This window comes from Runella sp., from assembly GCF_027484545.1.
Lineage (GTDB): Bacteria > Bacteroidota > Bacteroidia > Cytophagales > Spirosomataceae > Runella.
On sequence record NZ_JAIXST010000169.1, the window covers coordinates 1 to 57,671 of the forward strand.

Sequence of the window (57,671 nt, forward strand, 5' to 3'; positions counted from 1 at the left end):
GCGTTGTCCCTGACTTCGACGTGAATCTGGTAAATCTTTGAAAAATTCATTTAGTGTCATATTCCATATAATATTTGGTCAAATGTAACAAAAAAATAGAACTTAACAGCCCTGCTGTACGGTAGGTATCTGAAGTACGTACTTTTCTGGCGCAAACGCACTCATTGACTGTTTAAAAATACTGATAAGTTAAGAAACCTTCGGAAACGAATGGCGGTAGTATTTTGCTACTGCCATTTTTATTAAAAATAACTACATTTGGCAACTTTCTAATGATACATACGAATGAAAAAAGGAACCCCGTCTTTGTTATTGCTGCTTTTCTCGGTGGTTTGTTGGGCACAAAATAAACCACAGGATTATCGACCTCAGTACCACTACACTGCTCCCAAAAATTGGGTCAATGACCCCAACGGAATGGTGTATCTGGACGGCGAATACCACTTGTTTTATCAATACAATCCTTTCGGTAATGTATGGGGACACATGAGCTGGGCCCATGCTGTGAGCAAAGACCTCAAAAATTGGGAAACACTCCCCGTGGCTTTGCCGGAATTTGACAATCCCGATGGAACTCAAACCATGATTTTTTCGGGCTGTGCGGTTATTGATAGCATGAATACCTCCAGATTTTTTGAAAAAGGCTTTAAAAAAGGAATGGTGGCCATTTTTACGTCCCATATTGAAGGAAAAGCCCAGCACCAAAGCATTGCCTACAGTGCCGACAAAGGCCGTACCTGGAAACGTTACGACAAAAACCCGGTGTTAGATTTGGGCATGAAGGACTTCCGTGACCCGAATGTGATTTGGTATCCCCAAAAACAGGTTTGGATTATGACCGTGGTGAAACCATTGGAATACATCGCCCAATTTTATGAATCCAAAGATCTGAAAAAATGGACGTTGTTGAGTGAATTTGGGAAGCAGGGCGATATGACCAAGATTTGGGAATGTCCGTCGCTGACTAAAGTGCCCGTTGCCGGCTCAAAAGAGACCAAGTGGGTTTTGATGATTTCGAGCGGCCACCGTCAAAAGAATTATTTGGCGATGCAGTACTTTGTAGGCGATTTTGACGGGAAAACCTTCACTTCTCAAAAACAGAACGAAATATTGTACGTAGACGAAGGCAAAGATTTTTACGCGGCCATTCCGTTCAACAACTTACCCAAATCACAAACGAAACCCATTATCATTGGCTGGGTGAACGATTGGGAATATGCCCGCGAAATCCCTACGGGTGATACATGGCGCGGCGGCTTTTCAGTGGCGCGCGAGTTATCCTTGAAAAAGACAGCAGATGGACTGCGGCTCGTTCAGTTGCCCGTTTCTTCATTTAAAAATGGACAAAAAGAAGCATTCAGTGTTAAAAACAAAACTATTGAAGGGAATTATACCGTACCGTTCAAAGGCGAAGTGTTTGATTTAACAGTAGAAATTCAGCCGCAACAAGCCAAAACGGTTACGTTCAATGTATTCCAAAGCAAGGATGAAGCGACCGTCATTCGCTACGATGTGGCTGCGCAGGAATTGTCGCTCGATCGTACGCATTCGGGACAGGTGAATTTTCACCCACGGTTTTCAAGTGTGGAACGCGTAAAAGTGCCTTTAAAAGACGGCAAGCTTAAAATCAGGCTGTTGGCCGATAAGTCAATCCTTGAACTGTATGCCCAAGATGGTGAGTCAGTCATGACCGACTGGGTTTTCCCGACGCAACACGAGGGAGGAATCAGCTTGACTTCGGAGGGGGGAAAGGCAAAATTGAACAGTCTAACTATTCATACCCTTCATTAAGAAAATTGAATCCACGGCTATCCTGCTATCAACTGCATTTCAAGTTGGTAGCAGGATATTTTTTTAGGAAGTCTTTGCCGGAATAGTATCATTTGGCAAAGGGAAAGTAAATTATTTTAAAAATTAGCCGTAATTTTCGGCTTTACTTTTTCCCGCACAAATGAAAACCTTCCAAGTCATTTCTCCCGTTGGCGGCTCAGTCTATCTTGAGCGCGAATACATCACTGCGAATCAAATTGAAGTTACTCTGGCAAAAGCCAAAACTGCTCAAAAAGCTTGGAAAAACGTTCCTTTGGCTGAACGAATTGCTATTTGCGAAAGAGCGGTTGACTATTTTTTAACCCATGCCGATGCCATTGGCGAAGAACTCACGTGGCAAATGGGGCGCCCGATTGCGTATACACCCAACGAAATTCGCCGTGGATTTCAGGAGCGCGCTCGCTACATGATGCAGGCAGCCAACGGAGCGTTGGCCGATGTTTCGGTATCGGAAAAGGAAGGATTTCAACGCTTTATTCGTCGCGAAGCGTTGGGCACGGTGTTCGTAGTAGCTCCCTGGAATTATCCTTATTTGACATCCGTGAACGTCGTTATTCCGGCATTATTGGCGGGTAATGTCGTTATCTTAAAACACGCTCAACAAACACCTCTTTGCGCAGAACGTTACGCCGAAGCCTTCAAGGCGGCGGGTTTGCCCGAAGGTGTATTCCAATATGTCCATACCACACACGACTACGTAGCTCGCATTATCGCAGATTCCCGCGTTGATTTTGTAGCTTTTACGGGTTCCGTTTCGGGCGGACATGCTGTACAACGAGCTGCTTCCGAGCGTTTTATGGCAACGGGGCTGGAGTTGGGTGGAAAAGACCCGGCTTACGTACGTGCAGATGCGCCTTTGGCCTTTTCGATTGAAAATCTGGTAGATGGAGCGTTGTTCAATTCGGGGCAATCGTGCTGCAGGATTGAGCGCATTTACGTTCATGAAAAAGTCTATGATGATTTTGTACAGGGGGCTGTAGCCCTTGTGAATCAATATGTTTTGGGAAATCCCTTGGATGCCGGGGTTCATCTCGGGCCCATGGTTCGTACTTCGGCGGCGGAGTTTGTGCGGGCTCAAATTCGCGAAGCCGTCAGCCAAGGAGCCGATGCGTTGATTGACCCGTCGCTGTTTTCGTTTAACCAAATAGGAACCCCTTATTTGGCACCGCAATTGCTGGTCAATGTCAATCATTCGATGCGTATTATGAATGAAGAAACCTTCGGCCCGGCCGTGGGCATTATGAAAGTAAGCAGCGACGAAGAGGCGATTCAACTCATGAACGACAGCGACTACGGTCTCACAGCTTCTGTTTGGACAAGCGATGCCGACGCTGCTCTAAACATCGGAAACCAAATCGAAACGGGAACGTGGTTTATGAATCGCTGCGATTACCTCGACCCCGAACTCGCCTGGACGGGCGTCAAAGATTCCGGTCGTGGCTGTACCCTATCGGCATTAGGTTACGAAGCATTAACAAGACCCAAATCGTTTCATTTGCGGGTTTCGGGTTTTTGATAGATAGAAAAAGCGAAGCGAGCCAAAGCAATTTTAAAACAAAAAACCTGATTTGTCACTCTGAAAGAGTCTAATCGAGGTTGTTTTATATATCTCGAAGACAGACAATCAATGTGACAAATTAGGAAAGTAACATATTTATGAAAATCGGTCTTTTAGAGTGTGACCATGTACGGGAAGAATTCCGTTCAATTGCGGGCGATTACCGTGATATGTTCCCTGCCTTGTTTCGGCCACTTGCTCCGGAGTGGGAGTTTGTATTTTACGACGTTGTGAATGGCCATTTTCCAGCCTCGGCAGCCGAATGTGATGCCTATATTTGCACTGGTTCTAAAAGTTCTGTCTACGACGAGGAACCTTGGATTCATACCTTAAAAGCATTGGTTCAACAAATCTATCACCAACAAAAAATCTTCCTCGGCGTATGCTTTGGGCATCAAATGCTGGGAAAAGCGTTGGGCGGGAAAGTTCAAAAATCAGCCGCCGGATGGTGCGTGGGGATTCATACGTTTACAGTAAGTCAACAACTCGCTTGGATGCAGCCATGGCAGGAAAACGTTAATTTGTTGATGATGTGTCAGGATCAAGTACAGCAATTACCGCCCGACGGCGTTGTATTGGCTTCTTCCGCTGACTGTCCTGTGGCGATGTTTCGGGTAGGGGAGCGGATGTTGGGGGTGCAGGCGCATCCTGAATTTCCGGTTCCTTACGAAGAAGCCCTCATGCGCTCACGCGTAGAGCGGATCGGCGCTGAAAAAACAACACTGGGATTGGAAAGCCTTTCGCAACCACTGCACAGTACGCTGATGGCAACATGGATGGTTGAGTTTGTAAAATTGGCAAAAAGCCACTTACTTGACAAAAAATTAAACAAATGATAGTTGCCCAATTTCAGGTAAGTGAGTTAGCAGGATTTCTTAAATACGGTATTTCGGGCCTCAGTGCCATTGCATTTATATTGTCTTTTTACCTGCTCAGTCGCGAAAGCAGCCGTCCAAAACCACGGGCTGAGATGCTCCGCTCCATCCGAATGTTTATGGGGCTTACGCTGATTTTGGGAGTAGTATCCGGAGTAGCAGGGATTATAAACCCTACCGACCCCGAACCTGAAAAGAAGAAAACTTTGCCTAAAAAATCGTCTTTGGTAAAGAAAATAGTGGCTCCGCGTAAAATTTGGTCGATTGAAGTTTACTACGATGCAGGAGCCGAGCCGTTGGCCCAACAAATCGCCGATGAATTACAGGCCTATAAAGATTATGATGTCCAAACGACGGTGTTAACAAGCTCCCGAAAAAAGGAATTGAAAATCACCCGAAGTCAAATTCGCTACGAATTGCTTGAAAAGGACCCCGCCTCGCAGCTTCAAAAGCGAGTAGCCAAAGTACTCCCGCAGGACGTAATTCTGACCCTCAAACAAATTACTACTTCTTCGCCTGATTACATCAGTGTGTTTGTGTGTGATTAGTGAAGTTGGGGGTGAGAATATTTGGAAATGGCAAAAGATTAAACATCAGCAATGGCAGGCAAGAAAATCTTCATAACATAGTTATTAAGAAAAATTGAGATAGCAAAGAAATTGATGGGTTTCCAGATATGGGCAAATAAGCGTGTTAGATTTTTACGCTTATTTGCTTTGTAATGAACGTACTTGTTAGGCGTTTTTAATATTAAATCCCATGCTGCGTTTTCATTATTTGCTTTTCTGGTTTGCATGTTTGGCGATGGTTGGATGCTCGCCGGAGCTTCCGGAAGAGATCGCGGCGGCATACAAACAATTGCCCGACGAATTGGATTACAATCTGCACGTCAAACCCATTTTGGCCGATAAATGCTTTGCCTGTCACGGGCCCGACAAAGCCAAACAAAAGGCGGGTTTGCGGCTCGATATTGCCGAGTTTGCGTTTGCCAGCCTTCCCAAACATTCCGATAAAGTGGCCATTGACCCGGGCGATTTGAAAGACAGTGAGATGTTTCACCGCATTCTTTCCTCTGACCCTGACTACATGATGCCCACCCCGAATTCTCACCTAAGCCTGACTGCTCAGGAAAAGGCGGTTTTGGTGAAATGGATAGAAGACGGTGCCGAATACAAGCCACATTGGGCGTTTGTGGCTCCTGAAAAATCCGACGTTCCAGATGTGAAAAACGAGGATTGGGTCATTAATCCGATTGACAATTTTATTCTCAAAAAACTCGAAGAGGAAAAACTGAAACCCGCAAAGTTGGCAGACAAAGAAACGTTACTTCGTCGATTGTCACTGGATTTGACGGGTTTACCACCTACGTTGCCCGAAATTGACGCGTTTCTGAAAGATAATTCGCCCAAGGCTTACGAAAAACAAGTAGATCGTTTGCTCAATTCGCCGCATTATGGTGAGAAAATGACAGTTGACTGGCTTGATTTGGCGCGTTTTGCCGATTCTCACGGCTATACGGTGGACCGTCTGCGCGATATGTCACCCTACCGCGATTGGGTCATTGGCGCGTTCAACAAAAATATGCCGTATGACAAATTTGTTCATTGGCAGTTGGCAGGCGACTTGATGCCAAAGGCTAATAAAGACATGCTGATTGCTACTGCCTTCAACCGCAATCACCAGCAAAATCTGGAGGGTGGTATCATCGAAGAAGAGTTTCAAACGGAATACGTAATAGACCGTACCAATACGTTTGGTGATGCATTTTTGGGACTTTCGGTGGGCTGCGCCAAATGCCACGACCACAAATACGATCCTATTTCGCAGAAGAATTATTACGAGTTGTTCAGTTTTTTTAATAACGTAAAAGAAGCTGGACAGATTTCCTGGGACGATGCCATGCCTTCACCTACATTGCTGTTGCCCACGCCTCAGCAGGAAAAAATACAGCAATTTATTACGACCCAAATCAAACGGCAGGAAGCAGTTATTGCCCAAGCAAAAACAAATTCAGTGGGAAATTTTGGAAAGTGGTTGGCTGCCAACGGTCACCAACAATTGGCTAACCAACCAATTCCGCAAACGGGATTAGTCGCGCATTTTGGGTTTGAAAACGACCTGAAAAATAGCCTTAAGCCTACTCAATCAGGTCGAATGCTTCGTGAATCCGGAGAAGAGCCTGCCGCGTTTGCCGACCGAGGTACGGGTAAAGCATTGGCGCTCAACGGTGATGTGTGGCTGGATTTGGATTGTGTGGGTGCCTATCGAAAATCGCAACCGTTCAGCGTGGGGATTTGGGTCAATATTCCGAAAAACTTGAAAGAAGGTGTCATTATTCATAAAAGTCAAGCGGAGCGGCTCTACAATTTCAGGGGTTGGCACTTGTATTTGAAAAACAATAAGTTTGAACTCAATATGGCGCACGTTGCGCCGTCAAATGCCATTACACGCGTATCGAAGCAATCGGTTGCGCGTGATAAATGGATTCAGTTGACCATCACCTACGATGGATCTTCCCGAGCGCAGGGATTTCGCCTGTTTCAGGACGGCAATGAGTTGGCAATCGAAACTACGATGGACCAACTTCAAAAAGATATTTTGTTTCGGTCGCGGGAGCAATCGGGTATACAGGTAGGCGGCTGGTGGCGCGGATGGGGCTTCACTTCCGGGAAAGTTGATGATATTACGTTTTACGACCGTGTGTTGACACCCTTTGAATTGAAACAATTGGCAAAAAAAACCAATTGGAACGCTATTGCGACTAAAAGTAAAGCACAACTTTTGGCGGTCGAATTGGCTGATTTGAAAGAATATTACCTGTCGGCCATGGAGCCGAGTGTGCTCGTGGCGAGTCAGAAACTGCAGCAATTGCGGGCATCTTTGGCCGATTCAACTGAGAAGGTCAAAGAATTGATGGTGATGCAGGAAATGCCGAAACCGAAAAAAGCCCACGTACTTCTGCGCGGCAATTACGATGCTTTTGGCGAAGAAGTGTTTCCCAATACACCTGAGTCCATTTTAGCTTTTCCCGAAGATTTACCCAAAAACCGCTACGGATTAGCCCAGTGGCTGACGCACGAAGACCATCCTCTGACGTCGCGGGTAACGGTGAATCGTTTATGGCAAAATTTCTTTGGAACGGGTTTAGTCAAAACCACCGAAGATTTTGGAAATCAGGGAGAACTGCCAAGCCATTTGGCTTTGTTGGATTATCTGGCAGTTACGTTCAGAGAAAGCGGATGGAATGTAAAAAAGTTAAACAAACTCATCGTGATGTCGGCAACGTACCGCCAGGCTTCCCAAACCACCAAAGAGGCTCGTGAAAAAGACCCCGAAAATCGTTGGTTATCGCACGGACCTTCTTACCGCTTGACTGCTGAAATGATTCGCGACAATGCGCTTGTCGCGAGTGGTTTGTTAAATCCAACAATAGGCGGAGCAAGTGTAAAGTCTTATCAGCCCGAAGATTTATGGAAAATCAACAGTGCCAATTACGTGCGTGATTCGGGTGATGCCGTGTACCGACGAAGTTTGTATATTTTGGCTAAACGGGCCGTTCCCAATCCTACGCTTTCGACTTTCGATGCTACGTCGCGGAGTTTTTGCGTAGTGCGTCGTCAAAAAACCAATACGCCGTTGCAAGCCTTAGTCACGCTCAATGACCCGACGTTTGTGGAAGCTGCCAAAGTAATGGGCGAACAAATGGCGAGAATACCCAATACCCAACAGGCGATTGTAACCGGTTACCGAAAACTGACCGGGCGTCGACCTTCGGCAAAAGAAGTGGAGTTGCTGGTTGGTTTACAGCAATCGCAATGGAAGAAATTTAAAGAAAATCCGTTGAAAGCGAACGGTTGGTTAACTGCCGGGCAATACGTAGCGGATGCGAAATTGGATGCCTCACTCGTAGCGGCCAATGCCGTGGTAGCGAGTACGATACTGAATTCAGATGCAAGTTTAACGAAGAGATAAAAACCCCACCCCTCCCCCTCCCCAATTTAGGGAGGGGTGAAAACTCCCTTCCCCCACTTGGGGGAAGGGTTGGGGATGGGGGCAAACAATACCACCATGTCACATCATCACGACGACGACTTTAGACTACATACGCCTGATTTTCAGGGGTTGAACAAACAACTCGACCGGCGGCATTTCCTGACCAAAACCTCGTTGGGGTTGGGGGCGTTGGCGGTAGGGTCACTCTTTGGGGCGAAACATCTTTTCGGGGCTTCACCCAAAGTAGCGGAAGAAAGTTCGGCCAATTTTGAAGAAGAGATTTTGAAGGCATTGCCCCATATTGCTCCCAAGGCCAAACGGGTAGTGTATCTGTTCATGGCGGGTGGGCCGTCGCAATTTGAGACCTTTGATTACAAACCCAAACTCTACGAAATGGCAGGGCAAAACCTGCCCGATTCGGTCAGAAAAGGACAACGGTTGACGGGAATGAGCGCCAATCAAAGTGCCTTACCCGTCGTGCCATCCATTTATAAATTTAACCAACACGGCAAAAATCAAACGTGGATCAGTGAATTGTTGCCTTATACGGCGCAGGTGATTGACGAGTTATGTTTGGTAAAATCCATTCATTCCGAGGCGATTAACCACGACCCGGCCATTACTTTTTTCCAAACGGGAAATCAACTCCCGGGCCGTCCTTCGATTGGTTCGTGGGTGAGTTATGGGTTGGGCTCCGACAATCACAATTTGCCGACGTTCATTGTCCTGGTTTCCAAAAATGCTCCCAAAGACCAGCCATTGTATGCGCGGTTGTGGGGCAATGGTTTTTTGCCTTCCAAACATCAGGGCGTCCAATTTCGGTCGGGAAAAGATCCTGTGTTATTTCTCAACAATCCCGAAGGGTACGAAGGCAAGGACCGGAAAGAAATGTTAGATTATTTGACTAAACTCAATCAACTTCAAAACGAGGCCTACGGTGACCCCGAAGTGGATGCCCGAATTGCGCAGTACGAAATGGCGTATCGAATGCAGACATCGGTGCCTGAAGTGATGGATTTGTCGGGAGAATCGGAGGAAGTTTTTCAATTGTACGGTCCCGATAGCCGAGATTCAGGTTCGTATGCCGCCAATTGTATTTTAGCGCGAAAATTGCTCGAAAAAGACGTCAAATTTGTTCAGTTGTATCACCAGGGTTGGGACCAACACAACGATTTACCCATAGCAATTACCAACCAATGCAAGCAAGTTGATCAGGCTACGGCAGCGCTGATTATTGACCTCAAACGTCGCGGAATGTTAGATGATACATTGGTGATTTGGGGCGGAGAATTTGGGCGGACAGTGTATTCACAAGGCAAACTTTCGGCGGATAATTACGGTCGCGATCATCATCCGAGATGTTTCACGATGTGGATGGCCGGGGCAGGAGTAAAGCCCGGTATCAGTTACGGCGAAACGGATGATTTTAGTTACAACATCATCAAAGACCCCGTCCATGTTCACGACTTTCACGCCACGATTATGCACTTGTTAGGCGTTGATCACGAACGACTTACCTATAAATTTCAAGGACGGCGTTTTCGTTTGACGGATGTACACGGGAAGTTGGTGAAGGGGATTTTGGCGTAAATCCTTTTCCACTCACTCAAAAGTTTAGGCCATTTTTTCTGGCCATTTTACATTTTTCAGATAGGCTCGCGCTTCGTCATTTTTTGCTTTTAGCGCTGCATCCAAGGTGTCATATTTTTTTACCTCGCGTGCTTTTTTGACTATTTTAATGCCTTTTTCCATAATTATTCTTTTTCTCAATCAAAAATGCTTCGTAAGCTTTACCTACTTCAAAAATTTCTGGCAAGTTATTGATAAAACCAAAAATAACGTATTCCCGTTTAAAATCCTTGTGAAATTTCGCAATGATAATACGGTAAAGCCGTGTTCGAGAAGGAGTACTGCCTTTGAAGAATACTTTTGCTCCTTCAAATTCCATGAAAAATACGCCTAATGTTTCTACTACGGTAGCTAAAACCTTTTCCATATCTTGATTATTGCTTACCGCCAAGTCACTTAGTTGACCGTTTTCGTCTTTATCAACCAACGACAAGTTGAAGATAAATTGCGTATCATCTATAAGTTCATAGGCAATCACTTTATGGATTAAATTACTTTCGCTGACACTATCAAATTCAAATAGCAGTTCGCGTTTGATTTTTCTGAATGAATAACTCGGTTGGTCTATGCGTTAAATATAAACACTGCTGCAATAATCTCAAACAGTTATTTCTGCGCCAAAATTTACCGGTAACAATGAAAAGGTGTGTACTTTTATAATCAATTGAAAATCTATTAAATGAAAAGCTTACTTCTTTTCCTGTTCTCTTTTTGTTGTCTTCAATTCGCCTTTGCCCAACCCCAAAAGCTCTCTAACTACAACGTCGTCTGGACTTCTCAGAGCAAAAATTCTTCGGAATCCATGCCGTGCGGCGGGGGAGATATTGGCCTGAATGTGTCGGTGGAAAAGGACGAAGTGCTGTTTTATTTATCCAAAAGCGGCACGTTTGATGAGAATAATGCGATGCTCAAGTTGGGGCGCGTTCGATTGAAATTGTCTCCGAATCCGTTTACAGATGTCCCTTTTAAGCAGGAACTTCGATTGCAGGAAGGTGGTGTAAGAATAACCAGTGGTACTACCCAAATCAATCTGTGGGTGGATGTGTTTCGCCCTGTGGTTCACGTAGATATACAAAGTGTCAAACCCGTTAAAATCGCAGCAACGTATGAGTCTTGGCGAGCTGAGGATCTATTGGTGCAAGGCACTGCATTGCGAGAAAATTCCTACAAAGTAGCCCAAAAATTCGAGGTCAAAACGTATAATGATGAAATCGGTTTTAACGATGATGAAGTGCTTTTTTATCATCGAAATCGCAACGATGTAGAAAACGTGTTTGACTACACCGTGCGGATGGAAGGCATGGATTCCGTAAAGAATCAACTCTTTGACCCACTGAAAAACAATACGTTTGGTGGAGCAATGAAGGGTGAAAATATGAAGCCGGCAGGGATAACTTCGGGTCAATATGCCGATACGGAATTTAAAGCGTGGGCGTTGGAAACGACTAAATCGGTTCGTTCGCAACACATTGAAATTGCTCTGCATTCAGCGCAAACCAACACGTTGGAGGAATGGAAATCGCCCTTAAAAACAATCCAAAAAGAAGCCGCGCAAAACCCAAAGGCAGATTTAGCGAAAACCCGTGAATGGTGGCAACAATTTTGGAATCGAAGTTATATTTTCATTGAGGGAAAAGACAGCACGATTTCGCGCAATTACCAACTCTTTCGCTATCAATTGGGTTGTAATGCGTATGGAAAATGGCCGACCAAATTTAACGGCGGCTTATTCACATTTGACCCGAGTTTTGTGGATAAAAAATACAATCACACCCCTGATTTTCGATTGTGGGGAGGTGGGACGATGACGGCTCAAAATCAACGTTTGGTGTATTTTCCGATGTTCAAAAGTGGAGATTTTGACCTATTGAAACCGCAATTTGACTTTTATCTGCGTTCGCAACGCAATGCCGAACTCCGTTCCAAAGTGTACTGGAATCATGATGGAGCCTGTTTTACGGAACAAATCGAAAATTTTGGTTTACCCAACGTGTTTGAATATGGCCTGAAACGTCCGGAAGGCTATGATCCGGGCATGGAATACAACGCATGGCTTGAATATCAGTGGGAAACCGTGTTTGAGTTTTGCTTGATGATGCTCGAAACCGAGCGCTACAAAGGTCGAAATATCAAGGAATACGTGCCTTTCATCGAAAGTTGTCTTACTTTTTTCGATGAACATTATCAATTGTTAGCTAAAAAACGCGGCACAAAACCATTTGATGAAAAAGGAAACTACGTTTTTTACCCCAGTTCAGCCGGTGAAACCTTCAAAATGACCTACAATTCGGCTACGTTGATTGCGGCCCTGAAAGTGATTCTAACACGAATGTTAGAGCTACCCGATGCGTATTTGGAAGCCAAACAACGGGAACGATGGACAACGATGCTTAAACGAATTCCACCTTTGCCATTTCAGGAGTTTGACGGACATAAAACCTTAGCACCTGCCGTGGCCTGGGCACGAGTCCAAAATACAGAAACGCCGCAGTTGTATCCTGTTTTTCCGTGGGGAATTTACGGTGTAGGAAAACTTGATTTGGATGTTGCCGTCAATACTTACAAATATGACCCGCACGCGGTTCAGTTTAAAAGCCATGTTGGGTGGCGGCAGTACAGCATCTTTGCCGCTCGTTTGGGTTTGACTGAAGAAGCCGCCGAATTAACTCGCCTCAAATTCAAGGATTCCAACCATCGTTTCCCCACTTTTTGGGGGCCGGGTTTTGATTGGACTCCCGACCATAATTGGGGCGGTTCCGCCATGATTGGTTTGCAGGAAATGCTGATGCAGGTAGATGGCAAAAAGATTTATCTGCTGCCCGCTTGGCCCAACGAGTGGAACGCAACATTTAAACTGCACGCTCCTTACAATACCACAGTAGAAGGGAATGTCAAAAACGGTAAAATGGAAGAGTTGAAAGTCACGCCGGCGTCGCGAACTGCGGATGTGATTTTGATGAAATAATGACTATGAAAAAAATGGTATTGTACGGCCTTTTGTGGCTTGTAAATAGCTATCTCCAAGCGCAAACTCCCTTGCCTGACCCCTTGTTGATGAACAACGGTCAACGGGTAAAAACGCTGGAACAATGGCATACGCAACGACGCAAAGAACTGCTGGAGTTGTTTGCCAACGAAATGTACGGACATTCGCCCAAGCGACCTGCCGAAATGCGTTTTGAGGTTTTTGAGGAGGATAAAAAAGCGTTGAACGGAAAAGCAACGCGTCGACAAGTAGCCGTTTATATTAATGGCAAATCGGATGGTCCGCGAATGGATTTGTTAATTTATATTCCAAACCATGTGAAAGGCCGCGTTCCTGCTATTTTAGGGCTGAATTTTTGGGGAAATCACGCCGTTCATCCCGACCCTAACATCAGAATTACGCAAAGTTGGATGGAATCCGGAAAGGGAAATCCGTACGCTAATCATTCGTGTGTGGTCAATCACCAAGCCACCGAAGCCTGTCGGGGAACCAATGCTAATCAATGGCCGATTGATTCCATTTTAGACCGAGGTTACGCGTTGGTGACGGCTTATCGTGAAGATATTGCTTCCGATGATGCCAAAACCGGGCTTCAAAAAGGGGTCCATACACTGTATCCTGAATTGCAAAACAAAGGCGATAATTTCGGGACTATCGCGGCTTGGGCGTGGGCACTGAGCCGAGCCATGGATTATTTGGAAACCGATAAAGCCATTGATGCCGAAAAAGTAGCGGTTTTTGGTTGGTCGCGTTTGGGGAAAGGGGCATTGTGGGCGGGTGCCACTGATGAACGTTTTGCGATGGTCATCAGCAACGAATCCGGAGCGGGTGGGGCCAAATTGTTTCATCGGGGCGTGGGCGAAAATATCCGCCGATTGTGTACCGTTTTTCCGCATTGGTATGCTGCCAATTTTAAAAAATACATGGATAAAGATACCCTGCTGCCCTTTGACCAGCATGAGGTGATTGCGCTCGTGGCACCGCGTCCCGTTTACATTGCAAGTGCGGTAGATGATAAAGGGGCTGACCCTGAAGGCGAATTTGCCGGAGCCAAAGCGGCCGAAGTCGTATATCGTTTTTTAGGAAAAGAAGGGTTGCCAACGGAAAAAATTCCAATACTCAATACTTCTGTTCAAGGCCAAATCGGCTATCATATTCGTTCGGGTGGACACGATGTGACCTTGTTTGATTGGCAACAATACCTGAACTTTGCGGATAAACATTTTAAATAGCTTCTTCTAAACCCTCTATGAGCCTTTACAGAAAATTACTGATTGTATGCTTGACCTGTTTGTTAAGCCAAGCCGCTTGGGCGGTAAAAATTGATACCGTGGAAACCTACAGTGCTTCCATGAAAAAAAGCATCAAGGCCGTAGTCATTACGCCCGATTCTTACGATGGAAACAAGGAGTTTCCGGTCGTTTATTTGTTGCATGGTTACAGCGACAGTTACAACGGATGGGTTAAAAAAGCGCCTTTCATGCGGGAAGCGGCCGATACGTATCAAACCATTATCGTGTGTCCCGACGGCGGTTTTTCGAGTTGGTACTGGGATAGTCCCGTTGACCCGACGATGCGCTATGAAACCTACGTTTCCAATGAATTGGTGGCATGGGTTGACAGTAAATACAAAACCATCAAAAGCCGCGCAGGAAGAGGAATTACTGGACTGAGCATGGGTGGACACGGAGCGTTGTATTTGGCACTCAAACACCAGGATGTATTCGGAACGGCTGGAAGTATGAGTGGCGGTGTGGATATTCGTCCATTTCCCAATAACTGGGAAATGGCCAAACGCTTGGGTAAGTATTCAGAAGCTCCCGAAAATTGGGAAAAGAACACGGTCATCAATATTCTGCACTTGTTGACACCCAATTCGTTAGCGTTAATTATTGATTGTGGCAGTGAAGACTTTTTCTATCGGGTCAATAACAATCTGCACGATAAACTGTCAGAACGCAATATTCCGCACGATTATATTTCCCGTCCTGGTGGACATAATTGGGTGTATTGGAACAGTGCCGTGAGTTACCAATTGCTGTTTATGAAGCAGTATTTTGATAAGCAGAAAAGCAAATAACGGCATGTCCATCAAACATTTTGTTCGCGACAGTTGGTTGACGGCTTCTTATTATACGGGTTTAAGTCAATTGTACAATGCTTTGGCAGGGCGAAAACGGGGTATTGTCTCGTATCATAACGTACTCCCTGTGAGTGAGTTGTTGTCGTACGATACCTACAATGTGGACGTAGCTGCGGCGGTGTTTGATAAGCAATTGACATTCCTGAAAAAACATTTCCGTGTGTTGCCCATTCAGGAATTGGAAAACCCAAAAGCGCAGGGAATCTTTTTGACCGTGGACGATGGAATGCTGAATAATTATGAAATCCTGGCTCCGATTTTGGCACAACATGATTTCTCTGCACTTTTTGCCATTTGCCCGGCCCTAATTGACGGAGAGATTCCGCATATTTGGCGCGACCATCTGTTTTTGTTACTACAACAGGCACAGGGACAAGATGTGCTTCTTCCCATCAATCAATACCAAAGATCTTTTAAAGTAACGGCAGACTTAGGAAATCTTAATTCGCTGACAAGGCAGCTTAAAAAGTATGTTTACGAAAATCAAGTGGCTGATATTTACGGACTTGTTCGCGAAATCTGTGAGAAAAATAAATGGCCTTATTCCCAAATTTCCCACGACCCGCTTCGCTATCAGTTTATGAATTGGGCACAAATTCAGGATTTAACAAAGCAAGGCCACCGCATTGCCTCGCATACCATGACGCATCGCGTTTTGAAGTTTTTGTCAGAGGAGGATAAACAATACGAGCTTTTGGAATCAAAAAAATGCCTTGAAAGTCAGCTGTCATTGTCTGTTGATATTTTAGTGTATCCTTACGGAAGTATGGCCGAGATTGATAATGCAACGGTAAGCGCCGCGCAGGAGGCGGGTTATAAAATGGCGTTGATGAATATTCAAGCTCCTTCACTCGCTTACTCAGCTCTCACCCAACCGCGTTTTGCATTTCCACCCATTACCGATACCGCTCATTTACACGCAATTGTGTCGGGGTATAAGTTTTTGTTTCGGTAGATTCTCCGAAAAATCGTACTTTTCCGTCGAATTTTTACAGTTGACCCATGCACTCGCTTTCTGACGAACAATTACTGCTCGAACTTCGTAGCGATAAGGCTGCATTGGCATTTCGTGCGTTGTATGAGCGTTTTGCGAAAAAGCTGTACAAACTGGCGTATCAGAAAACAACCTCAACCGAAACAGCCGAGGAAATTGTGCAAGAGGTGTTTGTGAGTTTGTGGGAAAAATGCGAGAGTTTATTGATTGGCAACGTCGAAAATTACTTACTGTCGGCAGTTCGTTATCAAGTCATCAATCACCTCCGAAACGTCATTTCACAGCGAAAATTTGTTGAACCATAAGAGCAAAATCAAGCATTCACGCAGGAAGCTGAACTTCCCATAACGGTTGAAGACCTTCAAAAAGCCCTCGAAAAATCTCTGCAAACATTGCCAGAAAAGACTCAACATGTATTTCGGATGAGTCGCTACGAATACCTCTCACACCGCGAAATAGCCCAACAACTCGACCTCACCGAAAAGTCGGTTGAATACCACATTACCCAAGCCCTGCGCCACCTTCGTACCCATCTTCGTGACTTTTTAGTATTGCTACTTTTAGGGTATTTGTAAATTTTCCAAGATTTTTTAAAATTCTTTTAGGGGTACGTCCCTTTTTCACGACCTTAGGTTTGAAAACAACTTACAAGAATGAGTAAGCAGTCTTTTGAGCATTTATTGGAGAAGTACCTTGCAGGAGAATGTACCCCTGCCGAAAAACGGTTGGTGGAGCAATGGTACGACCTAATGGGTAATGAAATGCAACCGCCTCAAAGTGAGGCTGATTGGAAAGTCGTAAAAGCCAAAATGTGGCTAAAGGTTCGGAAAGAAGCCAATATCACGGAGCCTACGGTGATTCCTTTTTTCAAAAATCTATTTTTCGTGCAGTGACAGCCGCCTGTGTGGTGGTAGCGGTAAGTGTAGCTTTCTGGGTGTATCAACAGACTCAATTACAAAAGGTTACTCAATTAACGGGCAAAGAATACAACGGACGAGTGGAGTGGGAGAATCAAACCCAAAGTGCAAAAACAGTACTGCTGTCAGACGGCAGTAAAGTTCAACTCCAACCCAAGGCGCGTCTGATTTCGCCCAAGACTTTTAACGATGATGTACGTGAGATTAAGCTGGAAGGAGATGCTTTTTTTGAGATAACTCACAATCCCCAAAAACCATTCTTGGTCAACGTCGGCAATGTCGTTACCAAAGTTTTAGGGACAAGTTTTTGGATACGGGCAACCGAAGATAAGCAAATAGGAGTTGGTGTGAAAACGGGCAAAGTTGCCGTATTTGAGAAAAAAATAGGAGGTAAAGAAAAAGATAATGGAGTGGTACTAACGCCCAATTTGAAGGTGACTTATTTTGCCGAACAACAGCATTTTGTGGCGGGATTGGTGGAAAAACCTGAAATTATTAAAGCCGCAGATGTTACTTCATTTGAGTTTGATTTTCAAAATACCTCCTTGATTAAAGTCGTTGAAACCTTGGAAAAAGCTTACGGCATTGAATTGTTTTTTGAGAATGAATTACTCAAAAACTGTACGCTAACAGGCAATTTGCAAGGAATGGAAATGTACGAAAAATTAGAAGCAATTTGCCAATCGTTGGGGGCATCGTACCAAGTGCAGGGTACGCGAATTGTTCTCAATGGTAAAGGTTGTCAGTAAGTTCCGTTTACAGTTTAAATAAAAAATCGGTTGTGCGGCCACACAACCGATTCGTAAAAATACCCGAACCTTCCGGTCAAGTTGCAGTTCGGGCAGTGATTTGTCTATTGTCTAAACAAAACCTTTAGTTAAACCTATGCAAAATTCTACAAATGTCAAACACGTTTTGACAAAAATCATGAAAGTATCTTTTACGCAGCTCATCTTGGTATTTTTAATGGTGGGAAATTCGCTGGCGCACAAAACCCACGGGCAGGATTTTTTGGAACGGAATGTCTCGCTCAAATTACAAGATAAAGTAATACACGAAGTTTTAGCGCAACTCGAAAAAACGGCCGAGGTGAAGTTTATTTACAGCCCCAAACTCATTCAAGCTGACCGAAAAGTAACGCTTGTAGCCCAAAATGAAAGGTTATCAGAAGTACTCAATCGGTTTTTTAATCCATTGAAAATCAGTTACAAAACTTTCAAAAATCAAATTGTGCTGAGTACCACTACCGACACGCCTGATGCTTCCCCAAAGCCCGAGCCGACGGTGGTAGTCGCGCCCGTCGAAGGCAAAGTAAAAGATAAAAGCGGAGCCTCAATGCCTGGCGTAAGTGTACAGGTAAAAGGCACAACCCGTGGGACAATTTCTGACCCCGAAGGCAATTTTAAACTCAATGCCGATACAGGCGAAATCCTCGTTTTTTCGTTTGTGGGCTACCAAGCCAAAGAAGTACGCATCGAAAACCTAAGTCAAGCGCTTAATATCACACTTAGCGAAAGCGCTTCGGCTTTGAATGAAGTAGTGGTAATAGGCTCGCGTGGCGTACCTCGCACCGACGTAGAACGACCTGTTCCTGTGGATGTTATCAGTGCCAAAGAACTCCAAGGTACTGGCCAAGTAGAATTGGCACAAATGGTACAATTTAATTCACCCTCGTTCAATTCGGCCAAAACGGGTATCAATGGCGTAGCCAATTATGCCGATCCAGCTACTCTACGTGGGCTATCGCCCGACCAAATGTTGGTGTTGGTAGATGGCAAACGTCGCCACCAATTTTCGGGTTTGAACCTGAACGTGACAGTAGGTTTAGGAACAGTTGTCACTGACATGAATTCGATTCCGTCGCTTGCCATGGAGCGTATTGAGGTCTTGCGCGACGGGGCTGCCGCTCAGTATGGCTCAGATGCGATCGCAGGAATCGTCAATTTGGCTTTAAACAAAAGCGTAGGCAAAGGCACTTTCAAAACCCAGTATGGCGTAACTAAAATGGGTGACGGTGCTACGTATTTAGGAGCTTTCAATTACGGGTTTAAGTTGGGAAAAGAAAAAAGCTACCTCAATTTGTCGTTGCAGTACCAGCACGCCGATGCCACCGACCGCTCCGATTTTTATAATCCTCGTCCCGTAACTGGCGGTACTTACACAGGTATTTATTCCAATACCCAAGCCACCGACGAGGCCACCCGTGAAGCCCGAAAAGTGTGGCCTGCGTATGGAGCCTTCAAAGTAGGGCAGTACGGAAGCAACCAAACTTCGGCTTATCAGGGCTTTTACAACTTGGGCTATCCTTTGGCGAAGGGTTGGAACCTGTACAGTTTCGGTGGCGTATCGTTGAAAGACGTCAAAGCACTGGGCTTTTTTCGCGTAGCCACAGCTACTAACGCCAACTCAACACCCGAAATTTTCTCTGATGGATACACACCTCAATTGCCCGGAAAAACCCGCGACATCTCGACCGTAGTAGGATTGAGTCGCAAACTCAACGATGGTTGGAACTTAGATTTTAGCACAGGCTATGGTTACAACAATCTTGATTTGTGGGCTAAAAACACCACCAATCCTTCGATGGGAACGGCTTCACCCACTGACTTTTACGTAGGGCGTAGCGCATTTGGGCAAAGTACCACCGAAGCCAATATTAACCGCAATTTTAGGGGAGTAGCAGGTACGAAGTCGTTGAACGTGGCTTTGGGAGTACAATTCCGAATGGATCAATTCATTTTGGAAAAAGGCAGCCCCGAATCCTACCAAGTAGGGCCGCTGGCAACAACAAAAAGCAAAGCCCCCGGCTCAAGCGGTCGCTCTGGGATTGCACCCGAAGACGAAACCAATGCCAAGCGCACAAACTTGGGCATTTATGCCGACGTAGAAAGCGACATTACCGACCGTTTTTTGGTTGCAGCGGCGCTTCGCTACGAAAATTACAGTGATTTCGGAGGAAATGTTTCGGGAAAATTGGCTGCTCGTTTAAAACTGACCGAGAGCTTTTCACTTCGTGGTTCTATCAATAAAGGCTTTCGGGCGCCTTCTTTGGCGCAAACTTTTAATAGTGTCACGACTTCAACGGTACAAGCAGGGGCGATTATCCAGACCAAGCAATTACCTAACAACGACCCGCGTTTGGAAAAAATCGGCATTGAAAAACCAACCGCTGAGACTTCTTGGAACTACAATTTGGGCGTAACGGCCAAAGCTGGCGACCAGTTTTTGTTTACTTTGGATGCCTATCAAATTGACATCAAAGATCGTATTATTTTGGCCGAACGCATGATTGTGAGCCAAATTGAGGCATTGAAGCCATTATTTCCTGGTATAAGCGAGGTTCGATTTTTTACCAACCATGTCAATACGACCACCAAAGGTATAGACTTTGTAAGTACATTTAAGCATAGTTTTAACCGTAACAATCGCCTCAACGTAAGCTTGGCGTTAACGGTAAATCAAACCAAAATCACGGGTCAACGCGCAACACCAGATTTATTGCAAGCGGGAACAGCCAATAAGATTTTGGTAATTGATACGGTTAGTATTAGTTTGATAGAAACGGCCCAGCCACGTCAAAAAGCGCATTTGAATATTAGTTATCAAATGGGTAAGTTTAATTTCAATTGGCGTACCTCGTATTTCGGAGCAGTAACGGCTTGGGAAAAACCAACGGGGAAACCGCACATCACCCTGACTTTTGGCGCAAAAACCCTGCACGATATAGCAATTACCTTTGCTCCTTCACCTAAATTGAACTTTAGCTTGGGTAGCAACAACTTCACCAATGTGTATCCTGATCGAGTCGCGCTCAACTTTGCAGGTTATACCAACGGGCAAATACCGTATTCACGAAACGTGAATCAGTTTGGATTTAATGGGGCGTTCTATTATCTGAACGCAACGGTGAATTTTTAAAACTTACCCTTAACTTTCGGGAAGTTGATACTACTTGTATCAACTTCCCGAAAGCCAAATCATCTATGATCAACATCGTTTTTTTGCTCTTTTGCCTTACCCTTGGAATAGTTCTCAAAAAGGTTCCTGCATTGAGCAAAGACGCACATTTAGTCATTAACAACCTCCTTTTGTACGTTTGTTTGCCTGCGGCTACGTTGCTTTATACTTCGTCAACGCAGTTTAGTAAAGCCTATGCGTTACCAATATTAATGCCGTGGATTTCGTTCGGGGGGGCATTTCTGTTTTTTCAATTCTTGAAGAGATTTGTCAAATTTCATCCTCATAGTGAAGCTGTATTAATTCTGACATCGGGGATTCCAAGTGTATCGTTTGTGGGTTTTCCCATATTTGAGTTATTGTACGGTGAAGAAGGAATGCAAATTGGTGTTTTGATGAGTCAGGCAGGATCATTTTTGGTATGCAGTACGCTGGGGATTATTACGGCGTCATATTATGCCAATGCGCAGACCAAAAAATGGGCGTTTTTGCTTGATGTTCTTCGATTTCCTACGTTTATTGCCTTTTGTGTGGCTTTGGTTATCAATTTGTCGGGTTGGATTTTGCCGATAATGGCAACCGATTTATTGAGAAAACTGGCCGCTCCTTTTAGCTTCTTAGCGTTGATTTCGATTGGGATGCAGATAGATTTTCGAGACAAAAATATTAATTGGCGGGCCCTCGGTTGGGGATTGGGTTATAGACTGATTCTTGCCCCCGCTTTGGTATTTGTACTTTTCATGTTAGTTTTGAAACAAAGAGGAGTAGTAGCCGAAATGTGCGTGTTAGGGGCTGCGTTAGGACCCATGAACACCATTGCAATTATTGCGTCCAATTATCGCTTAAACCCAACCTTGGCCGCGCAAATGGTCGGAATTGGCATTCCGTTATCGCTTGTTGTTGTGGCTTTTCTAAACTTTATTATTCACCTGTTCTAAATGAAAAAACTCTTTACTAACCTCACCTTCTGGGTATTAACGGCCATTACGTTAGGCGTTTTATTAGGTCATTTTCGTCCCGATTTGGCTTTGATGAAAATCTTAGAAGAACCCATCAAAGGGCGATTTTTAGGTCAAGAATTGGAAATTGGCGCCACTTTCAGCGAAATGCTCGGTAAAACCTTTATCAGCGTCGTTAAACTCTTTATCAATCCCATTATTTTCTTGACCATTACTCTCGGCATTATTTCGATGGGGGATTTGAAAAAAGTGGGAAAAGTAGGAGCAAAAGCACTTTTGTATTTTGAAGTAGTTACTACTGTTGCTTTGATTGTCGGCATTATTGTGGCCAATATTATCCGCCCAGGCGATGGCGTAACCACCGATAACATCAAAGGCGGTGATATTTCCAAGTACACTAAAACAGCCGAAACCTTTAGCTGGTGGAAGTTTTTTATGGACAATTCTACCCTACAAGTGTTAGTGGTAGCGATTGTATTAGGGGTAGTTTTGAGCAATTATTCAGGTCGCCAAAAGGTAATTGATTTTCTCAGTCCGATTTCAAAAGCGATCTTCAAATCCCTGCACCGCGTCATGTTGCTGGCACCTATTGGGGCTTTTGGAGGAATGGCTTTTACCATTGGAAAGTACGGAATTAAAACTTTAGTACCGCTCGCCAAGTTGATGGCAACAGTATATGTCACTATGGGTATTTTTGTATGTGTAGTGCTTTGGTATATTTTGCGTACGGTCAAAGTGGATTTGTTTAAATTCCTGAAATACATCCGTGAAGAGTTGTTGATTGTATTAGGAACGTCCTCGTCGGAAGCCGCTTTGCCTTCTTTAATGGAAAAACTGGAGAAAATGGGTTGCTCCAAATCGGTAGTGGGGTTGGTTGTTCCTGCGGGTTATTCGTTTAATTTGGACGGTACTACCATTTACCTTTCTATGGCAGTGATTTTTTTGGCGCAGGTATTTAATGTGCATCTAGACATCAGCCAAATGTTGACCATTATCGGCATTTTGATGGTAACTTCCAAGGGAGCGGCGGGTGTGACAGGCAGCGGATTTATTGTACTGGCTTCTACCTTGACAGCACTCAAAGTCATCCCTGTGGAAGGGTTGGCTCTGCTGTTAGGCGTTGACCGCTTTATGTCGGAAGCGCGTGCCATCACTAATTTTATTGGAAATGCCGTGGCGACGGTTTGGTTGGCCAATCATGAAAAAGAGTTTGACCGCAACAAAATGAATTATGCTTTTGGGCACGTTGCAAAGTTTGAAAATATAGAAACTGATAATTTGAATTAAACTTCCCGTATCATAATCACGTGAGGAATGCCATCTTCGAGGTATTCTTCACGTGTTGATTGAAAACCAAAGGATTCATAAAACTTCAAAAGATACATTTGGGCACCGATTTTAATGGGTTGCTGGCTATAGAGTTTTTCACATTGTTTAATCGAATAGGCCATTAGTTTTTGACCTACCCCCTGTCCGCGTACTTTGTTTGAAGTAGCTACTCGCCCAATGGAAGTGTAACCTTCAAATGACAAGTTTACGTCAAAAAGGCGGGTATAAGCAACCAAATCTCCGTCTTCGTCGTACCCTAAACAATGCCATGCAATAAAGTCTTTGCCATCAGCATCGTGGAAAGGACAATTTTGCTCTACTATAAAAACATCAATTCTCAAAGCCAGTACGGCGTAAAGTTGGCGAAGCGAAAGACTGTCAAAAGGAAGGCACTGAAATGTGATGTTACTCATTTTAGGTTAAGTTTGATAACTTTGGCAAAGACTATGTGTCCCCGTTCTAAAAGTTTGGCAAAGTTGGCACAATTTTTCAATTTTCATACACATACGATTTCGCAGAATCCCAAGGAGAAAAGTATCTATAACCTCCTGATTCAGGATGCCGACGAGTTTGAGAATTTACAAAATAACTGGATTTCGGTAGGTATTCATCCGTGGTATACTGATGCAGAAAATTGGAAGGAACAATTGCAGATTGTTGAAAAAACGGCTGTCAATGAATGTGTATTGGCCATTGGAGAATGTGGCCTTGACCGCCTGATTGAGCTTCCCTTGGACAAGCAATTGATGATTTTTGAAGCACAGGTAGCAGTAGCGGAGCGCTTTCAGAAACCGGTCATTATTCATTGCGTACGGGCTTTTAGCGAACTTTTACAGTGGAAAAAGCAAAAAAAACAGACCGTTCCACTCATTGTCCACGGCTTTAACAATAAACCCGAAATGGCCCGACAGTTAGTAGCTCACGGTTTTTATTTTTCGTTGGGTACGGCGTTGCTCCAATCAAATTCAAATGCGGTGAAAGTGTTAAAAATGATTCCCGTTACACGATTGTTTTTAGAGACTGATGATAAAGATATGTCGATTGTAAAGGTGTACGAAGCGGCGGCACTTCATTTAGAAATGACGGTTTGTGCCTTAAAAAACCAAATTTGGACTAACTTTGCGACCGTATTTAAGCGGTAACGAGTAAAATTCAACAGTAGCTGAAGATAGAATCGGTCTGCCCTTATACTGAACCCATTGTAAACTTTACCCTTATTAAAAATGTCTGATTTGTCCTGGCTTTCCCGGACGCGCCTAATGATAGGTGACGAAGGGTTAGATAAACTTCAAAATGCCCATGTGCTGGTGGTAGGTTTGGGTGGAGTTGGCTCTTTTGCTGCCGAATTTATTGCTCGTTCCGGTGTGGGTACCATGACCATCGTAGATGGAGATGTCGTAGACCCCAGTAATCGCAATCGTCAATTACCTGCCCTTGCCACTACCCATGGCCAATCCAAAGCTAATTTGATGGCTGAGCGCCTTTTGGCTATTAACCCTGAGTTGAAATTGCAGGTAATCAAAGAGTTCTTAACTCCGGAAAAAGTTCGTGCTATTCTCGGTGCTGCCAAATACGATTATGTCATGGATTGCATCGACAGTATCACTCCCAAACTGACTTTGCTGGTGACCTCATTGGAATATAAATTTCCACTGATAAGCTCCATGGGTGCCGGTGGAAAATACGATCCAACCCAGTTGCGAGTAGCTGATTTGTTTGATACTTACGAGTGTCTGCTGGCACATTACGTACGCAAGCGACTAAAAAAATACGGCGTTGCTTCGGGGATAAAGGCTGTTTTTTCGACCGAAAAAGTACAGAAAGATTCATTGATGTTAACGGATGGTAATAATTTTAAACGCTCCGCTTACGGGACTGTTTCTTACCTCCCGGCTACCTTTGGAAGTGTTTGCGCTTCCGTAGTAATTCGTGAATTATTAGGGCAAAAGGTAGAATTGCATAAAAACCCGCTGAAAGAAATAAAGAAAAAACAACAGCAAAAGAAGAATAAGAAGGTGCAAAACAAGTAAATTTGAGGAAAGTAAGCTGTATGAGTTTTTTCCTAAATATAGACCACGACGCTAAAACGCCTAAATACAAGCAGATTGTAAAGTCGGTCATTGGCTCAATAGAACGGGGAATGTTGAAGCAACACGATCAACTTCCGTCTATTAATGAGCTGAGTGAAGATTATTATTTAGCCCGTGATACCGTTGAAAAAGCCTACAAAGAGCTTAAAGCTCTGGGGATTATTGATTCAGTACGGGGTAAGGGCTTCTATATTCTAAATGAAAAACCTACGCAGATTCGGGTTTTGCTGGTGATGAATAAATTAAGTGCTTACAAGAAAGCGATTTATGAATCATTTGTAGCTACCCTTGGCGACCGCGCCACCGTTACACTACAGATTCACCACGGCAGTCTTCGCATTTTTAGGGATATTATAAAAGAGAGTTTAGGGCATTTTCATTACTACGTCATTATGCCTCACTTTTATAATGATGTAATGGTTACTTCCATTACGACTACCTTACAGCAAATCCCCCCGAATGAATTGGTATTGTTAGACAAAGAAATCCCGGAACTTCCTGGAGCTCATTCGAGTGTTTATCAGGATTTTACTAATGATTTGTACGGGGCATTGGAATCCGGTCATGATTTGTTGGATAAATACCAAGAGTTAGTTTTGGTATTTCCGCGTGATGTCAAATATCCACCCGAAATTGTGCGTGGTTTTAGGAATTTTTGCGCACACTTCCATAAAAAAGGAAGAACCATCGAAAGTGCTTCCTCAGAAACTGACTTGAGAGGGCGTGCCTATGCCGTTTTGGAAGATTCAGATTTGGCAGAATTGGTTAAAAAGGCAAAACTGCAGGGATTGGAATTAGGTAAAGACGTAGGTGTCATGGCTTTCAATGACACTCCGCTTAAAGAAGTACTTGCTGATGGCATTACAGTGATTTCTACCGACCACGAACAAATGGGGAGCTCAGCGGCTACGCTGATTTTAGATGGAACCGTAGCCCAAATTAAAAACCCTTTTGGATTGATTCGACGAGGCTCGTTATAAAAATCGGCTCTTTTTTCTCTACACTAAGCCCCGCAGCAAATCGGGGAATAAGCCTAAGAATAAAGTGATAATTGTGGTGGCAATTAAGACCAAGCGGTAAAACGTAGGAACTTTGATTGCTCCAAGTTCACCTTCACGCATATAGGCGGCGATAATGGCACGGAAGTAGTAATAAACCCCAATTGCCGACATAAAGACGGCTACTATCAATAGCCAGGTTATACCGCGCTCAACGACGCTGGAGAAAACAAAAAACTTACCCCAAAAGCCGGCTGTCAAAGGAATCCCTGCTAAAGACAACATCGAAACAGTAAGTACAAAGGCCAATAAAGGGTTTTTCTTGCCCAAGCCATTGAATGCTTCAAAACTTTCGGCCGTCTCGTGCGAGCGAACACCTGTTTCTTTGGCCAAAACCATCAATACTCCAAACGCACTGATGGTAGCCAATGAATAAGCCAAGGAGTAAAAAACAATCGCACTTTGTGATTGTGAAGTGAGGGCAGTTAAACTCAAAAGTAAATAACCAGCGTGCGAAATGCTCGAATACGCCATCATGCGTTTGAAACTTTGCTGATAGACTGCGGTCACATTACCTGCCAACAGAGTCAATACCGTAATAGCGGCCATCGTAACCCACCAGAAGCTATAAATACCCGAGAATGAACCCGATAGCAATCGATAAATAGCAGCAAAGCCAGCTGTTTTTACGATGGTAGACATAAATGCCGTAAAAATCGTAGGGGCACCGTCGTACACATCCGGAGTCCAAAAATGGAAAGGCGCTGCTGATACTTTAAACAACATACCAATCAGAAGCATCAGAAGTCCTGCATACAGCATTACTGACGGAGTCGGATTGGTTAGAACGTAGGCTTTTAGAGCCGTTACGTTAAAAGAACCAGTTGCGCCGTAGAGTAATGCCATTCCGAAAAGCATAATCCCAGTAGCAAAAGCACCCATTAAAAAATACTTCAAAGCTGCTTCGTTAGAGCGCAGGTTTTTCTTGTCACTACCCGTAAGGACGTACATAGAAACTGATAGAATCTCGACGCCTAAAAACAACATGATTAAGTTTTCAAATCCAATCATCATGATTGCTCCCACTACCGAAAATAACATAATGGCGTAGTATTCTGCAGGTTGAGCAGATTCGTCATCTATAAAACCGCGCGTCAAAGCCACAATTAGAAGTGCCGACAGTAATACAATCCCCGAAAACGACATAGTCAGCTTGTTTTCAAACAGCATGCTCTTGAAATACAAGGAGGGGGCATCATTCCAATTGAGAAAATTAGCTACTAATACCACTACTAATACTAAAAGGGTAGCCGGCAACAGGAGATTTTTCGATTTCTGAAAGCCCAGAAATAAAACCACAAGGCCGAGTATGGAGAGGAGTACGATTGGAAGCATTTTCTTAATGTTTCAATTTAAATATTTAGTACACTGTTCATTAAACTTATTTACTTTTCACCTTCAGGAAAAATTTTTAAATCAGTTAACAGTGCATTTAGTTGTATCAAAAATCAATGTATATATAATTAATCACTCATTCACAATTCACCGCACGGGCACGGTACGCCGCTGGCCCCGTCATTCACAATTATTTCTTAGTAATGAATCATTTGTAAAAGATTACTTACTGCGGGTTCGGTCAATTTTAAGAAAGAATTAGGATATAGACCCATCCAAAATACCATAATTGTCAAGGGTAGCAACACAGCCCGTTCACTAAATGAAAGGTCGGCAAAATGCTCGGTAAAAGAGGATTTGTTGCCAAACATTGATTTCTGAAACAGACGCAGCATATAAACTGCCCCTAAAATAATCGTTGTTCCTGCAATAGCTCCCATCCAAACGTTTGATTCATAAACGCCTCGTAACAGTAAAAACTCACCAACAAAACCATTGGTCAACGGTAAAGCGACACTACCTAACATCAAAATCATGAAGTAGACCGTCAGGTTTGGAGTGCGCTGCGTAATACCGCCTAATTGCTCAATATTGCGAGTTTTCGTACGGGAGAAGATAATTTCAACGATGAAGAATAACCCTACCACATTGATACCGTGGGCAAGCATCTGAATCAAAGCACCCTGTACCCCGCTTAATGTTTGTGAAAACACCCCGGCCGACATCAACCCAACGTGAGCAAAAGAAGAGTAAGCAATCAAACGCTTCATATCGCGCTGTTGAATCGCGATAATGGAACCGTATACAATACCAATCACTGACAGTACTATGGCGGTGGTTCCCCAAGATTGCAAACCAAGAGGCAGAATCGGTAAAATAAAACGAATGACTCCATAAACACCCATTTTAAGCATGATACCGGCAAGTAGCATGGTAGCAGGCGTAGGAGATTCAGTATACGTGTCGGGTTGCCAGGTATGAAAAGGAAAGACCGGCATTTTGATAGCAAAAGCAATAAAGAAAGCCCAGAAAATCCAGCCTTGCTTTTGAGCATCTAAGGCTAATTTATAAAAGGCAGAAATTTCGGACGTATGCCCTTGGGGAGAGGTGGTTTGGTAGTATAAGTACACCAAGGCAACCAACATGAACAAACTACCAAAAATGGTATAAACAAAGAACTTGAAAGTAACTTTAATACGATTTTCACCACCCCAAACTGCCGCTAAGAAATAGACCGGAATTAGAGCCGCTTCAAAAAATAAATAGAACAAAAATGCATCAGTTGCTGTAAATACTCCCATCAAGGCTGATTGCATAAATAGAATCAACGCGTAGAAAGTAGAGGCGTTTTTGTAAGGTTGGCGGAAAGTAGAAAGAATAATAAGAGGGGTTAAAAATGCGGTAAGCATGACAAGCAACAAACTGATGCCGTCAATACCGCCTGCAAATGCAATGCCTGCTGATTTGATCCACGGATAGCTGAAACCGAACTGATGGGAAGCCGTGGGTTGAAATTGAGTGTAAACTACGATGGCTATCACCAACTCAACCACTGCTCCAATGAGAGCCAACTGCTTGGCACTGTTATTTTTCGTAATTAATGAAACTACACCCGCAAACAACGGAATGAGTATAAGTGAAAGTGTAAGCATATTTGAATGTCGATTTCAGAAATTATGAATAGAGTTGTTTGTTGATTAGCAAGAAAAAACAACTCTTTATTATTGATAATCAATCACTTCATTTCTTGAGCCGTTGTTTGTGCCGCACAAACAACACTCAATAACTTCATTTCAATAAGAAATTCCAGGCCAAAATCACTACTATCCCAATAACCATGGCAAAGACGTAGAAACCTGTTTCGCCAGATTGCAACAGGCGCATACGGCCTGCTGAAATCTGTACCAAACGACCTGCTCCATTTACCACCACATCAATTAGGAATTCACCAAAACTGTATAACAAGTTAGAAAGCTTGCGCATTGGGTTCACAAAAACCGCTTCGTAAAGCTCATCAACGTAGTATTTATTTTGGAGTACTTTGGCAAATCCTGTGACGTCTTTATCGGCCGCAGGAACGGTATTTCTACTGATAAATAAATTATAAGCAAACAAAATAGACAACACAGCTGCTCCTACCGACACTCCCATGAGTATGTATTCGGTTGAATGCTCCATGTGTCCTTCAAATAAATCGGGATTGACCTGTTTCGACAATTCAAACAAAGGGGCCATAAAGTGCTCCAACGACTCACCGCCATGCAAGGCATGTGGAATATTCATCAAACCGCCTACGGCCGACAACACCGCTAAAATCACCAACGGAATTGTCATTGAAGCGGGCGATTCGTGTAAATGATGTTCTTGCTCGTGAGTTCCGCGAAATTTGCCGAAGAACGTGACAAACAACAGGCGGAACATATAAAAAGCAGTCATCATGGAGGTAACCAACCCAATCCCCCACATGATTTTGTTGTGCTCAAATACGTGCGCCAAAATTTCATCTTTTGAAAAGAAACCGGCAAACGGTATGATCCCTGAAATAGCGAGTGTTGCAATCAAAAATGTCCAGAAGGTGACCGGCAGATGTTTCCGTAAACCACCCATGTTACGGATGTCCTGCTCGTCAGACATAGCGTGAATCACACTGCCCGCGCCCAAAAACAACAAAGCTTTAAAGAAAGCATGTGTCATAACGTGGAACATAGCCGAAGTATAAGCGCCAACGCCTAAGGCCAAAAACATATACCCCAATTGACTCACGGTTGAATAAGCCAATACTTTTTTAATGTCATTTTGGTATAAGCCAATCGAAGCGGCAACCACGGCAGTTAACAATCCAATTCCTCCCACAACTCCCAAAGTAGCAGGCGCAAGCGAGTACAGGACGTTGGAACGAATCACCATGTAAATTCCTGCCGTCACCATCGTAGCGGCGTGGATAAGTGCCGAAACGGGAGTAGGACCCGCCATCGCATCTGGTAGCCACGTATAAAGTGGTATTTGCGCCGATTTTCCCATGGCACCTACAAAAAGCAAAGCGGTGATAATAATAATGACACTATCGTTTACGCTGAAACTTCCGTTGGCGGCCTTGCTGAATACATCAAGGTATTCGACAGAACCGAAGGTTTGAATAATCATGAAAATGCCCAACAAAAAGCCCAAGTCGCCGATACGGTTCATAATGAAGGCTTTACGAGCGGCATTGTTGTAGTTGGTAACCTTGTTCCAGAAACCGATCAGTAAATAGGAACAAAGTCCCACCCCTTCCCAACCAATAAACATGATAACGTAGTTGGAACCCATTACGAGCAGCAACATGAAGAACAAAAAGAGGTTGAGAAAGGCAAAAAACTTTCCAAATCCTTCGTCGTGGCTCATATAACCGACTGAATAGATGTGAATTAATGACCCAACTCCGGTCACTACCATAAGCATCAACAGAGATAGTTGGTCTATCTGAAAAGAAAAGGCAATGTTTAACTGACCAATCGAAATCCAGTCAAATAATTTAACCAGTTGAGGTTGGCCATCGAAGCCATTCCAAGCCAGAATAGAAATAGCAAATGCTCCCAAGGCGGTTGCTGAGCCAATGACTCCTGCAAGATTTTTGGGAAGATGTCGAAACCCAATCCCGTTGATAATAAAACCAAGGAGGGGCAGTAACGGTATAAGAATAAGTAAGGATGAGTTCATAAATTGCTCAATTTCCAAATCAGAAAATTACCATTTCAATTTATTCAAGAAACCAATGTCAATCGTACGGGTGTTACGGTAGATCATGACGATGATCGCCAAACCTACAGCTACTTCCGCAGCGGCTACGGCCATAATAAAAAACACAAAAACCTGACCGACGGGATCAGATTTGTAGGTAGAAAATGCAATAAGCAACAAATTGACGGCATTGAGCATCAGTTCAACGCTCATAAAAATAATGAGTGCGTTGCGACGGGTCAATACTCCCACGATGCCTATCACAAACAGTGTCGTTGCCAACAGCACGTAGTTTTGTAATGGAATTAATTGGACGACGTCAGGGATTGACGGAGTAGCTTGTGGAAACATAGGTAGTTAGGTCGAATGAGAAATCTTATAAGAAAGATTATTCTTCAAAAACGTGGCAAATTTACTGAATAATCGTAGTTGCCCAAATCCGGACTTCAAAAACTATGAACCTTAAAATACATAGATGGCTGATTTTTGATAGGATAGGCTTCAACAATAGACGATTAAGAGTATTTACGGGCAGGTCCCATTATCCATCTTTTGAGCGTTTTTTGCATTTTGCTTCCCAGCCACGCATCAAATAGTTTGTCTCGTACGCCAGTGGGAGGTGTTTTGGGAATACTTTGGGGAGTAGCAGAAAGTACCAAATGAAAACTGCCGCTGGCCGGGCCACTGTATTTGGTCCCGCCTCTTACAAATTGAGTATTAAAAAAGTCTATAAAAGTAGGTTGATGATAGAATCCTAACTCCTCAAATTTAGTAATCCACCACTCTTTTGGCTTCACGGTTTGGTGTAGATTTACGCCGTTTACAATGTCATCGACCGTAGCTACGCTCATGATCCAGAGTCCGTGCGGTGCCAAATGCTTTTTAACATTGGCCGCAACATCTGCAATTTTACTTTCTTCAATGTGTTCCATTAATTCCCAAGAAGTAACCAAATCAAATAAAACAGGAATTTGCTTTTCTTTGGTTTCCACAAATATGTCAAAATTGGCGGTTACGTCGCAGGTAAATAAATTATTGGGAATCGTAGCCCATTCAGCCCTTTTAAATTTTTTGGAATAATCACTTCCCTCTAAACCCACAGCAAAACAGCCATCATTTAAGCAGTCTCTGACGAATCCGCCGCCAGCACAACCGATGTCCAATACCTTCCAGGGCCGAGGGTAGGAGTAAAAAGTCTGATATACTTTTTCATTAAAACGATAATTTCTGCTGTTATCATTGGCTGTTCCCCATGGTACTAAATGGTCAGGGGAGTCAAAAGCAATCGGTTTTTCGGTAGCTACTACAATTCGAGATGAATCGGTAAATTCAAAAGAGGAAGAGGTGGACAGCATCAAATCAACGGATTTAGATAAATAGAAGTAACTATGTTTTGTGCAAAGTTAAAAAATTAAGCATCAAATCGGCGTGTCCTTTTCGTTACCTACTTTAAATCGGTGCATGACTTTGGTACGAATAAGTTGAATTTCATCCACTTTAAGGAGAAGACTGCTGCCAATAAACACGACCAGAGCGATGATTGCTAAACTAATACCAATAAAAAGACTGCTTAATTTATCATAAGTCATGTAGTCGTTCCAGTAATTAGTAATACTCCAAATCGTTGCTGCTCCTATAACAAGAGATATAGTGATTTTTAAAATTTCTCCGGGATCATACAAACCAAAATAAGCTCTTTTCCAGTGGCGAACCGTCAGCATCGGCACAGAGGCCATTAAGAAATTTTGCAAAAACAGCTGAATTAATACGCCTTCAAACCCTAAAGTACGTATCAAAAAATACCCGATGGTAGCTGAAATGACGTGAATAATGCTCCAAAAATAATATTGTAACTCAGGGCGCGTCACCGAAACCGCCAACTTTCGAAATATCATATACGGTCCAGAACAAATCATTGCCGCAAAAAACACGCACAATAGTTCATACACTCGCTGTACATCCTGTGCGTTAAATTTTACGCCTCCCCAGAGCGTCCAAATCAAGTATTGGCCGCCTGCCCAAAAAGGGAGTACTATTAAAAAACCAATAAAATAGGAGAAATTAAGGTTTTTGGAAACGTATCTTTTTACTAACTGCCCGTTGTTTTGGGTGATAAAGCGGTTGATTTCGTTGAAAAATACGGTACTTATGGGTATCAAAAATACGTTTGAGACTTTTCCATAAATCAATTCTGCGTAGCGATAGATGGCAAAGGTGCCCGGAGGAAGCAGCGACAATCCGGCATTGAAGATAAACGTATAGATTTGAACACTGACCATGTAAGTGGAAGTAGCCGAAAGCGTACGTGCTAAATCACGCAACGGAAAATAGGGATTACGAAGCAACCAAGTATGCCGATACCCCAATTGCCGCAAATAATAAATAGTAGTGCCAAATTGTGCCAATACGCTGATTGTCAGTGCTACTACTAAACTTGCCGCATTGCCTTCACGTCCCCAAATGAGTAATATTGCGATGTTGCAGACTTGAGATACGGTGCTCGTAAACTCAACTTTTCCGTAGATATTTTCGGCATTAAGCATTCCCTGAAACAAATTGGTCGCAATCTGAAAAGGCATCAAAAAGCCCGTAACGCAGAAAATTTGCCAAACTTGGTATTTGGTAGTATCCTTGAAACCGGGCACCAACAAATTGACAATTCCCGTACCGCTTGCCACAAATGCCAACACCATCAGGAAGGCAATCCCCACCATGTAGTTGCTCAGGGTAGATACCACCGACATTGCCGCTTTAGGACTGACTTCCTGTTTGATACGGTGATAACGCGCTACAATGATTTCCACTAATTGGCCTGTATTGACAAACCGCGAGACAGCGGTGCCCAGTACCGAAGCCGCAAAAAATGCTTCTACCTGCGGAGATGTACCAAAAAGATACACCATAAGCGTCGAAATGACGACGTTTAAAATGACATTGAGCGAATTTAAACTGAAAAGAACTCCGATATTTCGATAATCAAGTGACAAAGCAGGGATGAAAGTTTATTGGTCAAAGATAGTGGTATTGGTTATATAAAGTACAGGCTTGGTACCGACTTTCAACCAATTGATTTGGTACTGATTAAAAGATTGGATACAATCGTAGGCTTCAGCCTCCAGGCCTTTTTTAAAATAACTTTGCTGTTTCAGCATACTTACGAGGTCATTCCGAGTAGAGGCCGTCGGGAAAATTATCTTCTTTTGGCCTTTGGTCAAGACCAAATAAATGGCTTCGTTGGCGGCGTTTGGAAATTCCAACTGTGGCTCTTCGATCAGCCAATAATTGCCGCAGGTGATACCGTCGGCTTTTGTTTCCTCGTTGTGTTCTTTTTGTTGTTTTCCCTGAAATGGAAGCGGGGATGCCATTTTCAGTTGAGCCATTAAATCATAAGGGAGCGGAATGGTATACAAACCGATTTTCTGAGCCTCGGTGGCTGTTTTGACAAAACGCGGCGTTCCGTCGGTGGTGTACACATCCACTTGGTTGTTAAGGATGTTATAGTAATCAGTCACGGTACGCCATTCGGTCGTTTTGCGTAATCCAATATCACGATAGAAACTCAATAGTGTGATGATTAGTACTATTATCCACGGCAAGAGGGCTATCAGACGGTTTACGCTGAATTTAATGAGTCGGAATCCCATCAGGAAACTAAGAGCTACTGCTAAGGAAGAATACTGTCGATAGCGCCCGCCAATGATGATACTCATTCCTTTTTCGGCCCGAAACAACGCCACGGCCAAAGCCGTGAGGAAAATAAAGACCATGAGTGAAAGTAAAATCAAATCGGTACGTTCCCGGGATTGCAGGTATTTTTTGAAGGAGATTAGACTCATGATGAAGACAATAAGTCCAACCAATACAGCCATTGCCTGACCCAATTTTCCGCCCAACAACGCTCCGTAAGAACCTAAAAATGCCAATAAATTAAGCGGTAGAAAAAGTAAATTACTTAATTCAAAGATGCCCGAAGAGGGCTGTTGACGCATCAGATAAAAATAAGTACCACAGGCAAGAATCGCAGTAAAACCCCAAACAAGGTACTGTTTCAAAGGACGTTTATCCATCAACATAATAAAAAATCCTACTGGCCAGATCATAAGCCCATTGCCATTGCTGAATAAAGAAAGAATAGCGACCGGCAATGCCCAATACAATGTTTTGGAATTTGACAGAAGAAAAATGCTCAAAGTTACGGGCAGTACTACCCATATATTGGACCAAAGTGCCATGACCCAAAAAGAAGTGGGAGAATATTGGGGATTTAAAAATACCAATATCACCATCAAGAAATAAATGGCAGAGAAGCGATTGGAAGGAGTAAATAATCGGTACAGAAAGATTAATTGAATCACTAGCAGTCCATTGCCAATAAGAAGAAGACTTCCAAAATTTATTTTTTTCGTCAGACCATAGCTAATCCAACTCACTACGCGCGTTATCATCATAATGTGCTCATTATGAGGCAGCAGAAGTGACTTGAGTTGTTCAGCGAAATCAACTTTCCTGAAAGTAATAATGTACTTTAAAATGGCGTCATAGTCGTCGAGGTAAGGGATATTTACCGCATATTGAGCTACGTAGTAAAAATACCAACTCACATACGCTGTTGCTAAAATGATAAGCCAATAAAAACGGGAGGATGATTGTTGCCTTTGCATGATTACTCTATTTTACTGCTTTTTCAAGATGAGTTCTACAAACTCTCTAACAGCCCCATCGCCGCCTTTTTTTTCAAGCAAAATAATGGAAGGTAGATTTTTGATTATTGAAACAGCATTCGCCGGGCAAGCTGCCACGCCGACTGCCTTTAATAAATCCAGACAATTGATATCGTCACCAATGTAAGCGACTTCACTTAGTGAAATGCCCATTTCAGCACAAATCTGTTGGGCTACTGCCAATTTTCCTCCGTCGCGTTTACCTTGGAATAGGTAGTCGGCCTTGATTTTAGCCGCTCGGCGTGCAACAATCTGCGTATTTTCGGAAGTGACAATACCCGTTTTTATGCCTGCATTACGAAGCAATTCAAACGCCATTCCATCGTGCGTGTGAAACCGTTTGATTTCGTCACCGCTTTCGGTATAATACATGCTTCCGTCCGTTAAAACACCATCAACGTCGGTCAAAAAAAGTTTTATCGCCATCATTCAGATTCACAACTGCTTAAATGTCAATGGTACGGTTTGTTCTATAAAAACGGACTGAATTGTTCTTTGAAATATTCACCAGAAATAAATTATAGATGCCTTTCGGTAGCCGACAGGCGGCTATTTCTCCCACAAAACCCGGTTTGAAATACGCAAAGTTACGCACTAATTGACTCGGCTTTGTTTTAATAGAAGTAGAGGGATAGAGATAACTATACTTGTCATTTTTCAGCATCCATATCCACATTTCTTCCTCCCCCAGTTGGAAGGTGGGTTGTTCAGATTCAACTATGTACCCCTTAGAGCAACCACTTGTATCGGTAGAGGGCTCTGTTTGAAAGGTTGTAGAAATAACCAAAGCATCGGTGGGAGGTGTTAACCAATCGTTGGGGTTTTCTACTAATTGCGTTCCTCCCGTATTCAATAAATTCTTATCCAACGTCTCGCGGAAAATTTCGGGAAACGACATTTGGCCTTTCTTTTCTATGTACAGGGTGTTGTTATACTTCATGTTGTAAGCGTCCGTAAAAAAGCGCTGATTGTCCATGTACCGATATCCCCAATCTTTGTAATAAGAGAGGATTCCAACTAAAATGCTCAAAGGTAAGGCGAAATAAAACAGCCATTTAGCCTGACGTTTTGGGTATAAATAATACAGGCAGGTGATGTAAACAATGGAAACAGCCAAGGCGGAATAATGGCGATAGCGCCCTAAATACATCGCCTCCAACCCCACAGGTTCGGTTCTTAACAGAGCAACGGCTGCACCCGTCATAAGTATGAAAAGGAAAAAGGCAGACAACTTGAAGTAGAGCGAAGTAAAGTAATTGATTTTTCTTATTTGCAGAAAATTGACTGCTATAAGTACAGCTGTCAGCACAAAACCAAGAACTAAAGCGAGATTCCTCAAACTTCCGGATACAAAATCACCATAATTTCCAATAAAAATCATACAGCCCAACAACCACTTTAAGGGGTTGGTTTGAATACCATACTGATGGTCAGGAATGCCCAATGATTTGGCCCATACATAGCCTGAGACTGAAACAGCGCTTAATGATATCCACAGTAAAATCCGTCTTTTTTCGGCTCGTTGAAAAAGCAATACGCTAAAACCGATAATCAGCACCAGCAAACCGTTTCCGTTGGAAAATGTAGCTGCTAAGGCAAGTAAAAATGCCAATCCAAAACGCCAAACTTCTTTTTGATTAGAAATCAAAAGATTCAGGGATTCGACGGCCAACCAGACCACAATCAAATTGGACCAAAGGGCCATAGGCCACAAGGCCGTTTCTGAAAACTGAACCTGAAATAATAGGAATGGAACGGGAAGAAAGAGAAACGAAGGTAGTTTGGCTTCTTTCGTCAATGTATAAAGCAACCACAAAACACGGACCCAAAAGAGATTTGCGAGCAAAATCATTGCTTTCAGATTCATACTTCCCGTAAAAAGCACCTGAAAATAGGCAATGATTTTAGCGGGGAGGATAACGTGTTCTCGAAAAGGCACAAACATTAGCCGCCACGTTTCACCCGTAAACGGAAAGGCACGATTGATAAAAGCTAAAATAGCAGGAATGTCGTCTTCATTGGGAAATGGAGTACTGAATCGACACAAATACCCGAAAAAAAAGAGAACCGGTAAACTGCTTACAGCAAAAAATGCAGCCTTTTTGAGCATGATGAACTGCGTTTTATCCCTCTGCCAAACTGTTATTAAACTTCACGCAATCTACCAACTGCATCGTTTCTTCTGCTTTGCGAAAACCAACGAGGTCGTCAATGTCAATGGCATAGTCAAACGGTAGCACATAGGGAAGAATGGGATAACCCGACATTGATTTTTTTTCAAGAATAACGTGAGGTCTAATCACGTCCAAGTTGCCGATATGCCAGTACACAGGTGGGAGTTTTTGACGCGGTTCGTTATAAAATTCGGGTAAGGTCTGATGACTCATCAAAGGTTTCATCGTAGAAGTCTCTTCATCATACAGCCACAATTTATAGGGAGTAATGGGGGAAGGGGTAATGGTTCGAATACTGTCAGCTTCGGGGGCATTCAGCAATCGTTGTATGGCATCTTCGATATGATGTACCGAACGAACAGGGGAGGTAGGGCGCAGTTGCACTACTAAATCCGGTCGGTAATTTTCATTTTCTATAAACCAGCGCAGCGCATGATCGAAAACGTCAAAGTCGGTACTCAAATCCTGGGCAAATTCGGCAGGTCGGATAAAGGGGACTTCTGCGCCGTATTGTGCCGCGACATTGGCGATTTTTTCGGAATCGGTCGAGATAATGGTACGCGTAATGGAAGGAGTTTCAAGTGCCGCTTTGATACTGTACGCAATCAGCGGGTGACCCGCCAGCGGTAATAAGTTTTTATTGGGAAGACCTTTGCTTCCACTACGAGCCTGAACAATAGCCAGTACGTTGGGTCGAGACATAACTTAATGGAGTTGGCTAATTAAGCCGTTTGGGCTTTACGATATTTTAATTTATTGCGTTGTTCGGCCTCAATGTCTAAAATTTCCTTGGCTTTGTACGTGAGCGCATCATGAATGCAGTTCAAATCCCGTACTAATTTTTGCAGACCGGCTACTTCAAGCGAGGCCGCGTGGTCGGTGCCTTTCCAGGTACGGTCTTTGGTAAAATGTCGCTCAACCCAACGTGCTCCCAGCGTATAGGCAGCTATATCAGCTGCAATTCCAAGGTGATGCCCAGAGAACCCGATTTCCTTAACTCGGTTGCCATAATTATCATACAACCGATTGATTTCGAGCAGGCAAATGTCTTTGAACGGAACCGGATAGCCGGAAGTACAATTGTACAGAACCAGTCGGTTTTTAGCTTGGTTGGTTTCTTCAAAAAACGCCACAATCTCCTCCACCTCACTCAGAGTCGTCATCCCCGAGGAAATATGCACATCACCGGCGTATTGGTCACGGAGCAAGCGCAGCATTTCATAATGGTTATTACAAGCCGAGGGAACTTTGATGAAATCGGGTTTGAGGGCTATGATTTGATGCGCAGAAGTCATGTCCCATACGGACGTGGCATAACCAATTCCAATGGATTCGGCATAGGCTTTCAAATCGGCATGTTGCTCCCAACTTAATTCCAAAAATTCCCGATGCGCTCCGTAGGTACTGCCGTAGGAATTGTAAGGAGTAGGGTGTGGGGCATTGTATTGTTCCTCGGTCAGGAGCTCACGCGCGTTGCGTTTTTGAAACTTGGCATAATCTGCCCCACAATCTTTCGACAGTTTGATTAATTCCTTCGCAATCTCGAAGTCACCCATGTAGTTGCAACCGATTTCAGAAATAACTAAGGGCTTGTGATATACAAAATTGAATGCCATGACTCGCTTACTTTTTATGATTACTTTTCTTTAGAAGCAAAAAGCCTACAAAGGTAACGTTTGATTTTGTAGTTTTAGACGCTTCTTGTCTTGAATTGGTACAGCCTTTGTTTGTGCGGACGCAAATAACTTTAATTTCTGTCCAGCTTTAAAGGCCAGGAATCGGCAAGAAAGCAAAAATAGACAGGAACTTTTTTGCCTGATTAGAGTTATTTTTAAGTACCTCCAAATGTACTGGAAAACAAAATACAATTGCCCGCTCAAAAAATTATGATTTCACCTGTCTTAGAATCAGCTGTAAGTACTCAACAAAATCTCGGCAAAACGGGAGTTTTGATTGTTAATCTCGGGACTCCCGACAGCCCCAATACGCCCGATGTTCGCAAGTATTTGCGTGAGTTTTTGATGGACGGACGCGTGATAGATATTCCCTATCTTCAGCGCTTTATGCTCGTCAATCTCATCATTGCGCCTTTTCGCGCTCCCAAATCGGCTAAGGTATACAAGGAGTTATGGTTGCCGGAAGGCTCACCTTTAAAAATCTATGGCGAATCGGTAGAGAAATTACTGCAGGAAAGTTTGGGAGAAAAATACGTTGTTAAATTGGCAATGCGTTACCAAAACCCAAGTATTGAGGTGGGTTTAGCTGCTTTTCAAAAAATGGGGTTGACGGAGATTGTAGTTGTTCCGTTTTTTCCCCAATATGCTTCGGCTTCCACGGGCTCCGTGTACGAAGAAGTGATGCGTATCTTGGCAAAATGGCAGGTAATGCCTCAACTTCGTTTTGTCAACCAATTTGTAAAACACCCCAAGTTTATTGAAGGATTTGTCCAAAATGCTAAGAAATACATAGCTAAGCACGAGTACGACTTTTTTCTGTTCAGTTACCACGGCTTACCCGAACGTCAGATTTTAAAGGGGGATGTAACCCAAAAAGTGTGTCAACTCGGCGAATGTTGCGGTTCGCTCCATGCCATGAATCAGCATTGCTACCGCGCTCAATGTTTTGAAACGACACGTTTATTGGTCAAAGCGCTGAATATTCCCGAAGGAAAATACATGACGAGTTTTCAGTCACGTTTGGGTAAAACTCCTTGGGTACAACCCTATACCGACGACGTAATCAAAGAATTGCCCGGAAAGGGCATTAAAAGTGTGTTGGCCTTTTCGCCCGCCTTTGTGTCCGACTGTCTCGAAACCACCATCGAAGTGGGCGAAGAGTACAAAGAGTTATTTGAAGAGTCAGGAGGTAAACACTGGCAACTCGTCGAAAGCCTTAACGACAGCCCAATTTGGATTGAAACGTTGGTGGATTTGGTGAAAAACGCTTAAAAAGTTACTCTTTTATAAATTTACCGGTGACTATTTTGTCGGCTATCGTTCTGATAAGATAAACTCCCTGCGGTAAATTTCCTACATTAAAATCGTGGCTGTGAGTCAGATACCGTTTGGTTTCCTGATATTCATCCATGATTTTTCCTTTTACATCGATAAGCTGAAATAAGACTTTAACATGCTTAGTTGCGGAGTAAGAAACCTTCACTTTGGTGCGTAGCGTAAGCAGATTGAAGCAGACTGAATAAAAAAGCGAGCGTAAAGAGTTTTTTCATGGCGCAGTCGTAGTTTATTAAACTATAAACGACTGACAATGAGAAGTTAGTGTGTGCTTTTTAGGTAGATTTATAGATTAAAAACAACGGTCGATTTTAAACTGGCGGTTGTTTGAGAGGCGGTTGCCAAAGTTCTATTTTGGTGCCATCGGGGTCGAAAATCCAGCCAAATTTTCCAAATTCAGTATCTTCCGTTTTCTCAAAAACATGAACACCCTCCTGGCGTAATTCTGTCAGGAGCGCAAACAGGTCTTCTACAATAAAATTAAGCATGAATGATTGCTCACTGGGAGCGAAGTACGTAGTGCTTTCTTTAAAAGGACTCCAAACCTGATAAGCATCCAGATTGGCCTCCTCCAGTTGCTTTGGAAAAAACTGCGTGTCCCATTCCTCAGCGGCAATGCCCAAATGCGTACGATACCATTCGCGAAGCGCTGCGGGGTCTTTTGATTTGAAAAAGATTCCCCCAAGACCGATTACTCTTTTCATAGCTTATAGATTAATATAATTCACAAATGAGCGACGTGACAGTCGGCTTTGAACCGACCGCCACGTATTTTATCCTAATTTCTTTGCCAATAATTGATTGACAATTTTAGGGTCGGCGCTGCCTTTGGATTTTTTCATTACTTCTCCTACAAATAGTCCCATCAGCCCTTTTTTGCCTTTTTTAAATTCCTGCACCTTATCAGCCATCGCCGTCAATACTTCATCCACAATGCCTTCCAAAGCACCGGCGTCACTGTTTTGCAGCCAATTGTTTTGTTTAGCTGCTTCCAGTGGATTTTGCGTCGGGTTCTCAAGTAAAATCGGTAACAGCTTTTGCGAAGCCGTTGAATGACTTACCTGATTGCTTTCCACCAATTTGATTACTTCTGCCAACTGAGCGGGAGAAAGTGGAAATTGGTCGGCTGTCTTATCGGAATTTTCGTTCAAATATGTTTTGACAGGTCCTAAGACCCAATTGGCGGCGGCTTGGTAATTTCCTGCCTTCGCTCCTAATTCCTCAAAATAAAGAGCCACCTCTTTAGTGTCGGTTAATGTAGTCGCGTGTCCTGCCGAAAGACCATAGTTTGCCGTAAATCGCTCAAACAGTTGGCGCGGCAACGGCGGCATTTCATCCTGAATCTTAGTCATCCATTCGTCCGAAATAAAAACGGGGGCTAAGTCAGGCTCGGGAAAATAACGGTAGTCGTTCATGGTTTCTTTCAGTCGCATCCCCGATGTTTCACCCGTTTCGGGGTCAAACATGCGCGTTTCCTGCAAGATAATGTCTCCATTTTCTACCATTTCCACCTGCCGACGGAATTCTGTTTCTACGGCCTTCATCACGTTCCGAATCGAATTCATGTTTTTGACCTCTACTTTCGTGCCCAACGTCAAAGCACCTTTCAAGCGAACTGAAACGTTTAAGTCACACCGCAACGAGCCTTCTTCCATGTTTCCGTCGCAAATATCAATGAAGCGAACCAACTGCCGAACGGCCGTTAAAAAAGCCCCCGCTTCTTCAGCCGAACCGATACATGGATCCGTAACCATTTCAATCAAAGGCGTTCCTGCACGGTTGTAATCCAGTAATGTATCGGTCAGTGCACCATCATGAACTGATTTTCCCGCATCTTCTTCTAAGTGGATATGGTGGATTTGTACCGTTTTTTCAACTGATTTACCAGACTTATCCTTAAATGTAACGGGTATTCCGCCACCTACGCAAATCGGAAATTTGTCTTGCGAAAGCTGATAACCCTTTGGAAGGTCGGGATAGAAGTAATTTTTGCGGTCAAAAATGGTATTTCGTGTAATGTCGCACCCACACGCCAAGCCCATGCGCACAGCGTACTCAACGGCTTTTTTGTTGAGTTTGGGTAACGTTCCCGGGTGCGCCAGCGTAATCACACTGATGTTGGTGTTGGGTTCACTGCCGAATTGATTAGCGTCGGCGGCAAAAATTTTAGTATTGGTCTGTAGTTGACAATGTACTTCCAAGCCAATCACAATCTCGTATTTGGCAAGTACTTCGGGCGATATAGTAAGTGTTTCGGTCATTTATCTTCGGTATAGCCTCCCGTCACTTTACGGAAAGCATCAATAATTTCAACAAAATAAGGATTCTCAAGGTGCAAAATTAGTGCGTTCAAGACACTATAGCTGTTTTACCAATTCACTGATTTTCGGGTTATTCTGAATATCATCTTCCATTTTTTTCTCTAACTCCTGTTTGCTTGCCAATAGTCGCTTGGCCCAAGCGACTGCCCGCTCCTGACGAACTTGCTCCTCGGTTTTTGCTATCGTTTCCATTGTCGTTGGATTTTTTTACAAAGATAATGATTCAAGCTATAAAATTTTTTAATAGTATGCTTGCATACTATTTTTGTTTACTCTAATTTTGTATGCAAGCATAACATTATTTAAAATTCCTATAAACCATGACAGCAGTAGAAAATCGTGCCGGTATTAAAGGAGGAGAATTCCTGATTAAAGACACCGATGCTTCTCAAGTATTTATCCCAGAAGAGTTTACCGAAGAGCAGTTAATGATTGCTCAATCATGCCGTGACTTTTTGGCTACCGAGATTTGGCCGCGTGTAGAAGAAATAGACAAAGCTAAATCGCCCGATTTGATGTCGTCTCTGATGGACAAAGCCGGCGAGTTAGGGCTTTTGGGTACCGCCGTTCCCGAAGAATACGGCGGATTTGGAATGAGTTTCAATACTTCCATGCTCGTCGCGGAAGCAACGGGTGCCGGTAATTCTTTTTCAGTGGCTTTGTCGGCTCACACGGGGATTGGTACATTGCCTATTTTATATTACGGAAACGAAGATCAAAAATCACAATATCTGCCAAAACTTGCTTCGGGCGAGTGGAAAGCCGCTTATTGCTTAACCGAACCTGATTCAGGTTCAGATGCCAATTCGGGTAAAACCAAAGCGGTTTTGAGCGAAGATGGAAAAAGCTACATTCTCAATGGTCAAAAAATGTGGATTACCAACGGTGGTTTTGCCGACGTATTCATTGTTTTTGCCAAAATTGACGAAGGTGGAAAAACAGATAAAAATTTGACGGCGTTTATCGTAGAAAAAACCTACGGAGGGATAACGATGAATGAGCCCGAACATAAAATGGGTATCAAAGGCTCTGACACGCGTCAGATTTTCTTTAATGACTGCCACGTGCCTGTTGAAAACATGCTTTCTGACCGTGGAAACGGTTTCAAGATTGCCGTTAATATTTTGAATATTGGTCGTATCAAATTAGCAGTTGCAGCCGTGGGAGGTGCTAAACAGGTAGCCACGGAAGCAATCCGATACGCCAACGAACGCAAACAATTCGGCATTGCCATCAGTACGTTTGGCGCTATTAAGCACAAATTGGGTGAAATGGCCGTGAAGCTGTATGCTTCAGAATCAGCTTCTTACCGTGCGGGTCAAAACATTGACGATGCCATTGAAGACTTAAAAGAAAAAGGGGTGTCGGATGCCGAAGCCAAACTGAAAGCCTTAGAGCAGTTTGCCATTGAATGCGCCATGATGAAAGTACACGGCTCCGAAGTGCTTGATTACGTGGTAGATGAAGGGGTACAAGTGTATGGCGGTATGGGCTTTTCGGCCGATGCACCCATGGACCGTGCGTATCGCGATGCCCGTATCAATCGCATCTTTGAAGGGACCAACGAAATCAATCGTATGTTAACGGTAGATATGCTGCTAAAACGCGCTATGAAGGGTGAAATTGACCTGATGGGACCCGCTATGGCCGTAGGCAAAGAAATCATGTCAATTCCTGATTTTAGCCTTACCGAAGATGAAACTCCGTTTGCTGCCGAAAAGAAAGTGATTAAAAACTTGAAAAAAGCGGCGTTGATGGTAGCGGGTGCAGCGGTACAGAAGTTTATGATGAAACTGTCGGATGAGCAGGAAATCTTGATGAATGTAGCTGATATGGCAATTGAAATTTACGCTGCTGAATCAGCTATCTTACGTACGGAAAAACTCATCGGTATCAAAGGAGAAAAAGCCTGTGAGTTGCAAAAAGACTTAGCGATGTGCTATTTGCACGAAGCAGTAGAGAAAGTGAACGGCGCCGGTAAAGCAGCGATTATGGGTTTTGCCGAAGGGGATGAACTTCGCGTTATGCTCATGGGCTTAAAGCGTTTCACTAAAATTGAACCTTTTAATACCAAAAATGCGCGTCGTCGGGTTGCTGATGCGATGATTGCGGAGAATAAATATGTTTTCTAATTCCGGTTCTTGGTCGGACTTGGCGTTTACGTTTAAAACTGACTTACAATCAGGATACTATGTATTCCAAAAGCACATTTTCTGCTGCTGATTATTACTCGAACAAAGCAATAACCGTTTAATAAATAGGCAGATACAAAAGCCGTTTGCCCCTTGGCAAGCGGCTTTTTGCATTGTACATTTATGCAATATTCAGTAAGCTCATGAAGACATTTACCCTAAAAATATTTTTGATTGGCCTGATTGGCATTATTAATTGTTCCCTGTTATCAGCACAAAACTACACTCGTCAGCGAGATTGGGTCATTGCGCCCATGTATAGTGTCGGGGCAGTTATTCCTCCCAATGTAACCTTGCTTAGCGGCACCGAAGCCTCCAAACCTGCGTGGGGTGTTTCTTCGTATGAAGGCGAATTAGTCAAAAGCGACGGAACCGTTTATACCCGCAAATACCGCACAAGTTTGTGGGGATTTGAAACGTATTATCGCTGGAAAGTACGTCGTTCCGAAAATCGGTGGTCGATTGGTTTGAGTGCAGCCTGGCAACGGCAGGTGTTTAAATTAGAGCACCCGTTTAGCTTTGCTTACAAAGGTCACGATTTGGTTTCTACCGTTTGGAATTTCAATTACCTAAGAACCGGTTTGTTGATTCGACACACGTGGATGAAAGAATGGTCAGGCATTTATGCGCAGCTGGGGGGCTATTATTCCACCCTGTTTTACATGAATACCGCCAATGGGCGTGACAAAATCGAAGAAAGAGAGGGTGGCTATTTAGAAGGAGGGACCGGTTATCGTTCACGGACTTACAATCTGCAAAAAGCAGTGCCTTTGGTAGTACCTGAAATTGGTATGTTGATAGGCGAAAACAGTGGTATTGAGTTTAGCTTGTCCTACTATCATCCATTGTCTAATTTGCTTCAATCTGAAAATACGTTCTACAAAAACAGTCAGGTAGTGGGCGTGAGTAGGGTAGATATTTCTCAGAGTGTTATCATGTTGAATTTTAAACTGCCCATTACTTTTGTTTCCAATCGAAAAACCATTTCTCGGGATCGAAAAGTGGAGGAGCCACAACGGGAAGCAAAGCCAAAACGAGAACCGAAACCAAAGCGGGAGCCAAAACCCAAACGGGAACGCAAACCGAAAAAAGAGCGTACGCCAAAACCCGAAAAGAAAGTAGAGCCTGAAATCAAGCCCGAATCGAAGCCTGTACTAACACCAACGCCTTATGATGCCGCTTTGATCAATAAGCCAATGGTGATGGACAATCTGTATTTTGAGTTGACCAAATCAGAGTTATTGGCCAGTTCTTACCAAGAATTGGACCGAGTAGCAGAATGGATGAAAGCCAATCCAAGCGTTGAAATTCGTTTGGAAGGGCATACGGATAAAATCGGAGATGCTGAAAAGAACCTTATTCTCTCCCGCGACCGGGTCAATGCCGTGCGTGAATATTTGATACGGAAAGGGGTAAGTTCCGCGCGGATTGCAACAAAAGGCTACGGCGATACACGATTGTTGTGTAAACCAAGTCCCTGCGAGAAAAACCGTCGGGTAGAATTGGTGATTACGAAGAAATAAAATTACTTTTTCTGATAAAAAGTGCCGTTTTCAGAGAGAAAGCGGCACTTTTATTTGACGGTTTGAATTACAATGATTCCTTTAGCCCCTCTGGCCCCGTAGGCGGCGCTGTTTCCGTACTTGACTGCTCCTATTTTTTTGATTTGCCGAACTGATAGAGAACTGATGGTTTCCATAACAAACTCAGAATTATCCGAAAATTGCCCGTCTATATCCAAGGCAGGAGTGCTGTCCCCGGAGCCGTCAACATTGGTGTTGTTTCCCAAAAATGAAATGGAAGAATCCGTTACTTTCAGACCCGGGATGCGGCGCAATAAATCAAAAACGGTCAACCCATTATCTCTTTCGTTGATTTTGACTTCATAGTCTAAGTTGATGAGAGTTTTTTGTTCCTCAACACGAATCGCGTCCTTTCTTTGATACTGTACTCCCTGAATCGTAATAGCTGCCTGTTTTTGAGCGATTTCCAATTTTTGAGCCATGTTCAAGGGTATTGAAAGGCTTTTGAGCGCAATGGGCCGAATGGTAGTCAGCGAATCAACGGGCGGAGCATCGGCAGGAATATAGTCATTGGGAAGCAGGTTAGAAAAGCCTTCCTGCCCCCAAAAATCATAGATAATCATGCCGTTGGGCGCTGTGATCCAACCATTTTCGTTAAAAAGCAGGTATTGGTTGGGTAAAACCAGACGGGAATATTTAGAAGGTCGGTCCACAAAAACCGACTTGGCATCAAACCGATTGAGTGCAAAAATAAAAAGCAGTTTGTCGGATTGTAAAATATATTGCTCTGTTTCAGGATTCCAGAAGCAGATGTCCTGCGCCGAAATTTCTTTGAAATTACCATCCGCTATTTCTTTGGACAATAAAATACGAATAAGGTAAACATCACTGAGCCGACGTACGGTGTAGAGGTCAAACCCATTTTCTTTTAATTGATTTTTAGCCAGAGAAACCAAAAAATTTCGGAATGAATTTCGATAAGCAAGCTCCCGATTCCGTATTTGCCTTTTTTTAACATTTTCTTCTTCAGCGGGAATTTCCTGAAAGAATTTGTTACCCGCAAAAAAAGTCTTTTCCCCATCCGATTGAAAGCTTTCCATATGGAATAAAATTTTAAACCCAAAAGCACGATTTTGCAGGACAATGGGCTCAGAAGCAGTGGCTAAAACCTGTTTGCGCTCGTTGTCGTACGACAAACGCACCGCTTCCGGATTCAGAATGAGGCAATCTTTGGTAAAAGGTGATTCTCCTTTCAGCCCGCTTTCAAAAATGCGCCAGCGCCGTTTCCATTCTTTATCCATTTTGGCTTTCACTTTTACCTCAGAAAGAATATTGGTCGAAGTGAGTTGAAAGGTGTAGGCTAGACTTTTGCCGTTTGTACGTTCGATGATTTTTGTGACGGATTTGTAGCCAATAAACGAGGCTACCAATTCTACTTTCTTAAATCGGGCAGGAATTTTGAGGGTAAAATTGCCTTTATCGTCGGCAGTAGTTACAATCGAGGTGTTGTTTACGTACACACTCGCAAAGGGAATCGGCGTTTGGATGCCTTCCATTACATTCCCCGTAATCACCCATGTCTGATTTTGAGTAAATGAAAACAAAGGAATAAAAAGGAAAGCGAGGAGTTGTTTCATGATACGCTGCTTATACTTTGATATTCAAAGCATAAGCAGTATTTATTCTAACTGTTTAAGGCACTTAACAGCTTATCCACTACTTCGGGATAATGTTGGTGCTCCAGCACCTGTACCTTGCGCGCCACTTCTTCGGGTGTATCGGTTGGGATTACTTCGCAGGTTGCCTGAAAGATGATATCGCCTTCGTCGTAACGTTCGTTGACGAAGTGAATGGAGACGCCTGATTCAAGCTCCTGAGCGGCAACTACTGCTTCGTGCACAAAATGCCCGTACATGCCTTTTCCTCCGTATTTAGGGAGCAACGCAGGGTGAATATTGACAATTTTGTCTGGAAATGCCTGTACCATTGCTTCGGGAATCAGCATCATGAATCCTGCCAATACAACCAAATCAATGTGTTCATTTTGAAGGATTTCGATGATACGATGGGTGTCGTAAAATGTCTTTCTATCGAACAAAACTACGGGAATCTGATACCGCCTCGCCCGCGCAATGACACCTGCCTGAGGGTTGTTGGAAAGTATTAACGAAATTTCAATGTCAGTACGACCGGTAAAGTATTCGGCGATTTTTTCGGCATTGGAACCTGACCCTGAAGCAAAGATAGCAAGGCGTTTTTTAGTCATTAGTGATAGTTAATTGGTGGTTTCAGAATGCAAAGTTAGTTTTTTGTCAAAGTCGATGCTTTATAATCTACCGAAAACGCATAATTTCGCTCTTAATTAAGACTTGCCAAGTCTTTTGGATGCGGTCTTCAGACTTAGCAAGTTTTTCATTTTGACAACTTTTATTGCTATGCAAATCCTCGAAGTAGGAAGGGACCCACAACGCCAACGTGAATTTTTGATGTTACCCGTTCGTCTTTACAAAGGTAACTCGTACTGGATTCGTCCGCTGGACAAAGACGTAGAAGACACGTTTAATCCCAAAAAAAATAAGAATTTCAAATACGGAGCGTGTATTCGGTGGATTGCCGTGGATGATTCAGGACAGACAGTGGGACGAGTGGCGGCGTTTGTAAACCAAAATACTGTTAATAAAGGAAATGACCAACCCACGGGCGGAATGGGCTTTTTTGAGTGTATCGAAGATGAAAAAGTAGCAGTTACACTGTTTGATACGTGTAAAAAATGGCTTACTGAACGCGGTATGGAAGCCATGGACGGACCCATTAACTTTGGCGAGCGTGATCGCTTTTGGGGGGTGCTTATTCATGGATTTGATAAAGAACCTTTGTACGGAATGGGGTATCATTTTCCGTATTACCAACGGTTTTTTGAGGCGTACGGCTTTCAGACGTATTTTGAGCAAATGACCTTCTTTTTGCACATGCCCAAGGACAAATTTATGGAGCGCGTCAACCGTGTTTTCTTTGAGCGTGCAGAGCGGATTTTGGCCATGAAAAACTACGAATTCAGGCACATTGACAAAAAACAACTGGACAAATACGCCGAAAATTTTCGGGTCGTTTACAATAAAGCCTGGGCAAAAAACTTGGGTGCAGAAGACATGACGCCCGAAAAATCGCGGGGAATCATGCAGCGAATGAAGCCGATTTTGGACGAAGAATTGATGTGGTTTGGGTACTATGATAATGAACCCATTGCCTTCTTTATCATGCTTCCGGAACTGAATCAAATCTTCAAACACGTCAATGGGAAGTTGGATTTGATAGGGAAAATGAAATTTCTCTATCATAAACTCATGAAAACCAACCACAAAGCGTTTGGCGTCATTTTTGGCGTCATTCCCGAATTTCAGGGGCGGGGGGTAGAGTCGGCTATTGCTTTGGCATCTTCTAAAGTAGCATGGCAACCCAATTACCAATACACCGAGCTTGAGATGAACTGGATTGGTGACTTTAACCCGAAAATGATACGATTTGTAGAACTACTGGGAGGAACTCCCCATAAGTTACACGCTACGTATCGCTATTTATTTGACCGAACCAAGGAGTTTAAACGGCACCCTGTCATTTAAGTGGGAAGGTTAAGCGGGGAAAAAGTGTAAAGTGGACGAGGCTGTCTAAAAAGTCTCCCTCGCCTGAAAGGAGAGGGAGATTTAGCGGGTGAGGTTTCATTGCCGTTGGTTGTGTTTTCACAACCAACCAATAACTATAAATACCTCCATTATTTATTCCGTTTTACCTGTTTGAGCCAATCATTGACGCCTTTGCGAATTTGTTTGGCCATTTTTTTACGAAAATCGTCCTGCAAGAGTAATGCTTCGTCGGCAGGGTGGCTCATGAAGGCACCTTCTACTAAGATGTTGGGGTATTCGATGGGGCTGTTGAGTGCAAAGTTAAAACGACCCACATTACCGTATTCGGTGAGACCCATTTCAAGCAACCGCTCCAAAACGGCCTGACTCAACGGACGATAACCAAGGTGTTTGTAATACGTACTGGTGCCTCGGGTTTTGGTGGTGTCTCCAGCAGCGTTGTTATGAATACTGATGAGTAAATCAGGTTTTAGCTTACGAAAATAGACGACTCGGTCAGAATTATTAAAGAGCGTATCGGTTGTGCGCGTCATCAAAACTGTAGCTCCTTTTCGTTCGAGTTCACGTTTCAAGTGCAATGCAATGCTCAGATTGAGGTCTTTTTCCAACTGTTTGGAACGCAATCCTACGGCACCCAAATTAGTACCGCCATGTCCGGCATCTATGGCGATGGTGAGAGAGTTGAGTTTTAATTTTTCGGGTTGATGGCTAACGCGTATGACCAAACGCCGACCTTCGTAGCCAATGGCATAGCCCCAATGCTGCCCATGGTGCAAGTAAATCGTTATCCGAAACTGTTCATCGGCTATCTGCTCATAATCAACGTGTTTTATCTCTTTTGCGGTGCGCAGCTGCGTCACCCAGTTCGTATTGGCTGTTGCTCCAAAGAGGTCTACTACGATTTTGGAAGGACTGATTTCTTGCCAACTTCGGTAGGGGAGGCGTTCCGTTAGGGGAATTGAAATATAATCGTAGCGCTCATCGCCCCACACTCGCCACGAAGTAGTCAGGTATTGTACCGGAAGTTTGACAAGTGTATCGCGTTTGGTCAGGTTTTGGGGTATCCAAGCCGAGAGTGAATTGGTTAATCGAACGCGGTATTGATCTTTGTATTTTCCCGTCACTTTGAGCAAAACCAATGAATCCAGATACCCCATTTTGGCCCCGCCAAGACGATCTTCCCCTAAGCCATAATTAAGGTAAGCCATGGGTCCTTTGGTGCGTATATACACTGAAGAATCCTTTGGAAAGACAGTAATCGTATCGCGGATTTGGGCAAAAATCGAAGTGGAAAGTAAAAGAAGCAGGAATAGGAGGGTAGGTCGAATCATGAGTTTAAGGTTTGCCTAAAAATAAGCAAACAAAAGTAATTTTTACAAAATAGCGTCCTGATTACTTATTGGCGGGTCTCATGGAAGAACCTCGGATTACTAAGTTGGTCTCCAAACGTTTGGTTTCAAATCGGATGGTGGTTTTGGGGCGCTCAATGAGGTCAATCAAAAACTCAGTGGCCAACTGTCCCATTTCAAAGGCAGGTTGGAGCACCGCACTTAGGGAAGGATTGAGCAAATGCGCCGTAACCAAGTTGGTAAATCCCACAATGGCCACATCGTCGGGGATTCGTAAACCTTCCTGTCTAACCAATGACATACAACTGGTAGTAAGCCGATCGCCTGCTGCAAAAATGGCATCAGGACGCACGGGATGACGTATCAGCTCTAAAACGGCATTTTCGACTTCTTCGGCAATCATTCCTCCGTGGCTGCAGTACTTTATGTAAGACTCTTCAATGGGGATTTCGTAATCTTGAAGGGCTTTTTTGTATCCTTCCAAACGCTCATACGTAATGGAAAGCCAGGAGGGACTGGTTAAATGTGCAATTCGGCAATAGCCTTGTTGTATAAGATGCTCAGTAGCCTGATACGCTCCAGCAAAATTATCTGCCGTGACTTTGTGTGTAATGTAATTTTGGGGTACTCGGTCAAAAAATACAATAGGTAAGCCCTTGGACTGCAATTCTTTAAAATGTTCTAAATCATTGCTTTCGCCGGAGAGCGATACCAACAATCCATCCACTCGCCGCTGCGCCAAATATTGAGTGCTTACCAGTTCCCGTTCGTACGATTCGTGATTTTGAGAGATTACGACGTGATAGCCTCGGTTGTAGGCAATAGACTCCATGCCGTTGATAGCCTGTGAAAAGAAATTGTTGGCAATTTCGGGTACAATCACTCCAATAGACCGACTGCGGTTTTCTTTTAAACTTAAGGCGATTGGATTAGGCCGATAATTCATTCGTTCGGCGTACTCCATGACCATTCGTTTGGTCTCAACGTTGATTTCATAACTGCCCCGTAATGCTCTCGAAACGGTCGAAGTGGAGAGATTAAGTGCCTTCGCTATATCTTTAATAGTAATAATTTCCACAGTCGTACTATTGGTTTTGTACAATTTATGTACTTAGAGAACAGGTATACTATTTGGGAAGGTGAAGATACACGTTTTTACCAATCAACTCAAATAAAATCAATACAAACTGAAAATAATAGATTTCGGCAACGTTGCCGACAACGATTGCATAAAAAAAGTCAAGAAATTATTTGTAATGTACCAAATGTATAAGTTAAACTTGATTAGCTTATACAGGCAAAGTCTGTCTTATTATAATAATAGTTTCTAAAAAAAATTAAAATTGTTATAAATAATAAGCCTGATTTTGCTACTTAAGGTAAAGCCATAAAAAACCATTATGCAGATCAGACACGAAAGCAGCCGCAAAGAAGTGGCTCAAATGAGTACAGAAGAACTTCGCGAAAATTTTTTAATCGAAACTTTATTTACACCCAATCAAATTCAATGGGTGTATTCGCATTATGATCGTGTCCTATCGGGCGGTGCCATGCCGGTGGAAGCAACGCTCACCCTCGAAACTAACGATGCCTTAAAGGCCAACTACTTTTTGGAACGTCGCGAATTGGGCATCATCAATGTAGGAGGAAAGGGTAGTATAAGCGCTGATGGTGAGTCGTTTGAATTGGATAAACTGGGCTGTTTGTACCTTGGAAAAGGTACTCAGGTTGTTACATTCAGCAGCCAAAGTGCTGAGAATCCGGCGCGTTTCTTTTTACTCTCTTCTCCTGCGCATCATACGTATCCAAACCAAGCTTTTACCAAAGAAGAGGCCTTTCCGGTCAGTTTGGGAATGCTGGAAACTTCCAATCAACGTACCATTTACAAATACATTCACGAAGGCGGCCTTCAAAGTTGCCAATTGGTGATGGGGCTGACAGTTCTTCAACCCGGAAGTGTTTGGAACACCATGCCGGCTCATACGCACGATCGCCGCATGGAGGCCTATTGTTATTTTGACATACCCGAAAATCACGGTGTACTGCACCTTATGGGCGAGCCTACGCAAACGCGTCACCTGTGGGTTGCCAATCATCAGGCCATTATTTCGCCGCCTTGGTCCATTCATTCGGGCTGTGGCACCTCAAGCTATTCATTCATTTGGGGAATGGCGGGCGAAAACAAGGATTTTACGGACATGGATTTACTTGCTATTCCTTCTTTACGATAGCTATTTACACAAATTAACTAACCAATTTAGATGAAAAAACAAATTTTTACTCTTTTCCTCTTGCTCGGTTGCCTGTCCTTGGTGTGGTCGCAAAACCGCCGAGTGACCGGAACTGTGACCGATGCCACTTCGGGTGAGACCTTGCCCGGCGTGAGTATCTTGGTCAAAGGCACCGCTGTAGGAACTACCACCACCAATGATGGTAAGTTCACCATTAACGTTCCCGACAAAAAGGACGCTGAGTTGATTTTCAGTTTTGTGGGTTATTTGCCTCAAAATATCGTGGTAGGCAGTCGCTCTGAAGTAAACCTGACCCTTACTGCCGACCAAAAGATGTTGGAAGAGGTTGTGGTCATTGGGTATGGGGAAGCCATTAATCGCCGCGACCTGACAGGCTCGGTGTCGTCAGTAGGAGCCAGACAATTGAAAGACATTCCGTTGACCAACGCGGCCGAAGCCCTTACGGGTCGGTTGGCGGGGGTACGGGTCACTACTTCTGAAGGTGCGCCGGGAGCTGATATTCAAATTCGTATTCGTGGGGGTGGTTCGATTACCCAAGACAATTCACCCATTTATATCGTAGACGGAATTCAGGTGGAAAATGCGCTGTCTTTCCTTTCTCCGCAGGATATTGAAACCATTGACGTACTGAAGGATGCTTCAACTACTGCTATTTATGGAGCACGCGGTGCCAATGGGGTAGTGATTATTACCACTAAATCGGGTAAGGGCGGCAAAACCACCGTGAGCTATAATGGCTCCGTGGGGGTAAGAGAAATTTTCAAAAAATTGCCCGTCATGAGCCCGTATGATTTCGTGCGTTGGCAATACGAGCGTTCCAGAGGTACGGCTGCTGATGAAACCAGTTTCGCAAATCAATACGGAACGTGGGAAAACATTAATCAGTACAAAACCACGACACCGATTGATTGGCAGGAAGAGGTATTTGGTCGTAAAGCCCAATATCAAAACCATAACTTTATTATCAACGGCGGAAACGCAACCACCAATTTCAATTTGAGTCTTACGGCTAATAAAGAAGACGGAGTGTTGCTGGCTTCCGGCTTTGACCGTTATTTGGCTATGTTTAAAATGGACCACAAAGCCTCTGATAAACTGCGAGTAGGTTTGTTACCTCAACCAAACCATCAGCGGAGCGGGTACCACCAATAGCGGTACCAAAGCGACCAACCGTCTGCGTCACTCGGTTCAGTATCGTCCGTTACTCATTGCCGCTACGCCGGAAGTAGATGATTTTGACGAAAACCTGTACATTTCTTCGGGCAACTTGGTGAATCCCGTGTTGATGACCGAAGCAGAATACCGCAAAGCCTACACCAAAGCCATCAACCTGAGCGGGTATGCTACGTACACTATTTTGAAAAACCTGACTTTCAAAACCACCATCGGAATTGATAACAATGATGCCCAAACCAACGCGTTTTGGAGCAAAATTACGAGTACGGCGCGAAACTATGCGCAACAGCCCGTGGCTTCTATTTTTCAACAATCTGCCGTCACTATCAACAACTCAAACGCGCTTCAATACAGCAAGAAGTTTGAGAATAAGCATGATTTGAATGTGATTGTGGGTCAGGAGATTTATCAAAATGTGAGCAAAAGTACGACAATTGAAACGCGCTATTTTCCTACCGATATTTCGGCAGAACAAGCCTTGGCAAACATGGGCCTTGGGTCGCCACCAACCGGAGCTCAACAGGCTCGGCCTATCTCTAACGAAATCCCGGCAAACCGTCTGTTCTCCTTGTTTGGACGGGTGAGCTACAGCTACAATGATAAGTACCTGGCAACTGTTTCACTACGTTCTGACCGCTCTTCAAAGTTTAAATATGCCAACGGTGCGTTGGTGTTTCCTTCGGGAACTGTGGCTTGGCGTTTTACCAAGGAAGGTTTCATGAAGGATAATAAGTTTCTTACCGATGGAAAACTGCGATTGGGTTATGGAGTCGCCGGAAACAACCGAATTGGTGATTTGTTGTATCAACAATTATACGGGGTAACGGGTGAGTACGCCCTCAATCACAGCGTGTTGCCGGGTTATGCCCCTATTGCGCTCGCCAATGAAGACTTGAAATGGGAATCCAATATTTCTCAAAATATAGGTTTGGATTTATCCTTTTTGAACAATCGCTTCCAACTTTCGGTGGATGCGTATAAAAACAGCGGTAAAAATTTGTTGTTGGCCGTAGCTATTCCTCCAACCTCGGGCTATTCGTCCCAAATTAAAAACTTGGGCTCTACTACCAACAAAGGAATTGAAGTACAGTTGAATGCGTATATTATTCAGAAGAAGGACTTTACGTGGAATTCAAACTTCAATATTTCAACCAATAAAAATACCGTCACGAATTTAGGTACGGTATCCCAATTGACCCGTAACTCAGGCTGGCAGGGTTCTGATGGAACAGACGATTATTTGGTAAAAGTGGGTGAACCGGTAGGTTTGATGTATGGTTTTGTAACCGACGGCTACTATAAAGTAGATGATTTTACTTTCAATGCCACAACCAATACCTACACCATTAAACCCGGTATTCCAGTAAACTCGGTATATGGTGTGCCGCAGCCGGGAATGTTGAAATGGAAAGATATTGACGGAGACGGCCTCGTTACAGCCGATAAGGACCGTACAGTGATTAGTAATGCCAATCCGAAATTTATGGGAGGTTGGAACAACCAATTTTCCTATAGAAACTTCGATTTGAGTGTTTTTATGAACTGGGTAGTAGGCAACGACATCTACAATGCCAATAAAATCGAAATGACCGATGGAGCTTTCCCAAGCTTGAATATGCTCGAATTTATGAAAGACCGTTGGACTAATATCAACGACCAAGGACAGGTAGTAACCGACCCAACGGCTTTAGCCGCGCTGAATGCCAACGCTAAAATTTGGTCTCCTGTGCGTGTACAACGCTATTGGTTGCACTCATGGGCGGTGGAAGATGGTTCATTCCTGCGTATCAATAATCTTACTTTGGGGTATTCGTTGCCGAGCGATTTGTTGAAAAAAATCAAATTGTCACGTTTTAGAGCCTATGCAACTGTCAACAACTTGGCGACTTTGACCAGCTATACCGGCTATGACCCGGAAGTAAACACCCGTCGTTCGGA

Annotated in this window: 48 protein-coding genes and 1 pseudogene (1 of these 49 running past the window's edge); 27 read left to right on the forward strand and 22 right to left on the reverse strand. The window is 43.6% G+C overall.

Features of this window, described 5'->3' with window-relative positions:
* The first annotated feature begins 285 nt into the window (after positions 1–285).
* From Q0081_RS15855 to Q0081_RS15880, 6 genes are all read left to right on the forward strand, one after another.
* Positions 286–1,791 carry a glycoside hydrolase family 32 protein gene (locus Q0081_RS15855; RefSeq protein ID WP_298355192.1) on the forward strand — a complete coding sequence of 502 codons (1,506 nt, stop codon included), beginning with the start codon at positions 286–288 and terminating at the stop codon, positions 1,789–1,791.
* Between the two features lie 160 nt (positions 1,792–1,951).
* Positions 1,952–3,346, forward strand: a complete 1,395-nt coding sequence (locus Q0081_RS15860; protein ID WP_298355194.1) for an aldehyde dehydrogenase family protein — start codon at positions 1,952–1,954, stop codon at positions 3,344–3,346.
* A gap of 140 nt (positions 3,347–3,486) precedes the next feature.
* Positions 3,487–4,224, forward strand: coding sequence for a glutamine amidotransferase-related protein (locus tag Q0081_RS15865; protein WP_298355196.1), 738 nt, complete (start codon positions 3,487–3,489; stop codon positions 4,222–4,224).
* Positions 4,221–4,811, forward strand: a complete 591-nt coding sequence (locus tag Q0081_RS15870) for a hypothetical protein (protein WP_298355197.1) — start codon at positions 4,221–4,223, stop codon at positions 4,809–4,811. Before Q0081_RS15865 ends, Q0081_RS15870 begins: the two co-directional genes overlap by 4 nt.
* A 211-nt stretch (positions 4,812–5,022) precedes the next feature.
* Entirely contained in the window at positions 5,023–8,235 is a 3,213-nt protein-coding gene (locus Q0081_RS15875) for a DUF1553 domain-containing protein (protein WP_298355199.1), read from the forward strand.
* Between the two features lie 96 nt (positions 8,236–8,331).
* The gene (locus Q0081_RS15880; protein WP_298355309.1) at positions 8,332–9,846 is read left to right on the forward strand and encodes a DUF1501 domain-containing protein; all 1,515 of its coding nucleotides are present in this window, start codon (positions 8,332–8,334) and stop codon (positions 9,844–9,846) included.
* Between the two features lie 24 nt (positions 9,847–9,870).
* Here Q0081_RS15880 and Q0081_RS15885 read toward each other — a convergent pair whose 3' ends face one another.
* Both Q0081_RS15885 and Q0081_RS15890 read right to left on the reverse strand, forming a co-directional pair.
* On the reverse strand, positions 9,871–10,008 hold the full coding sequence (locus Q0081_RS15885; RefSeq protein ID WP_298355201.1) for a hypothetical protein: 138 nt from the start codon (positions 10,006–10,008) through the stop codon (positions 9,871–9,873).
* Positions 9,992–10,453 carry a DUF6934 family protein gene (locus Q0081_RS15890; protein WP_409034071.1) on the reverse strand — a complete coding sequence of 154 codons (462 nt, stop codon included), beginning with the start codon at positions 10,451–10,453 and terminating at the stop codon, positions 9,992–9,994. Before Q0081_RS15890 ends, Q0081_RS15885 begins: the two co-directional genes overlap by 17 nt.
* Before the next feature lie 111 nt (positions 10,454–10,564).
* Between Q0081_RS15890 and Q0081_RS15895 the strand changes: the two genes are divergently transcribed.
* The 11 genes and pseudogenes from Q0081_RS15895 to Q0081_RS15945 all read left to right on the forward strand — a co-directional run bounded on the left by Q0081_RS15895 (position 10,565) and on the right by Q0081_RS15945 (position 23,128).
* A complete protein-coding gene (locus Q0081_RS15895; RefSeq protein ID WP_298355205.1) occupies positions 10,565–12,850 on the forward strand; it encodes a DUF5703 domain-containing protein in 2,286 nt (761 codons plus the stop codon).
* Positions 12,851–12,855: 5 nt separating this feature from the next.
* Positions 12,856–14,103, forward strand: coding sequence for a S9 family peptidase (locus Q0081_RS15900; RefSeq protein WP_298355207.1), 1,248 nt, complete (start codon positions 12,856–12,858; stop codon positions 14,101–14,103).
* Between the two features lie 17 nt (positions 14,104–14,120).
* On the forward strand, positions 14,121–14,951 hold the full coding sequence (locus Q0081_RS15905; protein WP_298355209.1) for an alpha/beta hydrolase family protein: 831 nt from the start codon (positions 14,121–14,123) through the stop codon (positions 14,949–14,951).
* Positions 14,952–14,955: 4 nt separating this feature from the next.
* A complete protein-coding gene (locus tag Q0081_RS15910; protein ID WP_298355211.1) occupies positions 14,956–15,969 on the forward strand; it encodes a polysaccharide deacetylase family protein in 1,014 nt (337 codons plus the stop codon).
* Positions 15,970–16,016: 47 nt separating this feature from the next.
* The gene (locus Q0081_RS15915; protein ID WP_298355213.1) at positions 16,017–16,313 is read left to right on the forward strand and encodes an RNA polymerase sigma factor; all 297 of its coding nucleotides are present in this window, start codon (positions 16,017–16,019) and stop codon (positions 16,311–16,313) included.
* Between the two features lie 30 nt (positions 16,314–16,343).
* Positions 16,344–16,583: pseudogene (locus Q0081_RS15920) on the forward strand (sigma-70 family RNA polymerase sigma factor); the annotation flags it as partial.
* A 78-nt stretch (positions 16,584–16,661) separates the two neighbouring features.
* On the forward strand, positions 16,662–16,901 hold the full coding sequence (locus Q0081_RS15925) for a hypothetical protein (protein WP_298355216.1): 240 nt from the start codon (positions 16,662–16,664) through the stop codon (positions 16,899–16,901).
* A complete protein-coding gene (locus Q0081_RS15930) occupies positions 16,898–17,674 on the forward strand; it encodes a FecR family protein (protein ID WP_298355218.1) in 777 nt (258 codons plus the stop codon). Before Q0081_RS15925 ends, Q0081_RS15930 begins: the two co-directional genes overlap by 4 nt.
* 136 nt (positions 17,675–17,810) lie before the next feature.
* Complete coding sequence (locus tag Q0081_RS15935; RefSeq protein ID WP_298355219.1) at positions 17,811–20,843, forward strand: TonB-dependent receptor; 3,033 nt, start codon at positions 17,811–17,813, stop codon at positions 20,841–20,843.
* A 65-nt stretch (positions 20,844–20,908) separates the two neighbouring features.
* Positions 20,909–21,820 (forward strand): AEC family transporter, encoded by a 912-nt coding sequence (locus Q0081_RS15940; protein ID WP_298355221.1) that lies wholly within the window; start codon positions 20,909–20,911, stop codon positions 21,818–21,820.
* Positions 21,821–23,128, forward strand: a complete 1,308-nt coding sequence (locus tag Q0081_RS15945; RefSeq protein ID WP_298355223.1) for a cation:dicarboxylate symporter family transporter — start codon at positions 21,821–21,823, stop codon at positions 23,126–23,128. It begins immediately after the preceding gene.
* Here Q0081_RS15945 and Q0081_RS15950 read toward each other — a convergent pair.
* On the reverse strand, positions 23,125–23,583 hold the full coding sequence (locus Q0081_RS15950) for a GNAT family N-acetyltransferase (protein ID WP_298355225.1): 459 nt from the start codon (positions 23,581–23,583) through the stop codon (positions 23,125–23,127). The two genes, Q0081_RS15945 and Q0081_RS15950, sit on opposite strands and share 4 nt — an antisense overlap.
* A gap of 63 nt (positions 23,584–23,646) precedes the next feature.
* On the opposite strand from Q0081_RS15950, the gene Q0081_RS15955 reads away from it, so the two are divergent.
* The 3 genes from Q0081_RS15955 (at position 23,647) to Q0081_RS15965 (ending at position 26,240) form a co-directional block, all read left to right on the forward strand.
* The gene (locus Q0081_RS15955; RefSeq protein WP_298355227.1) at positions 23,647–24,312 is read left to right on the forward strand and encodes a TatD family hydrolase; all 666 of its coding nucleotides are present in this window, start codon (positions 23,647–23,649) and stop codon (positions 24,310–24,312) included.
* A gap of 81 nt (positions 24,313–24,393) precedes the next feature.
* Positions 24,394–25,200 (forward strand): tRNA threonylcarbamoyladenosine dehydratase, encoded by an 807-nt coding sequence (locus Q0081_RS15960; protein ID WP_298355229.1) that lies wholly within the window; start codon positions 24,394–24,396, stop codon positions 25,198–25,200.
* 20 nt (positions 25,201–25,220) lie between these two features.
* On the forward strand, positions 25,221–26,240 hold the full coding sequence (locus Q0081_RS15965) for a GntR family transcriptional regulator (protein WP_298355231.1): 1,020 nt from the start codon (positions 25,221–25,223) through the stop codon (positions 26,238–26,240).
* 18 nt (positions 26,241–26,258) lie between these two features.
* Here the strand turns inward: Q0081_RS15965 and Q0081_RS15970 are convergent, their stop codons facing one another.
* The 11 genes from Q0081_RS15970 to Q0081_RS16020 form a co-directional block, all read right to left on the reverse strand.
* Positions 26,259–27,653 carry an NADH-quinone oxidoreductase subunit N gene (locus Q0081_RS15970; RefSeq protein WP_298355233.1) on the reverse strand — a complete coding sequence of 465 codons (1,395 nt, stop codon included), beginning with the start codon at positions 27,651–27,653 and terminating at the stop codon, positions 26,259–26,261.
* Between the two features lie 197 nt (positions 27,654–27,850).
* Positions 27,851–29,305, reverse strand: a complete 1,455-nt coding sequence (locus Q0081_RS15975) for a NuoM family protein (RefSeq protein ID WP_298355235.1) — start codon at positions 29,303–29,305, stop codon at positions 27,851–27,853.
* Positions 29,306–29,441: 136 nt separating this feature from the next.
* Entirely contained in the window at positions 29,442–31,352 is a 1,911-nt protein-coding gene (nuoL, locus tag Q0081_RS15980) for an NADH-quinone oxidoreductase subunit L (protein WP_298355237.1), read from the reverse strand.
* 27 nt (positions 31,353–31,379) lie between these two features.
* On the reverse strand, positions 31,380–31,724 hold the full coding sequence (gene nuoK / locus Q0081_RS15985; RefSeq protein ID WP_298355239.1) for an NADH-quinone oxidoreductase subunit NuoK: 345 nt from the start codon (positions 31,722–31,724) through the stop codon (positions 31,380–31,382).
* A gap of 164 nt (positions 31,725–31,888) precedes the next feature.
* Positions 31,889–32,728: a bifunctional 2-polyprenyl-6-hydroxyphenol methylase/3-demethylubiquinol 3-O-methyltransferase UbiG gene (locus Q0081_RS15990; protein WP_298355241.1), complete on the reverse strand. Its 840-nt coding sequence runs from the start codon at positions 32,726–32,728 to the stop codon at positions 31,889–31,891.
* A 63-nt stretch (positions 32,729–32,791) separates the two neighbouring features.
* On the reverse strand, positions 32,792–34,360 hold the full coding sequence (gene murJ, locus Q0081_RS15995) for a murein biosynthesis integral membrane protein MurJ (RefSeq protein ID WP_298355243.1): 1,569 nt from the start codon (positions 34,358–34,360) through the stop codon (positions 32,792–32,794).
* 15 nt (positions 34,361–34,375) lie between these two features.
* Positions 34,376–36,034, reverse strand: coding sequence for a hypothetical protein (locus tag Q0081_RS16000; RefSeq protein ID WP_298355244.1), 1,659 nt, complete (start codon positions 36,032–36,034; stop codon positions 34,376–34,378).
* Positions 36,035–36,046: 12 nt separating this feature from the next.
* Complete coding sequence (locus Q0081_RS16005; RefSeq protein WP_298355246.1) at positions 36,047–36,523, reverse strand: HAD family hydrolase; 477 nt, start codon at positions 36,521–36,523, stop codon at positions 36,047–36,049.
* 16 nt (positions 36,524–36,539) lie between these two features.
* A complete protein-coding gene (locus Q0081_RS16010) occupies positions 36,540–38,204 on the reverse strand; it encodes a hypothetical protein (protein WP_298355248.1) in 1,665 nt (554 codons plus the stop codon).
* 13 nt (positions 38,205–38,217) lie between these two features.
* Positions 38,218–38,970, reverse strand: a complete 753-nt coding sequence (locus Q0081_RS16015; protein ID WP_298355250.1) for a cytidylyltransferase domain-containing protein — start codon at positions 38,968–38,970, stop codon at positions 38,218–38,220.
* A 20-nt stretch (positions 38,971–38,990) separates the two neighbouring features.
* Positions 38,991–39,884, reverse strand: coding sequence for an N-acetylneuraminate synthase family protein (locus Q0081_RS16020; protein WP_298355252.1), 894 nt, complete (start codon positions 39,882–39,884; stop codon positions 38,991–38,993).
* Between the two features lie 270 nt (positions 39,885–40,154).
* Between Q0081_RS16020 and hemH the strand changes: the two genes are divergently transcribed.
* The gene (gene hemH / locus Q0081_RS16025; protein ID WP_298355254.1) at positions 40,155–41,216 is read left to right on the forward strand and encodes a ferrochelatase; all 1,062 of its coding nucleotides are present in this window, start codon (positions 40,155–40,157) and stop codon (positions 41,214–41,216) included.
* Between the two features lie 4 nt (positions 41,217–41,220).
* Here hemH and Q0081_RS16030 read toward each other — a convergent pair whose 3' ends face one another.
* The 4 genes from Q0081_RS16030 to Q0081_RS16045 form a co-directional block, all read right to left on the reverse strand.
* On the reverse strand, positions 41,221–41,427 hold the full coding sequence (locus Q0081_RS16030) for a T9SS type A sorting domain-containing protein (RefSeq protein WP_298355256.1): 207 nt from the start codon (positions 41,425–41,427) through the stop codon (positions 41,221–41,223).
* Positions 41,428–41,590: 163 nt separating this feature from the next.
* A complete protein-coding gene (locus Q0081_RS16035) occupies positions 41,591–41,983 on the reverse strand; it encodes a VOC family protein (RefSeq protein WP_298355258.1) in 393 nt (130 codons plus the stop codon).
* Between the two features lie 69 nt (positions 41,984–42,052).
* A complete protein-coding gene (gatB, locus tag Q0081_RS16040; RefSeq protein WP_298355260.1) occupies positions 42,053–43,540 on the reverse strand; it encodes an Asp-tRNA(Asn)/Glu-tRNA(Gln) amidotransferase subunit GatB in 1,488 nt (495 codons plus the stop codon).
* A 96-nt stretch (positions 43,541–43,636) separates the two neighbouring features.
* Complete coding sequence (locus Q0081_RS16045; protein ID WP_298355262.1) at positions 43,637–43,792, reverse strand: hypothetical protein; 156 nt, start codon at positions 43,790–43,792, stop codon at positions 43,637–43,639.
* 128 nt (positions 43,793–43,920) lie between these two features.
* Between Q0081_RS16045 and Q0081_RS16050 the strand changes: the two genes are divergently transcribed.
* Entirely contained in the window at positions 43,921–45,732 is a 1,812-nt protein-coding gene (locus tag Q0081_RS16050; RefSeq protein WP_298355264.1) for an acyl-CoA dehydrogenase family protein, read from the forward strand.
* A 203-nt stretch (positions 45,733–45,935) separates the two neighbouring features.
* Positions 45,936–47,315: an OmpA family protein gene (locus Q0081_RS16055; RefSeq protein ID WP_298355266.1), complete on the forward strand. Its 1,380-nt coding sequence runs from the start codon at positions 45,936–45,938 to the stop codon at positions 47,313–47,315.
* 50 nt (positions 47,316–47,365) lie between these two features.
* Here Q0081_RS16055 and Q0081_RS16060 read toward each other — a convergent pair whose 3' ends face one another.
* Both Q0081_RS16060 and purN read right to left on the reverse strand, forming a co-directional pair.
* Positions 47,366–48,952, reverse strand: coding sequence for a TonB-dependent receptor (locus tag Q0081_RS16060; protein ID WP_298355268.1), 1,587 nt, complete (start codon positions 48,950–48,952; stop codon positions 47,366–47,368).
* A 47-nt stretch (positions 48,953–48,999) separates the two neighbouring features.
* Positions 49,000–49,581: a phosphoribosylglycinamide formyltransferase gene (gene purN, locus Q0081_RS16065; protein WP_298355270.1), complete on the reverse strand. Its 582-nt coding sequence runs from the start codon at positions 49,579–49,581 to the stop codon at positions 49,000–49,002.
* A gap of 169 nt (positions 49,582–49,750) precedes the next feature.
* Between purN and Q0081_RS16070 the strand changes: the two genes are divergently transcribed.
* Positions 49,751–50,935 carry a hypothetical protein gene (locus Q0081_RS16070; protein WP_298355272.1) on the forward strand — a complete coding sequence of 395 codons (1,185 nt, stop codon included), beginning with the start codon at positions 49,751–49,753 and terminating at the stop codon, positions 50,933–50,935.
* Positions 50,936–51,084: 149 nt separating this feature from the next.
* Here the strand turns inward: Q0081_RS16070 and Q0081_RS16075 are convergent, their stop codons facing one another.
* On the reverse strand, positions 51,085–52,287 hold the full coding sequence (locus Q0081_RS16075) for an N-acetylmuramoyl-L-alanine amidase (RefSeq protein WP_298355274.1): 1,203 nt from the start codon (positions 52,285–52,287) through the stop codon (positions 51,085–51,087).
* Between the two features lie 61 nt (positions 52,288–52,348).
* Positions 52,349–53,383 (reverse strand): LacI family DNA-binding transcriptional regulator, encoded by a 1,035-nt coding sequence (locus tag Q0081_RS16080; RefSeq protein ID WP_298355276.1) that lies wholly within the window; start codon positions 53,381–53,383, stop codon positions 52,349–52,351.
* Between the two features lie 322 nt (positions 53,384–53,705).
* Between Q0081_RS16080 and kduI the strand changes: the two genes are divergently transcribed.
* The 3 genes in view from kduI to Q0081_RS16095 are tightly spaced (at most 55 nt apart) and all read left to right on the forward strand, a layout consistent with a single transcriptional unit that may run on beyond the window.
* Entirely contained in the window at positions 53,706–54,536 is an 831-nt protein-coding gene (gene kduI / locus Q0081_RS16085; protein ID WP_298355278.1) for a 5-dehydro-4-deoxy-D-glucuronate isomerase, read from the forward strand.
* A gap of 30 nt (positions 54,537–54,566) precedes the next feature.
* Positions 54,567–55,709: a SusC/RagA family TonB-linked outer membrane protein gene (locus tag Q0081_RS16090; RefSeq protein ID WP_298355280.1), complete on the forward strand. Its 1,143-nt coding sequence runs from the start codon at positions 54,567–54,569 to the stop codon at positions 55,707–55,709.
* 55 nt (positions 55,710–55,764) lie between these two features.
* Positions 55,765–57,671 carry the 5' portion of a SusC/RagA family TonB-linked outer membrane protein gene (locus Q0081_RS16095; RefSeq protein WP_298355312.1) on the forward strand. The gene runs 79 nt beyond the window's last position, so the window shows 1,907 of its 1,986 coding nt (coding positions 1–1,907); the start codon lies at positions 55,765–55,767; its stop codon lies beyond the right edge, outside the window.

What these genes read in the sequence shown, in the direction of transcription:
- hemH (WP_298355254.1), top strand. Translation starts at nt 40,155, where the DNA reads ATGATTTCACCTGTCTTAGAATCAGCTGTAAGTACTCAACAAAATCTC.
- Q0081_RS16010 (WP_298355248.1), bottom strand. Translation starts at nt 38,204, where the DNA reads ATGCTCAAAAAGGCTGCATTTTTTGCTGTAAGCAGTTTACCGGTTCTC.
- Q0081_RS15970 (WP_298355233.1), bottom strand. Translation starts at nt 27,653, where the DNA reads ATGCTTCCAATCGTACTCCTCTCCATACTCGGCCTTGTGGTTTTATTT.
- Q0081_RS15990 (WP_298355241.1), bottom strand. Translation starts at nt 32,728, where the DNA reads ATGCTGTCCACCTCTTCCTCTTTTGAATTTACCGATTCATCTCGAATT.
- Q0081_RS15870 (WP_298355197.1), top strand. Translation starts at nt 4,221, where the DNA reads ATGATAGTTGCCCAATTTCAGGTAAGTGAGTTAGCAGGATTTCTTAAA.
- Q0081_RS16090 (WP_298355280.1), top strand. Translation starts at nt 54,567, where the DNA reads ATGAAAAAACAAATTTTTACTCTTTTCCTCTTGCTCGGTTGCCTGTCC.
- Q0081_RS15960 (WP_298355229.1), top strand. Translation starts at nt 24,394, where the DNA reads ATGTCTGATTTGTCCTGGCTTTCCCGGACGCGCCTAATGATAGGTGAC.
- Q0081_RS15895 (WP_298355205.1), top strand. Translation starts at nt 10,565, where the DNA reads ATGAAAAGCTTACTTCTTTTCCTGTTCTCTTTTTGTTGTCTTCAATTC.
- Q0081_RS15925 (WP_298355216.1), top strand. Translation starts at nt 16,662, where the DNA reads ATGAGTAAGCAGTCTTTTGAGCATTTATTGGAGAAGTACCTTGCAGGA.
- Q0081_RS15880 (WP_298355309.1), top strand. Translation starts at nt 8,332, where the DNA reads ATGTCACATCATCACGACGACGACTTTAGACTACATACGCCTGATTTT.
- Q0081_RS15875 (WP_298355199.1), top strand. Translation starts at nt 5,023, where the DNA reads ATGCTGCGTTTTCATTATTTGCTTTTCTGGTTTGCATGTTTGGCGATG.
- Q0081_RS15945 (WP_298355223.1), top strand. Translation starts at nt 21,821, where the DNA reads ATGAAAAAACTCTTTACTAACCTCACCTTCTGGGTATTAACGGCCATT.
- purN (WP_298355270.1), bottom strand. Translation starts at nt 49,581, where the DNA reads ATGACTAAAAAACGCCTTGCTATCTTTGCTTCAGGGTCAGGTTCCAAT.
- nuoK (WP_298355239.1), bottom strand. Translation starts at nt 31,724, where the DNA reads ATGTTTCCACAAGCTACTCCGTCAATCCCTGACGTCGTCCAATTAATT.
- Q0081_RS15865 (WP_298355196.1), top strand. Translation starts at nt 3,487, where the DNA reads ATGAAAATCGGTCTTTTAGAGTGTGACCATGTACGGGAAGAATTCCGT.
- Q0081_RS15885 (WP_298355201.1), bottom strand. Translation starts at nt 10,008, where the DNA reads ATGGAAAAAGGCATTAAAATAGTCAAAAAAGCACGCGAGGTAAAAAAA.
- Q0081_RS16005 (WP_298355246.1), bottom strand. Translation starts at nt 36,523, where the DNA reads ATGATGGCGATAAAACTTTTTTTGACCGACGTTGATGGTGTTTTAACG.
- Q0081_RS16035 (WP_298355258.1), bottom strand. Translation starts at nt 41,983, where the DNA reads ATGAAAAGAGTAATCGGTCTTGGGGGAATCTTTTTCAAATCAAAAGAC.
- Q0081_RS15975 (WP_298355235.1), bottom strand. Translation starts at nt 29,305, where the DNA reads ATGCTTACACTTTCACTTATACTCATTCCGTTGTTTGCGGGTGTAGTT.
- gatB (WP_298355260.1), bottom strand. Translation starts at nt 43,540, where the DNA reads ATGACCGAAACACTTACTATATCGCCCGAAGTACTTGCCAAATACGAG.
- nuoL (WP_298355237.1), bottom strand. Translation starts at nt 31,352, where the DNA reads ATGAACTCATCCTTACTTATTCTTATACCGTTACTGCCCCTCCTTGGT.
- Q0081_RS15935 (WP_298355219.1), top strand. Translation starts at nt 17,811, where the DNA reads ATGCAAAATTCTACAAATGTCAAACACGTTTTGACAAAAATCATGAAA.
- Q0081_RS15855 (WP_298355192.1), top strand. Translation starts at nt 286, where the DNA reads ATGAAAAAAGGAACCCCGTCTTTGTTATTGCTGCTTTTCTCGGTGGTT.
- Q0081_RS15910 (WP_298355211.1), top strand. Translation starts at nt 14,956, where the DNA reads ATGTCCATCAAACATTTTGTTCGCGACAGTTGGTTGACGGCTTCTTAT.
- kduI (WP_298355278.1), top strand. Translation starts at nt 53,706, where the DNA reads ATGCAGATCAGACACGAAAGCAGCCGCAAAGAAGTGGCTCAAATGAGT.
- Q0081_RS16045 (WP_298355262.1), bottom strand. Translation starts at nt 43,792, where the DNA reads ATGGAAACGATAGCAAAAACCGAGGAGCAAGTTCGTCAGGAGCGGGCA.
- Q0081_RS16000 (WP_298355244.1), bottom strand. Translation starts at nt 36,034, where the DNA reads ATGCAAAGGCAACAATCATCCTCCCGTTTTTATTGGCTTATCATTTTA.
- Q0081_RS16070 (WP_298355272.1), top strand. Translation starts at nt 49,751, where the DNA reads ATGCAAATCCTCGAAGTAGGAAGGGACCCACAACGCCAACGTGAATTT.
- Q0081_RS15950 (WP_298355225.1), bottom strand. Translation starts at nt 23,583, where the DNA reads ATGAGTAACATCACATTTCAGTGCCTTCCTTTTGACAGTCTTTCGCTT.
- Q0081_RS16015 (WP_298355250.1), bottom strand. Translation starts at nt 38,970, where the DNA reads ATGTCTCGACCCAACGTACTGGCTATTGTTCAGGCTCGTAGTGGAAGC.
- Q0081_RS16020 (WP_298355252.1), bottom strand. Translation starts at nt 39,884, where the DNA reads ATGGCATTCAATTTTGTATATCACAAGCCCTTAGTTATTTCTGAAATC.
- Q0081_RS15905 (WP_298355209.1), top strand. Translation starts at nt 14,121, where the DNA reads ATGAGCCTTTACAGAAAATTACTGATTGTATGCTTGACCTGTTTGTTA.
- Q0081_RS15860 (WP_298355194.1), top strand. Translation starts at nt 1,952, where the DNA reads ATGAAAACCTTCCAAGTCATTTCTCCCGTTGGCGGCTCAGTCTATCTT.
- Q0081_RS16055 (WP_298355266.1), top strand. Translation starts at nt 45,936, where the DNA reads ATGAAGACATTTACCCTAAAAATATTTTTGATTGGCCTGATTGGCATT.
- Q0081_RS15915 (WP_298355213.1), top strand. Translation starts at nt 16,017, where the DNA reads ATGCACTCGCTTTCTGACGAACAATTACTGCTCGAACTTCGTAGCGAT.
- Q0081_RS16075 (WP_298355274.1), bottom strand. Translation starts at nt 52,287, where the DNA reads ATGATTCGACCTACCCTCCTATTCCTGCTTCTTTTACTTTCCACTTCG.
- Q0081_RS15940 (WP_298355221.1), top strand. Translation starts at nt 20,909, where the DNA reads ATGATCAACATCGTTTTTTTGCTCTTTTGCCTTACCCTTGGAATAGTT.
- Q0081_RS16050 (WP_298355264.1), top strand. Translation starts at nt 43,921, where the DNA reads ATGACAGCAGTAGAAAATCGTGCCGGTATTAAAGGAGGAGAATTCCTG.
- Q0081_RS16060 (WP_298355268.1), bottom strand. Translation starts at nt 48,952, where the DNA reads ATGAAACAACTCCTCGCTTTCCTTTTTATTCCTTTGTTTTCATTTACT.
- Q0081_RS15900 (WP_298355207.1), top strand. Translation starts at nt 12,856, where the DNA reads ATGAAAAAAATGGTATTGTACGGCCTTTTGTGGCTTGTAAATAGCTAT.
- Q0081_RS15965 (WP_298355231.1), top strand. Translation starts at nt 25,221, where the DNA reads ATGAGTTTTTTCCTAAATATAGACCACGACGCTAAAACGCCTAAATAC.